Below are 57,671 nucleotides of genomic sequence, written 5' to 3'. Positions count from 1 at the left end.
TTAACTCGAACACATTATCTGTTTGATTGGAGTCTGCAATGAGGATTACTCAGTACGCACAGGGACAGGCCTGTTGGGTTGAATTGGCGAGCCATGACTGGCAGGGTGCAGAGGGTTTTTACCATGCGCTGTTTGGTTGGAATGCGGTGGAAATGGCAATTCCTAATGGTCATTTCTCGCTGTTCAATCTGGAGGGGGACGATTTAGGGGCCATGTATCAAATCCCTGAGTCGGAACCACAGATCCCTAGCCATTGGCGGATCTATTTTGCGGTTAAGGATATCGAAGCGACGGTTGCCGCCATCCTGGCTGCGGGTGGGCAATTGCACATGGGGCCGCATGTGGTGGGGGATGCGGGCGTGATGGCGCAGGTGAGCGATCCCGAAGGCGCGCGCTTTGCCCTGTGGCAAGCGAAAAATCACTCGGGCTCACGTCGCCAAGGTGAAGAAAATACCCTGTGTTGGGTGGAGCTGGCTTGCCGTGAACCTAGCGCCGAAGCCAGTTTTTACACTCAAGTGTTTCCTTGGACCGCGCTCCCCAGTCATGTGCCCGGCATCGATTACACCGAGTGGCAAATTGATGGTCAGTCTATGGGGGGCATGATGAAAATGATGCCGGAATGGGGCGAGATCCCCGCCCATTGGATGCCTTATTTTGTGGTGGCGGATTGTGATGCTTTTGCCGCTAAGGCGCAGGGGCTGGGCGCACAGCTATGCGTGCCGCCAAGCGATATCCCTAATGTGGGACGTTTTGCGGTGATTGCCGACGCCCAAGGTGCTACTTTCGCGGTAATACACCTATCCCAAAATGAAAACCAATAAGTTAACCTGGGCTAGGAATAAGTAGCGCCGCTGAATAGGCATCTTTCGGGCCTCTCTGCGTTGCTCTGTCTAACCATAGCTCGCTATGGCATACGACAGAGCGCCTTGATATGCACAAAAATCTGCGCATTCAGTCAGAAAAATTGTTTTTTAAAAACAATAGCTTATGGCATTGTTTTGGTTTGTTAAATTTAGATTTTTTCGACACTCGTTACCCCAAGTTCAGGTTAAGTTAGTTTGGTTTGTCGATAGAGAGTGGGTCTGGGCAGTTAGTCTTTTTCGCCTTCGGTGCTTTAGCAAGTAGGCTCGGAATTGAGTCTGATAGCTTGATCTCTTGTGGAAGATTAATCCGGATTTCGCTTAAGAGTCCCTTGGCGCAATCAAGCGTGATCTTAGTGTGTGCACCTTTACCGAAGCTAGTATCAAAGCTTTGATTCAACTCTTGTTGTGTGACTTTTTTACCAATTCTTTCATGGATAAATTGTTGTACCCATGTCGAGGCATTGACTTCCTGCGTCAGCTGAGTCGCCAGTAAAAAATAGTCATTGGGGTCTTGATTACGACAGGTACCGTGCTTCCACCATTCATGGCGTTCTAAACAGGTGCCGTAGCGAGCACTTGGCATCACTTCTTCCAGATTCTTTTGCACAGAGGCATTGAGTGGTACTTCAGGATAATCGCAAAAATCACTTGGTTGTTGTTTTACGCTGCTGCAAAAGCCGTAACGAGTGCCACATTGCTGGCGATTAGGCCAGAGGCCATGCAGGCTAAAGTGTTGCCATTGAGGCGCATCACTGGTTTGGCTTAAGGCGCGGCATTCTGCTTTACGACTGCCATAGAGTTCACAAAAGGTGCTTTGCCAACTTAAGGCGAGCACATGGGAGTCATAATTATCTTCGATTTGACACACATGGCCTTGGCGTTTCTCTAGCGTACCTCGTTCTTTTAGGCTTTCACGATTGATGGCTTTGATATCAGAGGCTGTAGTGGTTTGCGCAGGCTCTTTGGTTGAGTTTGGCTGATAAGTCTCTGCCGTCGCTACATTGGTATTGTATTGTCCACAATCACCTTTAATCCAGCGTAACGGTGAACTGATGGCATTGGTGCGGACGCGAATCCAGTCAGGATTGACGCTGTTTCCTAAAATCTCCGTAACGGGATAACGTTCACCGATATTGCTCTGCCAATCATCGGGATTGGTTTGTTTATTTTTAGACTGAAACAACTCACAGCGTTTATTGGCAATAAATTCCCCTGTGGCGGGGACGGCATATGCGGGTGCTGCTGACATGATTAGTGCAGAGCATAAACTGAACGAAGCGAGTAAAACATGTAATCGTTTTTTAAGGAAAAGTCTTTGTGGCCATATTTGGCTGATGATTAAACAAGATGGCTTAGTCATGTGATGGCATCCTTTCTACAGCAGTGAGTCGAGTCAATTCTGTGGTGCGCTGCGTTAATGGTACATATAAGCGTTGTAAACTGAGAGGCTTATTTTATGGATCGCAAACATCAGTGTCATTAGGGTGTCATGCATTCGACTTATATTCGGGTTTTATTGCTAAAACTTTTGAATATAAAGAGGTTATTCATGCATAAGGTCATAAATCTCAATGTTGTTTTATTATCGTCTCTAGTAGTGCTATCTGGTTGTAATTCTGACTCTGATAAGACTGATCCTACACCCATTGAGCCCAGTGGGCGTTGGCTAAAAGGTGACTTACACGTTCACACTGCGGTTTCGCAGGATGCTCGTGAAACCCAGTCTGATATTCTAAAATGGGCCTTTGGTGACTTCGGTTTAGACTATGTTTCATTATCAAATCATATGCGTAACAACAGTCAAGATAATGATGATAACGACGTCGGTGGGTTACTGTTTTACGATGCGTTAACTCAGTATGAAATTCCCGGTTTAAAGAAGAACATGCCTAACTATGAGGGCAAGATTGCTTATTCAAGTTTTGAGTGGGATATGCCAACCCATGAGCACTTTAACATTGGTATTTTAGGTGATGAAGCCAAAGTTCTGTCTGCGGTTAAGACCTTTGAGTACAGATTTAGTAGTAAAAATGATATTACGAACTTTGATCCCAAAGATGTTGCTGCATGGACGGCTGCGGGGGATACCCGTCAAAATAAGACTCACGAGGATGCTATTGCTGCTTTGAAGTGGTTAGAGACTCATTATCCAGACAGCAGCTACGGGATGCTAAATCATCCTCGTCGTTATTTATCCAGTTATACGATTCAAGATGTTAGAGAGCTGAACGATGTTGCTCCGAATGTTTTCTTTATGGTTGAAGGTCTTGTCGGTGGCCAGTTCAGTGGTAACCGTGGTGACTATGGTGAGCGTAGTAGTGGAGTGTACGGCGGCGTCGATCCGGTTGTTGCTGAGGTCGGTGGCTGGTGGGATGCATTATTGGGTGAAGGTCGTCGAATTTGGAACATGGGTAACTCGGATATCCACTTCAAAACACGTACTCCCTACGCTAGTAGTTATTATCCCGGTGAATATGCGAAAAGTTACACTTGGGTCGATGGCAAAGATACTACAGCGCTTTTGAAGGGATTACGCTCGGGCAATAGCTTTTCTGTGTTTGGTGACTTGATCGATGCCTTGGATTTTAAGCTTGAAAATGGCAATAAGAATAGTGTCACCATGGGACAAACTTTAGTGGCTAAACCTGGCGATAAGTTAACACTCACTATTCGCTTTAAAAGTCCGGCGTTGAATAATAAAGAGTCCGATATAGGTAATGAAATTTATGCTGGAATTAACCCTGGTGTAAACCACATAGACTTGATTGCGGGTAACGTGGGTCAGCGTGCTGAGCCTGGGACCGCGGCTTACAGAAAAGAAACAAACGATTCAACCTTAGTCGTTAAAACCTTTACTCGTGCCGACTGGCATAAAGATGCCGATGGCTACTACAGTATGAGTTACAGTTTTATCGCGGATCGGCATCAATATTTCCGTCTGCGTGGGACTAATTTAGATTATAACCAAGCTAATCTGACGGAAAGAGGTAATCCTTTGAAGTCAGCTGTGATTAATCAAGCTGAAGGTGAATCGGTACAGTCTTGGTATAACAAGATTAATGATCGTAACTATAACGACCTGTGGTTCTATTCTAACCCTGTGTTTGTTAACACGGTTCAATAACCCTTTTTAAATGCGGTTGAATAAAAATCCCCCAGACTATTATGGTTTGGGGGATTTTTTATGCCTGTACTATCAGTGAACTGCGTCTTGCTTTAATTTACGCGAGTAAATGAGAAGATACAGTGCCGGCAGTACAAACAACGACAGTATTGGTGCTGTTACCATTCCGCCGACCATTGGGGCGGCGATTTTTTGCATCACATCGTTACCCGAACCTGCGCCCCACATAATGGGGAGTAGGCCGAAGAAGATGGTGGCAACTGTCATCGCTTTAGGACGTATCCGCATGACCGCACCTTCTATCAAGGCTTCTTTTAAGTCTTCAACGCTGTGGTAAAGGTTTTTCTCCTGTCGATGTTTGATGGCGTTATTTAAATAGACCAACATAATCACCCCAAATTCTGCTGCCACCCCAGCAAGGGCAATCATACCAACAGCGACGGCAACAGAGATGTTGTAATCCAGTAGATACAATAGCCAAGTGCTGCCGACTAAGGCAAAGGGTAGACTCAGCATGATCATGCTCGCTTGCATGGTAGAGCCAAAGGTCATCATCAGTAGGATAAAGATGACTCCTAATGCCATTGGGATGACTTGCTTTAGTTTGGCATCGACCCGTTGCATATACTCGTACTGGCCCGCAAAGCTGTAGCTATAACGGGGCGGCATTTTGAGTTCGGCATTTAAAGCTTGCTTCGCGGTGTTAATGTATTCCCCAATAGAAGTGCCCTCAATATCGATAAATACCCAAGAGATTAAGCGCCCGTTTTCGCTGGTGAGCATTGGTGCACCATCGGTGATTTCGATATCGGCTAAATTGCGTAGTGGTAAGTAATTTCCCGATTTAGTGATCACGGGTAATTCACGCAGTTTCTCTATATTGTCACGCAGCTCTCTTGGATAGCGCAGGTTAATAGGGTAACGCTCAGCACCTTGTACGGACTCGCCAATATCCATACCACCGATGGCGTAACGCACTACATCCTGAATATCTTGTAATGACATACCATAACGAGCGGCAACATCCAGTTTTGGCGTGATGTCGATGTAGCGTCCACCACCGCTCCGTTCTGCATAGGCTGATTTAGTGTGTGGGACCTTGCTTAAGATAGCCTCAATTTTGGTGCCTAGGGCTTGCAGCTCATTGACATCTGCACCGGTAATTTTAATGCCTACGGGGGTTTTAATGCCCGTTGATAGCATATCGATACGTGTCTTAATTGGTTGCACCCAAGCATTTGTGAGGCCAGGCACTTTTACCGTCTGCTGTAACTGGTTAATGATGCCATCTAAGGTCATGCCTTCACGCCATTCGTTGTGGGGTTTTAGCATGATTGTGGTTTCGAGCATGGTGAGTGGCGCAGGATCTGTCGCCGTTTCGGCCCGCCCCACTTTACCAAATACGCGAGCGACTTCAGGGACGGTTTTAATCAAACGATCCGTCTGTTGTAGCACTTCGGCGGCTTTGCTGGCGCTAATGCCTGGCAATGCCGTTGGCATATAGAGTAAATCGCCTTCTTCGAGCGCAGGCATAAACTCGCTGCCCATACGAGTCATGGGATACCAAGCACTGGCCAGTGCTATTAAAGCAATTAGTAGGGTTACTTTTGGAAACTTCAGCACCAGTTTCAACGACGGTTGATACAGAGCAATTAGCACTCGGCTGATGGGATTACTGCGCTCGCTAGGAATTTTTCCACGAATAAAGTAACCCATCAGAATTGGCACTAGCGTAATGGATAATAATGCCGCTGCCGCCATGGCAAAGGTTTTAGTGTAAGCCAGTGGCGCAAATAAGCGTCCTTCCTGCGCTTCTAGCGCAAATACGGGTACAAAACTTAAGGTGATAATAATCAGTGAGAAAAACAGTGCAGGGCCCACTTCGATAGAAGCTGCGCTAACAATTTCCCAGTGTTCTTTAACCGACGGTTCGCGTTGATGTTCGGTTTTAAAGTGCTCTAAATGTTTGTGTAGGTTTTCGATCATGACGATCGCACCATCCACTACAGCACCGATGGCAATAGCGATGCCACCAAGACTCATAATATTGGCATTCACCCCCATTTTATTCATTACGATAAAGGCAATAAGAATCGACAGCGGTAAAGTAATCACCGCGACCAATGTTGAGCGTGCATGCAGTAAAAATAATAGGCAAACCAAGCCCACAACCAACATTTCTTCAATGACTTTGCTGAATAGGTTGTCGACAGACTTTTGAATTAATTGAGAGCGGTCATAGGTTGGAATGATTTCCACCCCTTCAGGCAGACCTGTTTTTAGCTCTTCCAGTTTAGCTTTAACCGCATCGATAGTGGAAAGCGCGTTTTCACCGTACCGCATCACCACAATGCCGCCCACGACTTCGCCTTCACCATCAAGCTCGGCAATACCGCGGCGAGCAGCGGGGCCCTTACGCACGGTAGCGACATCTTTGAGTAGTAAAGCTGTTCCGGAAGGGCTAGTAATCCCTAATGGGATTTCACGAAAATCAGCTAATGTTTGACGATAACCCTTGGCGCGCACCATATATTCGGCTTCGGCCATTTCGACCACTGAACCACCAGCTTCGCTATTGGCTCTTTCTATCGCCTCTTTGACGGTGGCGATATCGAGTTTATAGATCGCCATATTGTCTGGCTCGAGCACGATCTGATAGGTCTGCTCCATACCGCCGACGGTTGCGACTTCGGAGACACCGGCAACACTTTGCAACTCAAGTTTGAGATACCAATCCTGTAGGCTTTTCAGTTGCGAGAGATCTAAGTTGCCAGAGCGATCGACCAGCGCGTACTCAAACACCCAGCCCACACCTGAGGCATCAGGGCCGAGTGAGGGTTGTACCCCTTGAGGTAAGCGACTGCTGATCTGGCTTAAATACTCCAACACCCGTGAACGCGCCCAATAGATGTCGGTGCCATCTTCGAAGATCACATACACATAAGAGTCACCAAACATCGAGAAACCCCGCACGGTTTTTGCACCGGGTACGGCTAGCATGGCGGTCGATAATGGGTAGGTCACTTGTTCTTCAACCAGTTTTGGTGCTTGCCCTGGATAAGGGGTCTTAATGATCACCTGCACATCGGACAAATCCGGCAGGGCATCGAGCGGCGTTTTACGCAACTCCTGCACGCCCCAGACAGTAACCATGATGGCGATAATTAACACCATAAGTCTTTGTCTGATCGAGGACTCGATAATATATTTCAACATAATGCGCTCCTAGTGCTGATGACCGCTGCTTAAACGCATCAGGCTGCCCTTGAGGCTGGCCTCGGAGTCGAGCAGGAATTGCCCTGAGGTGACGACACGTTCACCTTCGCTTAGGCCCGAGACTATCTCGGCCTTGCCTTGGCTCATCATGCCTACAGTGACAGCTTTTGCGATAAAGCTGTCATCGGCTTGTTTCACTATTACGCGGTTTTCTTTACCCGTTTGGATGAGCGCTTCCTGTGGGATCACGAGTACATCCTTATTTGGGCCGCCAAAGAGCGAAACCTTAGCGAGTGTCTTGGGTCTTAAAGAGACATCGGTATTATTCAGTACCACGCGCACTCTCAAACTACGGGTAACAGGGTCTAGCTCGGGATAGATATAGTCAACCGTGCCTTCTATACCGTTGATATTCATCGCGGGCACAGAGACTTCGGCTTTTTGCCCAACCCTAATCCAGCTTTGTTCATTTTCAAACACATCGGCGATGACCCATACCTTAGAAAGATCGACCAATGACATGACTTCAGTAGAAGGCTCAATATACATACCGTCACGGATGGAGAGTGTTTCGACAACACCTTCCTGTTGTGCGTAAAACGGTACTCGATATTGGGTTTGGCGTGAGCTGGCTAATTGTTTGATTTGTTGTTCATTAAACCCTAAGAACGACAGCCTTAAGCCTGCCCTGCGAACCAGATCTTGGTATCTTTGGCTACCGGAGGTTTTCGCTGTATCTAAGGCGAGCAGATAATCATCCTGAGCATTGACTAAATCGGGTGAGTAGATCTCATAAAGTAGCTGCCCCTTTTTGACGGTATCCCCCATGGATTTAACCATTAGCTTTTCAACCCAGCCAGTAACGCGGGCATGAATATGGCTGATCTGGCTCTCGTCATAGTCTATTTGACCCACGGTTTCGACAAACTTCCATAGGGTATCGCGCTCAACGTTGGCGACTTTAAGGGCAAGTGCTTGTTGCATACCGCCAGAGACATTAATGTTAATTTCCTGCGTATTACCGCCTGTTTCGACCTTCTCTAAATTCATCCCACAGATAGGGCAAGTGCCTGGAAAATCACTAATAATGTGGGCATGCATTGGGCACACATACTTAATCGTTGCGCCAGAATTTTGATTTTTGACTAAGTTATTGGCTTTAGGTGTTGGAGTATCAAACACTTGAGCCGCGTTGGCATTTTGTGTATGTGCTTGATGTTCGTCATGTTGTGCAGTATTGCTTGTTTCTTCCTTCTCAACGAGGAACATATTGCACTTAGGGCAGCGGCCGGGTTCATGGCTTTCTACTTCAGGGTGCATAGGGCAAGTATATGTTTTGACTTGATTGGCGCTATTGCTGTTATGCTGATGCCCCGCCTCTGATTGAGTCGCAGGATCAACAAGCTGAGCCTGGGTTAACCAAGGAGTGCCCAGCAGAAGGCTACTGAGTATCAACACAGCCTTAGTGCACGGTTTTTGTACTTTGTAAAATTGGTTCATATGCCTCATCTCCAGCCTAGCTTAGTGGTGCGCGTGATCTTTGTGCATTGCACCGTCAGCCATTTTTTCTGTCGTCGCTTTAGGCTCTAAATTCATGCCACATTTAGGGCAAGTATCGCCTTTGTTACCTGTAACTTCGGGATGCATTGGGCAAACATAGGCTACAGCTTGTTCCTGTGGCGCGGCATTGTTGTGGTGATGCTCATGGGGTGTTGCTGTAGCAAACACACTGGTGCTGGTCATTAAAAATGCAACTAAGGCAAGATTAGTTAAGGTTTTCATATTATTCACTCCATCGGGTTTTAGGGCCGAATATGAGTGCAAAAACGTGATTGAGCTTATTTCTTGAGTGCATACTCAAAATTGATGCCATGGGTAGCATCGTGCACAGTCAACGTTTTAGCTTTACTCTGGGTGCTTGAGAAGAGGGCACCACAATAAACGGCAAAATAAATAGTTAGCTTGGTTTGCCCTGAAAAAAGGGCACAATGAGGCTAGGACTAGGCTATCGGTGGCTTGAAGGCCGACGATAAAGAGATAGAGTGGAAATGAGGCATAGGAGTGGCCATAGGGGTATCACTCAGACTCACACTTGGCCAAAGATGTGGGCTGAAAAGCGTACCAGCAACTGAGATCGTCAAGCAATGTCCACAATCGTTAAGACAGGACGTGGTGCCATTACAACAATGCTGTTTTGCGCCGGGAAGCATTTGATCGTTACAGCAATTTGTATTGGCCATTGCACTGGCGTCTGCGTGGTGCTCGGTGTTCATTTGCATCATTGCCGCGTGATCCATTCCTTGGTTGGAAAGGCTATGAACCATAGCGCCCATTTCCATTGAGCGCATCACCATAGCGTGTCCATTAGACACAACACCTTGCCCGACCAATGCGAGTAAAGTGAATATGACTAATAAATAACGACTAAGTGTTTGATGCATAATAATTCCAGATAATGAACGCTTGGATTCTAGCACAGAGGCATTATGCTGCAATGCGTTAACTCACATTTTAGTTAATGCCTCCGCTCATCGCTCCTAAGGTTGGATTATCTAGCGACTTGATTTCGCAAGATCTCTGCCATTAACTGACTGTGATTTTGCAAGACGAGTGGCAGTGATGTGGCACCATCTACACTGAGCTGTATGCGAGGGTTATTGATAAAACGTTTGGCATCAGCCTCGCTAGTTAATGTTGGAGTGCTGATCTGGTAATTCGACTGCGGTGCAACATCCAGGGTAAAGAATAGAGGCTCAGACTTCACCCAAGTGCCACTATCATCGGCGCGATAACTGAATACATCTTGATATTTTACTTCAATTAGCACTTTACCTTCAGGTAGTTGTACTGGTTTAAAGGATTTAGTTGCTTGGCCATTAATGCTGACCACATTGAGTGTATCAGTGCCTTTCAAGGTCGCAGCACTCGCCGTCATGCTGATAGCAATAGTACTGATGACGAATGTAACGCCAACGAAAATTTTACTAAATAAGGTCGTTTTCATAATAAACTCCAAAATTTGCGTGATCGCGTGAGCGCCAAATCGTGGTGGCAGCTTCACGAGCGATTGAATCGATTTAATGATTAAGATCGGTTATAGCAAATCGGAGTTGGGTGGTGGTGTGGTCAACCCAAGGTCGGCGGTTTGAATCGCCCAGCTTTTGTTCGTAATACGATTACTAGCATGACTCATCAACGCGAGTTGTGGTTGTGATGTTGAGAGATAAAGCTGTGCAACGCAATGAGTTTTGCAATGGTTGGTAAGAGAGTCTTGGCAATGCAACATGCATTCGTCTGGGGGACAATCGGGCATAGTGCAATTTATTTTGCCATCAACCATTTGCATGCTGGATATATCGTGAAAGTCATTCATCGCTGAAGTTGGCATAGCATTCACCATCGCCGACTGAGCGATAAGTGAAAATAACAGTGCTATGGTGATCCAAAACTTAGCCATAAAAAAAACCGTTGCCAATGTACCTATCCTTAAAGACCAACAAATTGCATAAAAAGTTTCATTTTGAGTTTAGTTTTAGGCGTCAGGCTTTTATAGCAAAGGTTAAATGTCGTCTTGATCACATTTTTGTATTCTAAAAATGATTTCATTGCCTTAGCTTCTTAAGGTAGTACTTAATCATTTGTCGCTTAGCATAATGATGAATGTATTAGTGAGAGTTGAAGTACCCTAATGCTCTGCTAAGCTGGTTTTAGCGAGTCGTATTATTCAGAGTTAGAGCTAAGTCTCATTTTGCGCTTTTAAGTTTACATTAATCGGCATTTTAGGCTTGAAATCAAATTTCTAATAAATGAAAAAATATAAAATAGTCTTATAAAAACTAATTTTGACCATATTTTCGGAGATAGAGTGATGAACTGGCGTGCACTATTTAAACCCAGCGCGAAATATTCCATCCTAGCGCTACTGGTTGTTGGTATCGTTATTGGTGTTGTGGGCTACTTTGCAACCCAACAAACCTTACATGCGACGAGTGAAGACGCATTCTGTATGAGCTGCCATAGCAACCACTCATTGAAAAATGAAGTGTTAGCTTCTGCCCATGGCGGTGGCCGTGCTGGTGTGACCGTACAATGTCAAGACTGCCACTTACCACATGCTCCAGTGGATTACTTGATCAAGAAAATCATCGTATCTAAGGACTTATACGGTTTCTTAACTATCGATGGCTTTAACACTCAAGCTTGGCTAGACGAAAACCGCAAAGAGCAAGCTGACAAAGCTTTAGCTTACTTCCGTGGTAATGACTCTGCTAACTGTCAACACTGCCATACTCGTATTTATGAAAATCAACCTGAAACAATGAAGCCAATGGCTGTGAGAATGCACACCAACAACTTCAAGAAAGATCCTGAAGCAAGAAAGACCTGCGTGGACTGCCACAAAGGTGTTGCTCACCCCTATCCAAAAGGATAAGGTTTAGCGCTTCAATAGCTTGATATTCAAATAAAAAGCCCTCTTTCGAGGGTTTTTTGCTTTCTCGTCTTATAAGTCTTGGCTATTGATTAATGCCACTCTGCGGGACAAGGCGCTTAGCGAAATTTGATGCACCATTTGCGTGGGAGCTGTGCAGGCATCGACAATCACTTGCACTGAATAGGCTTGTGCCGCGGGTGATAGCGCTGTATGGGTCACGCAGTTTTGAGTCATGATACCGCATAAGAGTAAATGCTTGATTTGCATATCTTGGAGTAAGTTGGCTAGCTCTGTGCCATCGAAACTGTCGGCAAATTGTTTTACCACAATTGGGGCATTGGGTAGCTCAGCTAAAAGCGCTGGATGGATTTCAACTCCTTGAGTGTGTGGGTTAAAAAAGGGGGCGTCATCCTGAGCAGTATCGGCGATATGCTGCACGAGAATAATCGGTATTGCCTGTTGCTGGGCACATTGCACTGAGTGCAAGGTGCGCGCTAATGCCTCATCGACTTGCCATTGTGGGTAAGCCCCATGGGGAAAGTAGTCATTCTGCACATCAATAATCACTAAGGCGCTGTTCTCTGGGATCTGGTTTAAGCTCGACATATTTTTCTCCTGTTCGTTTTCTCTTGCAAAAGATGTCTTCGAAGGAGAGTTTGCGGTAGATTCATTGCCATTAAGAGTGGCAGAAATGACATCTATGGTGCTTAAATTGACAAATTTTGCCGAGCCATCCCCATTAAAAGTGGCGATATTAGCCATACCCGGTTGTTTAACTTCAGCCGTATTTGGCTTAGAAGAGATGTTGCTGGTGGCTAATAAGCTGATGTTAGCTGACGAAAATAAATCCCTAGGCTCAAGTTGCTTTGCTGTGACTCGGTTATCCCTAGAGGAGATGAATCTCGAAGATCGCTATCAGTTAGTGATTATCCCGCCGAGCATCGAGACTGAGCTTTACTTCAATGCAGCGCCTTCATTGCGATTATGGTTACAGCAGCAACATGCCCGAGGAGCTATTCTCTGTTCTGCCTGTGCGGGAGCATTTGTGCTGGCCGCAGCGGGTTTACTCAATGGCCGCAAGGCGACAACCCATTGGGGGCTAGTGGAAACGTTTGAGACCCAATATCCGCAGGTGAAACTCGAGATCGAAAAAATCATGGTTAACGAGGGCGATATCATCACGGCTGCTGGCATGATGTCGTGGCTCGACTTGGGGCTAGAGTTAGTCGCGCAGTTTTGCCATGTGAAAGTCATGCGCCAACTGGGTAAGTACCTTGTTATCGACACTGGTGGGCGTGAACAGCGTTATTACCAACAGTTTTTACCTAAACGAGATCATGGGGATGCTGTGATCTTGAATCTGCAAAATCGCCTACAAACCGACTATGGTGAGCCGATGAGTGTTGCGGTTTTGGCGCAGCAGTGCTGTATGGGCGAGCGAACTTTTTTGCGACGTTTTGTGAAAGCGACAGGGCATAAGCCTAATGAATACCTACAAAAACTCAGGATCCAAAAGGCCTGCGACTTACTCGAAAATAGTCTACTGAGTTTCGAGACCATAGCGCACCAAGTTGGCTATGAGGATGTGAGCGCCTGTCGCAAAGCGTTTACTCGTATTACCGGCCTAACCCCGAGTGCCTTTCGACAAAGGTTTAGTGCGCTTACGCCTGCGCTAACACCTGTCGACGATAGCTCAATAAACTAAATACGCCGAAGATAAACACTTGCAGATAATCTTGTTTGCGCAGCGTCAGCAGATTTTTAAACAGCATATGGAAGATGGCAACCTGGAAGCAATGCATCAAGCAAGTAATGCCGAGCAAGATATTGAGAATAATGCCGATATTGCCAGCAAAAGGCATAACAAGGTTATAAGCCATCATCAGCCACGCGATTAAGGTAATGGCTTTGCCCATATTGATCAGAAACGACATGCTATTCCTCGGTGTCAGCCGGAGTATCTTCGGCTTGGTATTGATATAAGCGATAGCTAACTTGTCCTGCGGTTTTGTCTTTGAGCGGTTGCCAAGTCGCAGGGACTGCCATGTGAGTTAATTCCGACTCAATCTCCACATAAATGAGCGCACCATCATTAAGCCAACCTTTGCTATCCAATAGTTGAATGGTTTTTTCTGCCAAGCCTTTACGGAAAGGTGGATCGATAAACACCACGTCAAACCCTTGCTCGCAGCCATTTTGCAGCACGACTAGAGTATCGGCGTTGAGTACCTCGGCATTGTCGCACTTGAGGGTATTGAGATTCGCTTTAAGTTGCATGGCGGCAGGACGTTGCAACTCGATAATCTTGGCATAACTGGCATAGCGTGAGAGAGACTCAAGCGCCAAGGCGCCGCTGCCACCAAAGCAGTCGAGCACCCTTGCGTGGGCAATATCATTGGCAAGCCAGTTAAACAGGGTTTCGCGGACTCTATCTGTGGTCGGCCGCAGGCCGTCTAAATCATGGATAGGCAGTTTGCGTGAACGCCATTGCCCGGCAATGATCCGCACTTGGCCACTACCGGCTTTCTTGTTGGCCGTTTGACTCTTGGTCACTTGCTTGTTGTTTGCACGATTATTAGCCAAAGTGCCCCCGTGATTTTGCCTGAAGAAAGAAAGTGGTAGACTATGCCACCTTTATAAAGGCCACTATTTTATATCAAACTCCTAGTAAAAGGTGAGAAGGCTGATAGAGCAGAACTAATTGCCGACTTTTTGGGCGTAATTGCCGCGGTAATCTGGTATAACGGCAGGGTCTTATTTTAAATTCAACACTGAAGTAGAGCGCTGGAATTACACATGGCAAAGAAAGGTTTTTTCTCCTGGTTTCGTAAAGATAAATCACAAGATGAGGTTGTCGAGCAAACCCCAGTCGTTACTCCATCGCAGACTAACCAAACAGATGCATTAGCTGAGCAGCAAGCTGAAGCTGCTCGCCTCACGGCTGAACAGGCTCTAGCCGACAAATTAGCAGCCGAAAAAGCAGAAACGGAAAGAGTTGCCGCAGAACAAGCCGCAAAAGCCCAAGCAGAAGCGGAAGCCCTTGCTGAAGAGCAAGCTTCACATTTAGCCGAACAACAGGCGGCTGAAGCCGCGCGCTTAGCAGCGGAGCAAGCGCAGGCAGAGCAGTTAGCCGTTGAAAATGCCCAAGCGGAAAGAGTTGCCGCAGAACAAGCCGCAAAAGCCCAAGCAGAGGCACAGCGTGTTGCCGAAGAACAAGCTTCACATTTAGCCGAACAACAGGCGGCTGAAGCCGCGCGCTTAGCAGCGGAGCAAGCGCAGGCAGAGCAGTTAGCCGCTGAAAATGCCCAAGCGGAAAGAGTCGCCGCAGAACAAGCCGCAAAAGCCCAAGCAGAGGCACAGCGTGTTGCCGAAGAACAGGCCGCTGAAGCCCAAGCAGAAGCAGAGCGACTTGCCGCTGCACAGGTCCAAGCTGAACAACCCCTTGAGCAACAACCCGAACCTCAGGCAAAACCCGCCAAAGAAAGCTTCTTCGCGCGTCTAAAACGCGGCTTAATGCGTACTAGCGAAAATATTGGTAGCGGTTTCATCGGGTTATTCCGTGGTAAAAAAATCGACGATGAACTGTTTGAAGAGTTGGAAGAACAGCTTTTAATCGCCGACGTGGGTGTCGAAACTACTTCACGCCTTATTCAGAGCCTGACCGAACACGCGTCGCGCAAGCAATTAAAGGATGCCGAAGCACTCTACGATCTGCTGCGTGATGAAATGCAAAAGACACTCGATCCTGTGGCAATCCCATTAGTGCCTGAAAATGCTAACGGCCCCTATGTGATTCTTATGGTCGGCGTTAACGGTGTGGGTAAAACCACCACGATTGGCAAACTGGCAAAGCAATACCAGCGCCAAGGTAAGTCTGTGATGTTAGCGGCGGGCGATACCTTCCGCGCAGCAGCGGTGGAGCAATTACAAGTTTGGGGCCAACGCAATAATATCCCTGTGATAGCCCAACATACCGGCGCCGACAGTGCCTCGGTACTTTTTGATGCGCTGCAAGCGGCTAAAGCCCGAAAAATTGATGTATTAATTGCTGATACAGCGGGTCGCTTACAAAACAAGTCGCATCTGATGGAAGAGTTAAAGAAAGTGGTGCGAGTGATGAAGAAACTCGACCCAGAAGCGCCGCACGAAGTGATGCTGACCTTAGATGCGAGCACTGGCCAAAATGCGATTAGCCAGGCGCAGCTATTCCAAGAAGCCGTTGGCGTTACCGGCATGACCATCAGCAAGCTCGACGGTACCGCCAAGGGCGGCGTGGTGTTTGCGATTGCCGATAAGTTTAAAATCCCGCTACGTTATATTGGCGTGGGTGAGCAAATTGATGATTTGCGTACCTTTAATTCTAAAGAATTTATTGATGCCTTGTTCACTCAAGAGAAAGCGGATAGCTAATTTATGATTGATTTTCAGCAGGTCAGTAAGATTTATCCTGGTGGCCAAATGGCGCTGGAGGAAGTGAATTTTCATCTACAAAATGGTGAAATGGCATTCTTAACCGGCCATTCGGGCGCGGGTAAGAGTACCCTGTTGAAATTAATCACAGTGATCGAGCGCGCCACCACTGGCCGTGTGGCGATTAATGGCCACGATATTGCCAAAATTAGCCCCAAACACGTGCCCTATTTGCGCCGCAATATTGGGATGATTTTCCAAAACCATCATCTATTGATGGACAGAAGCGTATTCGACAATGTTGCCTTACCATTAGTGATTGAAGGTTTCTCCCATGGCGAGATCCGCAAACGGGTCGCTGGCGCGCTTGATATGGTGGGTTTATATGGCAAAGAGCGCCATAACCCCATCATGTTATCCGGTGGTGAGCAGCAACGTGTCGGTATCGCCCGCGCGATCGTGAATAAACCGCCACTATTGCTGGCCGACGAACCGACGGGCAACTTGGACCCTAAATTGTCGATGGATATTTTGCGCCTATTCGAAACCTTTAACGATGCAGGCACGAGCGTGCTCATTGCCACCCACGATCTGGGACTGATCGCGCGGATGAAATACCGCACTTTTACCTTGAAGCAAGGGCGTATGCTCGGTGCCCAGGAATTGCATCATGGACACGCGACTGCTCGAGGTAATGCGCTATGAGTGATAACGCCAAATTAACGCGCAGTAAGTTGCCCATTTCAGGGCGCATCGTGATGTTTTTTATTCGTCATGTGCAGCAAGCCATGGCAAGTATGGGCGAGTTATGGCGCAGTCCCGTTTCTTCTTTGATGACGATGGCGGTGCTTGGGGTGAGCTTAAGCTTGCCCGCAGCACTGCAAGTGCTAGTTAAAAATGCCGAGACTATTACCACTTCTTGGAATAGCGCGGCGGAGATTTCACTTTTTATCGATGAAAATCGCAGCGAGCAGACTATTCAAAGTTTGTTAACGCGTATCCGCGCTTATCCCGAAGTGGAAAAGGTACAGTATATCGACCGCAATCAAGCGCTTGAGGAGTTTCAGCGTCTATCTGGATTTGGTGAAGCGTTAGCCTATCTTGATAAAAATCCGCTTCCCGCGGTAATTACCGTGACACCAACCCAGCGTTATTCTACGCCAGTGGGAGCCCGCGAATTATTGACTAAGCTTGAGCGTGAGCCTGAAATCAGTTTTGGTCGCTTAGATATTGAATGGTTAGAGCGGCTACAGGCTGTGGTGCGTTTACTCGAACGCACGGTAATGGCGATTGCGGCGTTACTCGTCTTGGCGGTGGTATTAGTGATAGGTAACACGATTCGCTTAGCCATTATGAATCGCCGTAGTGAAATAGAAGTGATGAAGTTAGTCGGAGCAACCGAGGCATTTATTCAACGTCCCTTCCTTTATACCGGTATTTGGTACGGAGTGATTGGCGGTGTATTAGCTTGGCTTATTATTAACTTGTTGGTTTGGTATCTGGATTCTGCCCTAGCCGAATTGCTTGGTTTGTATGGTAGTCAGCTAGAGATGAAGTCTCTGACCTTTACCGAACTGCTACAATTAGTGGGCTTAGCCTCCTTCTTAGGTTGGCTGGGCTCTTACCTTTCGGTACGACAACATTTAAGAGCGATTGAACCCTCTTAATGATCAATCGCTTATCGTTTAAAAATGCGGCTAGATAAGGCAAGCGATGAACTTTTGTTCACTTGCAATGTCTATTCAACGGGGTTAAAAGTAACATCCCAGACGAGCGAAGGTTGACATACTCTGTCAATTAGCCGATAGTTCGTCAGCTCATCCTTAAGGTGTTTTGAGTTAAGCCACAGGATGAAATCGACTTATATTTGATAAGTAGCAAGAAAGTAGGAGCGCGAATGACCTTTCAAACGCAATCAATGGCACTAACAGTCCCTCAGGGCAGCAGTAGTTTAGAAGCTTATATCCATTCAGTGACTAGCATGACAATGTTAGACGCTGAGACTGAGTATGAGTTAGCCAAGCGTTTGCAGGAAACGGGTGATCTGCAAGCGGCTAAGCAACTGATTATGTCGCACTTACGCTTTGTGGTGCATGTTGCCAAGGGCTATTCAGGTTACGGTCTGCCACAGGCGGATTTGATCCAAGAAGGCAACATCGGTCTGATGAAAGCGGTTAAGCGCTTCGATCCCGATGTGGGCGTCCGTCTAGTGTCTTTTGCTGTGCACTGGATTAAAGCCGAAATTCATGAATATGTGCTAAAAAACTGGCGCATTGTAAAAGTTGCAACCACCAAAGCACAACGTAAGTTGTTCTTTAATATCCGTAAAGCGAAAACTCGCCTCGGTTGGTTTAGCGATGATGAAGTCGCAATGGTGGCAGAAAACTTAGGTGTATCTAAGGCCGATGTGACTGAGATGGAATCACGTATGGCAGCGCAGGATCCTGCGTTTGACCTGAGCAGTGATAACGATGATGAGCAGGATTTTGCCCCTGTGCATTATCTTGAGGACCATTCATCGGATTTAGCCGAAAATATCGAAAACGATAACTGGGAATCCAATGCTCAAGGTCGTTTATTATCGGCCATCAAAACCTTAGACGAGCGTAGTCAGCACATTCTGCGTGCCCGTTGGTTAGATGATGATAAAACCACACTGCAGGAATTAGCAGAAACCTATCAAGTCTCGGCTGAGCGCATTCGCCAGTTAGAGAAAAACGCCATGAACAAGCTTAAGGCTTGTATGGAAGCCTAATTAGGCTACGTTTTCTTTCAAGACAAGATATCAAAAACCTGCTTCGGCAGGTTTTTTGTTGTCTAGATTTCACTAATGATGGTGAAAATTAGTTTGTTTATAGCATATTTAACTCTTTCTAAGGTTTTTCGTCGTTATTAACGGAATTATCCTACAGCATTCTCTAGTGAATCCTTCTTAAAATATGTTTACTTTTGAGCCTCATTCAAAAGTGATTATCGAAGCTTGATATCGATAGTGTTGCTCTCCGCATTATGGGTTTGGCTTTGTCATTTGGTAAGGATGCTTTAGGGAGTTAGATTGAGTCGTTATGGATAAAATCAACAGGGAATTCAAATCTAACATGGCAAAGTTTAATACCCATTTTGCGGTTTTTTCATCAATATGTAGGTCAGATAATTATGGTCACTATGGTTTCCAAATTAGCCCTATCTTCAGAGCCTGGTTGGGGAGTTGCTTTCAGAAATGGGGCCTCGATTGAGGCGTATCAGCAGAGCCTATTTTGGCTATTAAGCAAGGGTATGCCCTGTGATATGAGAGATATTACCCTAAGCGACTTTTTAGGATCGATTGTTGTTGTTTGCCAATTTTCATTGCAAAAGTTGGTTGAATTTCTTGATTTTAATGAAATTCCATACTTCTTAGAGGATGATAGAGTTCGTTGGCTATTGCCGAGTAATATATCAAATATCTATTATATTCAGTGGAAAAAACACACGATAGAATTAAATAATTCAGAGCTTTATGGAGGAAGTATACTAAATTAAAGTTTAAAATTTCATATTTATATTAAATTTTAGTGTGTCATCTCAAAATTTAATCAGTTATTCATAGTAAATAATTTGTTGTTAATTTTGAAAAATTAGCTTCAGACATCTCTATTCTGGCCGATACTTATCATGTGTCCTTAACGCCGGAAGAGGTGCTTTATGAGAAAATTAACATTTTGGGGCAAGCTCTGTAGTGCTGCACTACTCATTGTGGGTTTGAATTCAGTGGTAGCTGCAACAGAGTTTAGTACTCTTACATTTCGAGGTGAGGTGGCAGAACCCTGAAGAATCCCCTGATGATTTACAAATAAATCATCAAATTAGGGTGGAAGCGCATCTTGTTGCATGATCAAATGGTTTCTCCAAAAACTACACTTGGACAACAAGATGCGCGAAGCCAATATCCTACAACATTCTTTACACCAATACTGCCCAGAACTTCACCTAAAACGATTAAACAGCTTGATGCTGGCCTCTAAGGCACTGATTGAATGTAAGACACTGACCTTGACTGAGTTAGGTCGAAATTTACCAACCACGGCCCGAACCAAGCACAACATCAAGCGCATTGATCGTTTGCTCGGCAACACGCATCTGCATCAAGAACGGTTAGCTGTCTACCAATGGCATGCCAGCCTCATCTGTTCTGGTAACCCTATGCCGATTGTGCTCGTCGATTGGTCAGACATCCGAGAGCATAAACGCATCATGGCTCTGCGCGCCTCAATAGCCTTCAATGGCCGCTCTATTACCCTGTATGAGAAGTCCTATCCCCTATCAGAACAATGCTCTAAGGCCTCCCACAACGGTTTTTTAGCGGACTTAGCCAAGATTTTACCTTTGCATGTTACCCCTCTCATCGTGACTGACGCGGGGTTCAAAGTGCCTTGGTACAAAGAGGTTGAGGCGCATGGTTGGTTTTGGCTAAGCCGTATTCGCGGTACAGTTCAATTTGCAGATATTGGCGCTGAAAATTGGCGTGCAGTTCGCAGTACACATGACTTGGCCAACGGTCAAGCGAAGAGCCTGGGTTGTAAGACCTTGACCAAAACTAACCCTATCAATTGCCATCTCACGCTTTATCGTAGCAAACCTAAGGGGCGTACAAATCAGCGTTCAACGAGGACTAATTGCCACCATCCATCGGCAAAAACGTACTCAACATCGGCGAAAGAGCCTTGGGTGTTAGCCAGCAATTTACCACCAGAATCTCGGAGCCCAAAGCAGCTGGTAAACCTGTACGCCAAACGTATGCAAATAGAGGAAACCTTTCGTGACCTCAAAAGCCCGGCATACGGCTTTGGCTTACGCCAAAGTCGTACCAACAGTCCAGAGCGATTCGACATCATCCTACTGATAGCGTTGATGGTTCAATGCCTGTTGTGGCTAGTTGGTTTACACGCACAGCAACAGGGCTGGGATAAGCATTTTCAGGCCAATACCATTGGGCATCGAACGGTACTCTCAACGATTCGCTTGGGATTGGAGGTACTCAGGCGGCCTGATTATCAAATCACGGAGAAAGAATTGCTGGCGGCCTGGGTATTATTCGCCAATCAGTTGCTCAAATATGGCTATGCTATGGCTGATTTATGAGGGGATCCTTCAGGGCAGAACCTAGTTGCTACTCTGATTTATCTTCCATCAGTTGTTATAATCAATCTACACATCAATTCGACACTCAACTAATATCCTTTAATTTTTCCGAAGTATCTTCTCTTGATGGCATTGCCAAAAATATTCCTACTAATTTTAGCCAAATAAACTCACTGGTCTTTAATCAGTTGGATAGAAATGAAGTGATGATTTCATTTAATTATAACTAATAGAAACTTCGTTTAATTATAGGCAGTCATAATATTTAAGGCTGCCTATATAATTGATATTAGTTGATCAGACATTTCCTACAGCAGTGCAAGGTTAGTCCTATGGGGACTGCTGGATATTATTGCTATTGTATACGCAGGTTTAATAAGTAAACCCATTGTATCATTAACAATTTTATGGGATCGAATTTCTGATGAAAAAATTAACTCTTTCTGCACTAGTTTTAACTGCTTTATTTGGCGCTAATGCTCACGCAAATAATACTATTACTTTCTTAGGTGAAGTTTCTGATCAAACTTGTGAAGTTGCTATCAATGGTGCAACCGCTAATCCAACGGTATTATTACCAACAGTTTCAACTGCTGATTTAGCTGTCGCTGGCTCTGTTGCTGGTGAAACTCCATTCACTCTGTCAGTAAGTGGTTGTACTATCAATGCTACTCAAGCTCTTCCAATTAAAACTGTTTTTGTTGGTAACAGCGTAACTGTAGCTGGTAACTTAGGTAACACTGGGACTGCAACAAACGTATCACTACAAATTTTAGATGCTGTTGGTGGTAATGCTGTTGATTTGACTGGTGTTGCAACTGTTGATGGTTTAAACGTAGCCGCTGGTGATAGCACTGCATCACATGACTTTGCTGTCCAATATTATGCTGAAGGTGCGGCAACTGCAGGTACTGTAGTTAGCTCTGTTCAATACGCGATTTCTTACCTGTAATTAAAGCTAAATTCTGATCTTGCTCACTCAGCTCTCTGAGTGAGCACTCCGGCTTTGTGGAAATAATATGTCAATTCTTCCTTTATCTGTGCGCTTATCAGTTCTAATTTCATTACTAATTATCGTTTTCCCATCGAGTGCAAGTGTTGTGATGACCAATACTCGAGTGATTTATCCTAGTGATGCTAAAGAGCGTAGTGCTGAAGAATCCCCTGATGATTTACAAATAAATCATCAAATTAGGGTGGAAGCGCATCTTGTTGCATGATCAAATGGTTTCTCCAAAAACTACACTTGGACAACAAGATGCGCGAAGCCAATATCCTACAACATTCTTTACACCAATACTGCCCAGAACTTCACCTAAAACGATTAAACAGCTTGATGCTGGCCTCTAAGGCACTGATTGAATGTAAGACACTGACCTTGACTGAGTTAGGTCGAAATTTACCAACCACGGCCCGAACCAAGCACAACATCAAGCGCATTGATCGTTTGCTCGGCAACACGCATCTGCATCAAGAACGGTTAGCTGTCTACCAATGGCATGCCAGCCTCATCTGTTCTGGTAACCCTATGCCGATTGTGCTCGTCGATTGGTCAGACATCCGAGAGCATAAACGCATCATGGCTCTGCGCGCCTCAATAGCCTTCAATGGCCGCTCTATTACCCTGTATGAGAAGTCCTATCCCCTATCAGAACAATGCTCTAAGGCCTCCCACAACGGTTTTTTAGCGGACTTAGCCAAGATTTTACCTTTGCATGTTACCCCTCTCATCGTGACTGACGCGGGGTTCAAAGTGCCTTGGTACAAAGAGGTTGAGGCGCATGGTTGGTTTTGGCTAAGCCGTATTCGCGGTACAGTTCAATTTGCAGATATTGGCGCTGAAAATTGGCGTGCAGTTCGCAGTACACATGACTTGGCCAACGGTCAAGCGAAGAGCCTGGGTTGTAAGACCTTGACCAAAACTAACCCTATCAATTGCCATCTCACGCTTTATCGTAGCAAACCTAAGGGGCGTACAAATCAGCGTTCAACGAGGACTAATTGCCACCATCCATCGGCAAAAACGTACTCAACATCGGCGAAAGAGCCTTGGGTGTTAGCCAGCAATTTACCACCAGAATCTCGGAGCCCAAAGCAGCTGGTAAACCTGTACGCCAAACGTATGCAAATAGAGGAAACCTTTCGTGACCTCAAAAGCCCGGCATACGGCTTTGGCTTACGCCAAAGTCGTACCAACAGTCCAGAGCGATTCGACATCATCCTACTGATAGCGTTGATGGTTCAATGCCTGTTGTGGCTAGTTGGTTTACACGCACAGCAACAGGGCTGGGATAAGCATTTTCAGGCCAATACCATTGGGCATCGAACGGTACTCTCAACGATTCGCTTGGGATTGGAGGTACTCAGGCGGCCTGATTATCAAATCACGGAGAAAGAATTGCTGGCGGCCTGGGTATTATTCGCCAATCAGTTGCTCAAATATGGCTATGCTATGGCTGATTTATGAGGGGATCCTTCAGAGCGTAGTGTTCAGTTAAGAAATAATGATAGTTTTCCAAATGTAGTTCAGGTTTGGACAGATATTAATAATTCTGAGTCTACTCCTGAAAATGCAGATGGTCCATTTTTAGCGTTACCAGCGATCTTTAGAATAGAGCCTAATCGAGGACAATTATTCCGCTTAATATACAGTGGTGATAATCTTCCTAAAGATCGGGAAAGCTTATTTTATCTTAACTTTTTGCAAATTCCCCCAATATCTAAAGATAATGCGGGTGAAAACCAGATGTTAGTTATGCTTAAAAATAGAGTCAAGATTTTTTATAGGCCAGTAGAAATTAAATCAAACCCTGAAAGTATTGGAAGAGAAATTAGCTTTAACGTAAAGCAAATCAATGGTGGTGTAGAGGTGGACATTAATAATAAATCGCCTTTTTATGCTTCATTTGTGGACGTGAAACTTATCTCGGGCAATCAAGAGCTTAAAATTCCAGTTGATATGGTTGAGCCAAAATGGAATAAGCTTGTTAAGGTTCATAATCAACAGTTCGTTTCTATTCATCCAATGAAGGTTAAATTCACTATTGTTAATGATTTTGGTGGATTTATAAAGTATGAATATGAAATAAAATAATAAAATTAAGTGAAATGTCTATTATGAGAAAGTGCATTATATTGGCTACAAAATTATCCTTATTAGGCTTGTTTTATTGCAATTTTGGTGTTGCTCCATTATTGATTGCTGACGAGCTTAAAGAGGATGATTTTCAGGAGTTTACTTTCGATGATAGCTTGCTTTTTGGTGGTGGCTACGGAGATAGCTACCTCGCCCGTTTTAATACGGTAGGACAGGCTACACCAGGGAAATATCAGGTTGATATCTATATTAATGGCATACGTATAAGTCGACAAGTTGTTGATTTTATAAGTGAAGATGAAAATGAAATCTATCCATGTCTTGATGCTGATTTTTGGAAAATATCACAAGTCATTTCTACCTATATCAATCAAGAATTATTAGAGCAACAATGTCAAGCACCTGAGCTTACTGTGAATGGTGCAACAGCTAAATTTGATGTTGAAAGATTAAAATTAGACATAACAATTCCCCAAGCTTATATGCAAAAGTCCCCTAGAGGATATGTGCATCCTGAATTATGGGATATGGGAGAGACTGCAGGATATATTAGCTATAATAGCAATCTTTATCAGACAAATGGCTCGGATAATGGCGGCGATATGCGCGCATTTTATACTGGGTTTAATTCTGGGTTAAATATTGGTTTATGGCGCCTTAAAAATCAATCTAGCTATAATTACAATGATTATGATGGCAGTTCTAAAGATAATTTTAATTCCATAAGAACTTATGCTATGCGCGCATTGCCTCATATAGGAAGTGAATTATTACTTGGTGATTCATATACACGAGGCAATATCTTTGGGAGTTTACCTTTTACTGGATTTCAGTTGCAGACGGATAATCGAATGCTACCTGACTCGCGGAGAGGTTATGCACCTGTTGTACGAGGATTAGCTAATTCTACTGCAAAAGTTGTTATTAAACAGAATGACATAGCAATATACCAAACAACTGTTGCAGCGGGGCCATTTTTGATCAATGACTTATATCCAACGAGTTATGAAGGTGATTTGATAGTAGAAGTGACAGAGGCCGATGGCAAAATCTCTGAATTTACTATTCCGTTTAGTGCAGTTCCTGGTTCTATTCGGGAAGGTCATTCACAATATACATTATCTATTGGTGATGTAGATTATTTAGGATCTGGTAATTACTTTATCGAATTGAATTATGAGTACGGCATTAACAATATGCTTACCCTAAATTCGGGTGGACGTGTTGGTGAAGATTATTATGCACTCAGTCTTGGAACGGTTTTGGGGACTGAGTGCTGAAGAATCCCCTGATGATTTACAAATAAATCATCAAATTAGGGTGGAAGCGCATCTTGTTGCATGATCAAATGGTTTCTCCAAAAACTACACTTGGACAACAAGATGCGCGAAGCCAATATTCTACAACATTCTTTACACCAATACTGCCCAGAACTTCACCTAAAACGATTAAACAGCTTGATGCTGGCCTCTAAGGCACTGATTGAATGTAAGACACTGACCTTGACTGAGTTAGGTCGAAATTTACCAACCACGGCCCGAACCAAGCACAACATCAAGCGCATTGATCGTTTGCTCGGCAACACGCATCTGCATCAAGAACGGTTAGCTGTCTACCAATGGCATGCCAGCCTCATCTGTTCTGGTAACCCTATGCCGATTGTGCTCGTCGATTGGTCAGACATCCGAGAGCATAAACGCATCATGGCTCTGCGCGCCTCAATAGCCTTCAATGGCCGCTCTATTACCCTGTATGAGAAGTCCTATCCCCTATCAGAACAATGCTCTAAGGCCTCCCACAACGGTTTTTTAGCGGACTTAGCCAAGATTTTACCTTTGCATGTTACCCCTCTCATCGTGACTGACGCGGGGTTCAAAGTGCCTTGGTACAAAGAGGTTGAGGCGCATGGTTGGTTTTGGCTAAGCCGTATTCGCGGTACAGTTCAATTTGCAGATATTGGCGCTGAAAATTGGCGTGCAGTTCGCAGTACACATGACTTGGCCAACGGTCAAGCGAAGAGCCTGGGTTGTAAGACCTTGACCAAAACTAACCCTATCAATTGCCATCTCACGCTTTATCGTAGCAAACCTAAGGGGCGTACAAATCAGCGTTCAACGAGGACTAATTGCCACCATCCATCGGCAAAAACGTACTCAACATCGGCGAAAGAGCCTTGGGTGTTAGCCAGCAATTTACCACCAGAATCTCGGAGCCCAAAGCAGCTGGTAAACCTGTACGCCAAACGTATGCAAATAGAGGAAACCTTTCGTGACCTCAAAAGCCCGGCATACGGCTTTGGCTTACGCCAAAGTCGTACCAACAGTCCAGAGCGATTCGACATCATCCTACTGATAGCGTTGATGGTTCAATGCCTGTTGTGGCTAGTTGGTTTACACGCACAGCAACAGGGCTGGGATAAGCATTTTCAGGCCAATACCATTGGGCATCGAACGGTACTCTCAACGATTCGCTTGGGATTGGAGGTACTCAGGCGGCCTGATTATCAAATCACGGAGAAAGAATTGCTGGCGGCCTGGGTATTATTCGCCAATCAGTTGCTCAAATATGGCTATGCTATGGCTGATTTATGAGGGGATCCTTCAGGACTGAGTGGGGAGCTGTTGGTATTACAGCTGTTCACTCTTCTTCTCGGCTCTCGAAGGAAGCGGGCCTTGATGATTGGGAGAATGGTTGGCGTTTAGGTGTTAACTATAGTCGTTCTTTTGAGACGGGGACCTCTGTAGCGCTTGCTGGATATCATTATTCAACTGAGTCGTTCCGCGAATTGAATGATGTTTTAGGCGTACGAAAAGCGCTTGAAAGATCAGATATTTTTACATCTGAGACCTATAAGCAACGAAGCGAGATGAGTTTGAGTATTAACCAAAGTCTTGATGAATATGGCTTTCTGTATATCAGCGGCTCTAAACGACAATATAGAGATGGCCGAGATGATGATGACCAGCTGCAACTTGGGTACTCAGTCAATCTTGGTCAATGGAGTTTGGGGCTAACATTCTCTCGTCAATATTCGAGTCAAGTCCCAGTGCAGTATGCTTATAACGATGACTATCTTAACCAGTTAACAGATTTTAACGCTTCACGAACCAAGGAAGATCTGCTGAGTTTGACTCTTTCTATCCCCTTGGGGAGTCGGCAATCAAACATGGTCAATATGGGAGCCAGCCATTCATCGCGCGGAATGAATAGTTACAACATGGGCGTATCTGGAACTGTATTGGAAGACCAATCTTGGACGTATGGTGTAAATGCTTCATTACAGAGTGATGATGGTACAAGTAAGAGCCTTGGAGTGAATACACAGAAGCGATTTAGCCAAGCAACGCTTTCGGGCAGTTACTCAATAGCAGATTCCTATCAACAAATGAGTGCTGGAATAAGTGGCGCTGTTGTTGCTCATGCCGGCGGTCTGACATTAAGCCAAAATTTAAGTGATACCTTCGCTATTGTTGAAGCCAAAGGTGCAAATGGGGCAAAAGTGATTAATAGCTGGGGGACTGAAGTTAATTCCGCCGGTTATGCCGTTATACCAACATTGACCCCCTATAGAATGAACCGCGTGACGTTGGACTCCGGAAACATGCTTGGTACATCCGAATTACTCGAGACCCAGCAGCAGATTGCGCCTTATGCTGGGGCAATTGTGAAGTTGAAGTTTGAGACTCGCGAAGGCTATGCCGTGTTATTTATGACTCAAAAGACCAGTGGTGGTGTTATTCCTATAGGTGCGGAAGTGGTCGATGAAAATGGCCAAATATTAGGTATGGTTGGCCAAGCAGGAATGGCTTATATCCGGACTCCTACTGCTAACGGGCATCTAAAAGTGACCTGGGGTGAGTTGAGTGAACAAACTTGCAGTTTTGATTATGCCTTATCAGAAGTTGAGTTATTGTCCGAACTGGTGCGTATGCCTGTTAATTGTCAGTCAAGCATCTAGGAGTGAATAGGATATGTTTAAGAGTGTAACTAACGAAAATCGTTATAAGTTTGCTGTCACTTTTTTGTTGGCTTCGGGACTATTAATCACAAGTGGTACGCATGCGAACTGTCAACGTATCTCTACCACTACCACGAGTCCAACCAATGGAGCCTATGTAGATCCACTGTACGGTAAAACCGCAATTTGGGATGGTGCACATGACCCTAATCGTGGTGACCTCAATTTACCCATAGTGCATATTTCGGATACCGCATTCCAACCTAATGGAACCATGTTAGCGTCATCAATAGTACCGTTTATTACTTACGGGCAAAGAGGAGGTTATGATCCTGAACAGGTACTGTTTCGTTGCGATGCAGCGGATGAGAATGAAATCTTTGAATACTATTCGGTAAATGCGGACAATGCATATAGTGGTATGTATGAAGATGGTGTTGCTGATGGTGTGGATAAGGGATATTCAACATACATAAAAAATGTTGTTGCGAGGCTTAAAAATAATCAGAGTGGTGAATATTTTTCGCGTATATGGCAAAAGCGCGCAATGACAGGATTAGACCGAGATGCACAAGGGCGTATTTTAGTGAAAGCGAAAAACTTCACTGATATTACGGTAGAGTTATTTAGGATCCGGGATGTTAGAGGTGTTAGTGGCAGCAGCGCTATTAATAGGCCATACGAGAGTGCTTATACCTATAATCAACCTGCGGGTTATATCGCGTTTGGTGGCCCTGGAATAACTCATCCCACGGAGGGAATCGACCATATATCGCATTATCCTGGTTGGTACGCGCAATGGCCAGGCAATATTAGTTTTTATCAACAAATGCTAGTAAGACGTACTCCTGGAACTTGCTCAGTAAGTAGTGTTGCTCCCTATGTCCTTTTTCCAGCAGCAACAATTAATGAACTAGCACAAGGTCACTCTGTAAACGTCAATATGTCATTGAGCTACAGGTGTCAGGGAGATTTTGTTTCGGGCACCCAAGCTGGAAATTTTGCTGTTGGCTTTAAGATTGATGCAAATAGTTTTAATAGGGCTAAAGCTATGGGACTAACGGATCAAGCCGCGGTGAGTCATCTGTTGAGCCAGAATTATGGGAGTCCTGGTTATGCACAAGGGGTTGGGGTGATATTGGAACGTGAAGACGGTCTTACGCAACCATTTGTGATTAAGACCTACCCAGATCTTGGAACGGGAATATATGACTCCAGTAAGGATGGTTGGCGCAAATTTATTGGTACAAATATTGACTATGATCCGGTTAATAAGGTCACTATTTTGCACGAAACCTATACGGCCAAATTAACCAAAATACCAGGTGAGACTGTTACAGCAGGTAAATATTATGCACAGGCTCAAGTACTTATTCGTGTTCAGTAAAATAGCTATTATTGGCTTCATCTTGGTCAGCACAAACTGTATCGCTGGCGTAGTTATCAATAAAACCAGAGTCGTTATGTATGACAATGAGCAGGCACAACAGTTAACATTGGCAAATACGAACGACTTTCCTGTGATCACTCAATTATGGGTTGATGATGGTGATATCAATGCTACGCCAGAAAATACTAGGGCACCGATAATGGCAGTACCAGCGATGTTAAAGTTCTCTCCAGGAGAACATAAGAGCATTCGATTAATCAATTTGAATCATAGTGAAAAGCGTGATCAGGAGGAAATGTATTGGCTCAACATTTATGAAATACCGCCTCAGCCAGGTAACGATGTATCTAGTTCTGATAATCAATTGATGATTTTAACCATAAGAACACAAATAAAAGTATTTTTAAGGCCAATTAAATTAAAAATGCAGCAGGATACAAGATTTGATAAACAATATTTTTCTATTGATAATAATAAATTAACAATAAAAAATGATTCACCATTTTTTATTGTTTATAGTAAGGTTTCGATTTCAGATGGTTTTAATGATGTTGAAATTTATCCAGAAACCTTGTCGCCATTCTCTAGCAAATCCATTAACATAGTTAGTCAAGACAAAGTGTTAAATTCTAAAAATGTTAAAATTAAGTTTGACTACATTGATGATGATGGTTTTATAAACTCGAGACATACTAAGTTAATAAATTAGCCAAAAGGGCTATCAGTGCTCTTTTGGCTTAAATTTTTTAGTAAAATTATTCAATAGAATTGTTTTTCTCTATGTAATCTGAAATTTCATTGTCTAATTTTTCTAGCGTATCAATGAGTAATAAGAAATCATTTTCAAGTGAGTTATGGCTTGATTGCTCAAGGATTTCACAACATGCAACAAGTCTTTTCGCATCAATTATTCTTGCAGCGCCTTTAATTTTATGGGCAATATCTTTAATTCTTTGGTAGTCCATACCTTTTTTAGCTTGGATTAAAGTCTCTTTGTCTGATTTATTACTCTTAGTAAGTTCAGTAAGTAGTTTTATAATCAGCTCTTTATTGTTACCAGTTAGGTTATTAACAACATCAGGTGAAAAACTGATCTCGGAAATATCACTATTATAAACTTGGTTGTGAATTAATAGTGCATCACTTAATTCTTGTAAGCTAATAGGTTTAAATAAACAATTATTCATTCCTGCCTTTAAACATGCTTCCTTAACCTCTTTTTGAGCATTAGCAGTATAGCCAATTATAATAGGAGCAATTTTACTATAGTGTTTTTCAATATTTCTTATATTCTTGCAAAATTCATATCCGTCCATTTCAGGCATATTACAATCAGTAATAATGTACTGAATTTCGTTTTCTTTAAAAAGATCAATAGCAGATTTTCCATTGTCAGATTCAATAACATTATGACCTAAAAATTTTAATTGCTGAGCAAGTAATAACCGATTTGCTGGGTGATCGTCCACAATGAGTATATTATAGGATTGTTCTTCCTTATGATAATCTATTATCTGTGTTTCTACTATTTTTGGTAGTTCTTCGAGTAAATTTAATCTCAGCTCCATTCTAATCTCTGTTCCTGAGTTGAGCTGGCTTTTTAATTCTAATGTTCCACCCATCATTTCACACAATGAACGACAAATCATTAATCCTAATCCGGTTCCACCATATTTATTATGGGATTCATGACCTTGTGAAAATGGCATAAAGAGTTTTAGCTGATCTTCCGGTGAAATTCCTATGCCTGTATCTATAACCGTGAAAATAAAGCAACATTGGCTGTTACTTAGATTCGCACAACTGACAGATATTTGTACGCTGCCAACTGCGGTAAATTTAATTGCATTGCCGATTAAATTCGATAGTATTTGCTTTATCCTCATGGGATCTACTAGCACATCATTTTTAATATGAGTATCAAAGTTAAGCTCTAGTGATAAGCCTTTTTGATGTGCTAGTCCCTCAAACACCCTAACCACGGAAGTAACAATTGATTTTAAATTGGTTCTTACTGGAGATAATGTTAATTGCCCTGCTTCAATGCGTGCTATATCAAGAATGTCGCCAATAAGTTCAAGTAAGCCGTTTGCAGAGTCGTAAGCTACTTTAATCGTGTTTAGTTCCGAAACTGGTAAATTTGGACTCTTAAGCGCTAACTCTAACATGCCAATTATAGCATTCATTGGGGTCCTGATTTCATGGCTCATAGTCGCTAAGAAAGTGCTTTTGGCTTGGCTTGCCGTATCTGCAACTTCTTTTGCATTTTCTAACTCTTTAATTAATTTGACTCGGTCACTAACATCTATCCATCCGCCAATAATACCTTCAATATTTCCAGCATCGTCACCATAGGATTTGAACCAGTGGTAAATATTATATTTTACACCGTCAATATGTAACTCTCTATCTTTAAATATGGGAATGCCGTCCTCTAAAGCTTGTATATATTCCTTATCAACCAGAGGTGCCTCAATAGCACGAATAGTTCCTTCTATAGTTGTTTTGTGCAATAACTCTTCACGTGAAGAATTGAATGTTCTAAGGTAACTTTCGTTACACATAGTAAGTTCACGTCGTTTATTTCTTACATAGATGGGGTGTGGTATAGCATCAACGATCTGTTGCATAAATAACAATTGCCCATCAAGAGCTTTTGTTGCTTTTAGCCGCTGTCTATAGTGTTGTCTAGTGTATAGTGTCCAACCTATCGATACTAAAATTAAAATTAATGATGAAATTAAAATGGTATAAATTGTGTAACGATAATCTTTCCAGGTCTGTTTTGCTGGTAGAGAATTACTTCTCCAGTAATTTTCTAAAGTTTGTAGTTCGTTTGGTGGTATCGCAATTAATGTTTTGTTAATAATGTCAACCAGTATGTGCTCTTCCTTTTTCACGGCAAAGTTAGCCGCGGCAGTCGGAATTTTCTCCACCACCTCTTTAACTTCAAGTATGTCATCAAAATAGCCATGGTTATAATAGTCTGCAATATTTAATGGTATAATGGTGTAATCAGCTTCACTGTTCTTTACTGTATCTAGAGCCTCGATAAAGTTAGATGTTAGCTTTATCTCTTTAAATTTAATATATTGTCTAGTATATTCTTCAATAGCATGATCACGGGGTATTGCTATTATCGGATCATTAATTTCAACGTTGTTTTTCCTTTGGACAATAATGTAAGGTGAGCTGGAAAATTCTGATGAAAAGTCAAAAAAAATTGCTCTGTTTTTATTTGGTGTTAATATGGTGATATATGGTGTTTTGCTTTTTAAAACTAGTTCCTGCTGCTCATTAAAGTCTTTTGAAGATGTATAATCAATATCTAATCCAGAGTATAATCTTAATAACTCCAAGATCTCAATTGCGTATCCTGCAGGACGTCCTGAACTATTAAGATAGGATAGAGGAGCCATATACTCGTTAAAGACAACATTTATTTTTCCATTCCTTTTGATCCAGTTTTTTTCTTCTTCATTAAATATAGGCAATTCGCTTTTTTCTGGAATAATATATCCACCTCCACTCCATCGTTTACGAATTAGTCGGCTTTCATCTTTAGATATTGTTTTTATCGCTTTATTTAAAATTTCTAGAAGCATATCATTGGTATCACTAGCTGCAAATGCAATGCCTTTTGAGTCGATATGTAAGTAATCGTCTAGCTGAAGCCTCTTGTAAAATGTGTTATTTATCATGTAATTTGCTGAAGATAAATCCATGATAACAGCATCAGTTTTCCCAAAAGCCGCAGCAGCAACTGCTGCTTGTTTTGTTGGATAGTTGATGATAGTTTTATTCGGGAAGTATTCTTTAACAACTTTATCTGCTAAGTAATCATATGCCATTGAGATCGTTTTGACCTCAGCATTTAATGACGTATTTTTAAATAATGCTGGACGATCTGAGATATAGGGTATGGATAGCTTTAACCCGTTATATTCTTCGTAACTATTTGCTGTGGTTAGTAAGTCCACATCTCCATTTTTGACTGCATTAATTGCGTCTTCTCTGACTTTAAAACGGATAATTTCAACCTGTGTATGGAGAGAGTCTTTTATTAGCTGTAAGAAATCTGCACTAATCCCTTGATAGTATTGACTTTCATCATCAGCAACATCATAGGGATGGAAATTAGGCTCAGTTATTGCAATTCTTATGATTTTAAATTTTCTCAGGTATTCTTCTTCGGATTTAGTTAATGCTGTACTCTCAGCTTCTAGATTCGGATGTCCCTTCAGTAAAAAAGTATCACTATCGAGTGTGTGCAGTTGGTTTGTGAAAAGATAATATAGTGATGGCTATTATAATAATTGGATTTATTATAGTCGCAATTTTCATGATAAATTATGTCTCTTCGCAATTTCTATTATGTCTACTAGTGTTTTAGCGTTTAGTTTTTCTAAAAGTCTAGTTTTATAAGTGCTGATGGTTTTATTACTAAGCAACATCCTATCAGCAATTTCTTTATTAGATAACCCTGTTGCGAGTTGTTGCAATACAACCATTTCTCTAGTTGAGAGTTTTTTAATTAGTTCGGCTTCATCCTGGCTAGACTTTGATATCACATTGCTATTTGCCAATATTGGAAAGTAGGAGTGCCCTGAAAGAATTGCTTTTAATGCACCTGTTACTTCTGTTAAATCTTTTTGTTTTGAAACAAAACCAGATGCTCCCGCTTGAATACAGCGAGAAACAAAGTGCTCTGATGGTTGTGCGGTTAATACTAATATAGGTGGATTATTATTTAATCTTCGTGATCTATCAATTACTTTCAGTCCATCAAGTTGTGGAATTCCTATATCTAAAATAACAGCATCTGGTGATAGTTCTTTAATTAACCTGAGAGCATCGACGCCATTATTAGTCTCACCAATAATATTAAAGTTATTTTGCTCAAGAATAATTTTCAATGCCAAGATTACAACCGGATGATCATCAACTATTAATATTTTTTTCTTCATCAATAAAACTCCATAACCATTATGTACAGATTTTATCCTTTGTAAGCTCTTGTAGGAAATACTAGATAGCTATTCGGATATTTCCTACGCAGTGTTCGGGCATTTCTTTTTTAAAATTATCGTAGGATAGACGAAATGAGAACTATTTTTTACTACTCATAACATTTAGGTGGCGCCCTTTACGTATGTTGCAACTTGTAGCGACTTGTGGCGCAACCTATCTAAGTATAGCTATTTATCTGCAACTGGAAGCTGTAGTTCATTCTGAAAGGATACTATGAGATTTTAGATGGTTAGATTTGAAGGACATTTGATGAGTAAGATTCGGGTATTAGTCTTAGAAGATCATCCCTTTCAGCGTGCAGTACTTGAATATAACTTAGCTTCGTTTGCTGATGTTGAGGTATTTGCATTTGGCTGCGTTCAGGATGCTTTTACTTGGCTCGATGTTCACAATAGTGCTGATATTGTTATTTGTGATTTGATGATGGCAGGAATAGATGGCTTATCGTTTTTGCGCAAGGCGAAGGCTAAATACAGCATCCACGCAGTAGCTTTGTTTAGCTGTATCGATATGGAATTAAGGCGAGCTGTATCGCAGATGATAAAAATGCTTAATTTTGAGTATCTTGGCGATTTGAGTAAAAGTCCTTCTATTGGAAACTTGCAAAGTATGTTGGATAAGTTTGTCTATTCTCGTACTCAAAAACGTAAAGTGATGTCCTCTTCTCGAATTGAAATTAGACCGAAAGATTTTTCATTAGCTGATTTTCAGTTAGCACTTGAGCAACATCAATTTGTGGGTTTTTATCAGCCTAAATTCGATGTCACAGACTTTAGTCTGGCGGGTGTCGAAGTGTTAGCTAGATGGATTCATCCTGAAGTTGGCACGCTTAGCCCAGCCGTGTTTATTGAGCCACTGATTGGCTATGAGCTACTCGACGAATTGTTTTTACAATTATTTGAGCAAGGCTGTCGGTTACAACAAGAGCTGCATCAAAAAAATCATCATATTTCAATGGCCTATAATCTCGATATCTCCCAGCTCAATTCGACAAAGTTGGTTTATCGTATTGTGGATATCGCCAAGAGATTTAACCTCCATTCAAGGTTCATCACGCTTGAAATTACTGAGACAGGATTGCTTTCTGCTCCAGCGGTGAATATGGAAAACCTGATTAGGTTACGCATGCAGGGCTTCGAGCTAGCAATAGATGATTTTGGCGCGGCTCATTCTTCTCTCGCGAGATTATGTGAATTGCCATTCTCGCAAATTAAGTTAGATAGCTGTTTTGTTAGGGAGTTAGGTGTTGAACCTCGATGTCAGGCTGCGATATCAAGTGTGATTGCGTTATCTCAGGCACTTAATATGGAGTTAGTCATCGAGGGAATCGAAACAAACTCTCAGTTGGCCATATTGCAACAACTGGGTTGTACTGTTGGACAGGGCTTTTGTTTCTCCCGGCCCATTGATGAGCATACGTTTGTTCAGCGATTTTTTCCTATTGATATTGAAAGTGACGATTTTAACAGGTTGTATACTGAGGGCTAATACAAGCAAGATATGCAATGTTAATGAGATGACTTTTGCTCACTTTAATGTTGCGCAGTGCTCCCGACAAAATAGCTGAGTTTAGTTATGCAGTCAGCTTGATGATAAGTTGCCGATTCACTTTTAGGCCTGTTTGCTCGGCATTTTCTGGCCAAGGGTAATAGCGGCGCGGTCGTTTAAAGCGGGCGATTTTGTCGGCGAGAAAGACTTCGAGCTCGGCCTCTATCGCACTCATCTCTTGGCTGGTGTGGCTGCGGCTTGCATCGCTGCTGATAGTCTTAGCGTGGAAAATGTCACCGCGGATGATAGCCGCTGGGAGCTGACCGAAGAGGGGATCGGGCTGAGGGAAGACGATTGCCTCATCTATTAGCGGATGAAGTTTGAGTGCCGCTTCAATCTCTTCTGGTTGAATGTTTTCGCCGCCGCTAATAAACATATTATCGACGCGGCCAAGAATGCGGAGATTGCCGTTTTCGTCCCATTCGCCTCTGTCCTTGGTATAAAACCAACCGTCGGCATCAAGGGGCTTTTCTATTCCTTTATCAGCGAGATAACCCATAAATAAGCAATCTCCCCTTACCCAAATCACCCCATCAACAATCTTAAGCTCGCGTCTTGGCAGTAATTTGCCACTCGTACCATCGCTCAGCGCGGGGCCAGTGGTGATTTGCGAGCCCATTTCCGTCATACCGTAGCTGGTAAAGCTGGCAATATGCCGCTGTTCGAGCTGTTTAAGTAAATCGATAGAAATTGCGCCGCCGCCCAGTAGCAGGGCTTTAATGCTGCTGAGCGAGGCCTGTTTGTCAGTGAGCAAATTGACTAACTGGGTCGGCACGAGGGACATATGGGTTAACGCATCGCGCTCGATTTGCGCCTGTAGCGGGAGAGCGAGATCCGGCAGCACCACAGTCGCTGCGACTAGGGCGCAGCGGTTGAGTATTGCAAGGCCGCCAATATGAAACAGCGGTAATGATAATAACCAAGCATCACCTTTGATGAGTGGGATCAGGCTGCGGGCGCCCTCGGCATTAACAATGTGATTCGCAAGATTGTGTACGGCCGCCTTGGGAAAGCCGCTAGAGCCAGAGGTTAAAATCACATTACTAGGACGATAAATATCAAAAGCTGTCGCGGTTAGGCCAGCGTTTGGAGCCACGCCTAGACTAAAATCTAGCGTGAGTTGATGACAGCCTGATAAAGCCAGCTCATCTTCGCTCCAATAGAAAGGGATTTGGTGGCTATCGATAAGCCCTTGAACTTGCGCCAGCGGAAAGCGCGGTGAGATAGGAAAAAAGATGGCGCCAATATCCACGCAGGCCCAATACAGGCAAATCATCTCTAGATTATTACGGCTGATACACGCCAGTGGTTGCCCTTGACCAACGCCGATGCGCGTGAGCTGCTCACCTAATCCCAGCACCATTTGGCTTAAGCTCGCGTAGCTGATGTCTTGCCCATTGCACTTAACCGCGGTTTGTTCAGGGAGCGTGAGCGCGGCGCTATGTAATGGCGAAATACCTTGCTGTGAAATAGATTGGGATGAGGCCAATGCTTTAGATTCGGACATTGTCGATTAATCCTGCTGCGTACTGGCTACAAGTTTAAGGCATTTAAGCGTAAGAGTTTGGGGCTTGCCGCTTGGTACGATTAAGTCTTGGCTAAAGGCGGCTAACGTATCGAGCCCAGGAATTTCAACGGGCGTCAGTATGGCGGCTAAATGGGCCAAATCATTGATACCTAAGCTGGCCTCAAGGCTGGAACTTAAGATACAGCGCACGCCATGGCTGTTCGCCTCGTCGATAAGGCGCTGAAGTTTTTCAATACTGCCCAGTAGCATGGGTTTGATGACTAATGCCGTTAATCCCTCATGCATCACAAATTGATAATCTGGGTCATTGAGGGATTCATCTAGGGCATAGGGCAGGGGAATGGTGCGATGCAGAGTGCGATTATCCTGCGGCTGTTTGCAAGGTTCTTCAATATATTCAATGCTATCTAGTGGCAAGCAAGCGGCAAAGTCGAGGGCCTGTTCCAAACTAAATCCACGGTTGGCATCTAAGCGCAGCTTGAGTTCCGGTCTTTGGCTTAAGATGCCATAAATCAAACTTAACTCATCTTCCATGGAGGTTTGTGCAACCTTCACTTTAACTGAGCGCACACTGCTATCGAGCTTGGCGATTTTAGCTATCAACTCGGCTTTGGGCGCATCTGTTGGCTGGTAAATCAACGGTACTGTGGTGGTAACTGGGCGCACTGTATCGAGTTTTCCGCTGAGTTTGGCATGTAGCAGGCTTAAGCCAAAGGCAATGGACGGATAGGAACTCGCTTCGGCCTGCTCGAGCAAGCAATCAATTGATTGGTTTTGCAGCTTGGGTAATAGCGCCACTAAGGCCTGTTGAACCTCATCGAGGCTTTCACGGCTAAAGCCTAATAATGGCTGTTGGTCGATATCGAACCCTGAGAGTGGCGCGATTTCAACATACTGCTCACGCACTTCACCTTCGGTTTGCGCTTTTGCCTGTAGTACTAAGCCTGCTCTGTAGTCAATGCGTTGTTTACCCACAGGCAAAAAGCGGTTTAAGGGCAGGCGATATAAATACAAGCTAAGTGAAGTTAAGATCATATTTTCCTTAACGCTTTATCGATTTAAAGGCGGTCTGTTTGCGTGGTTCTTTAAGGCAAGCGCTTGCCGATTAAGCTTTTTATACAGGCGAGTAATCCCGCAGGATTGGCTTGATGTATGTTATGCCCCGCCTGTTCAATCTGATGCAAGATGATGGGCTGTTGTGCTTGCCAGTCCTTTGCGATCGCCGTGAATTTAGCATCCTGGCTGCCGGCAAAAAAATGGCATTCGCAAGCAAGGCTTGCAGGTAGATCCCAAAGTGAAGTTTGGCGGGCAAGTGAGGTAGCCAAAAAGATTTGCTTGAGTATGTGTTTGGGATGTTGGTCGAGCTGCGCCACGCGCTTTGCTATCAAGGCATTGCGCGCCTTGTCGGGCATATTGGCAAACACGGCCTGTTGATACCAAAGCTGTAAAAAATCCACGCTACTCAAGCTTTGCAGCCGTTTGGCCCACAGCTTGTCGCTCTTGCTGCGCGCGGCTTGTTCTTCGGTATTTGTCAGCCCGGGATGACAGGATTCTAGCCACAAACTCAACACTCGCTGCGGATAAGCTTGGGCAAGATGTAAGGCAATCCGCCCACCGAGGGAATACCCATAGAGGTAAAACGCTTCAATGCCGAGGCGATCGAGGCGGCTGATAATGTCTTGGACACAAAAGTCGAAGCCATCAGTGAGCGTCGATGCGATTTCTGGTTGATTGTCGCCGTGGCCGGGTAAATCGAGGCAGATGCAGTGAAAATGTTGGCTGAGTTTAGGGATCAGCGGTAGCCAATCGGCCTTCGATCCTAAAAAACCATGGATCAGGACCAAGTTTGGCTGTGCTGTCTCTCCATAACGGGCCACGGTCGGCATTAGCTTTGTTTCACCCATAAATTCAGCGCGGCGATCTGCTCGCTGGCTTGGTGTTGGCTAACGGTGACTTCGATGACAGAAGCACCCTGATAATCCAGCGCTTCATTATAGCTATTTTGGAAGTCGGCTAAGTTATCCACTTGGTTATAAGGAAGATTAAACATAGCGGCGGCATAACCAAATTCCAGACCATGGCTTAACCGATAGTAATCACTGCGCAGTTCCTCATTGGGGACGGGCAAGAGATTAAAGATATTACCGCCATCGTTGTTGAGGATAATGATCACCAGCGGACTGGTTAAATTGCGGGCGATGGCAAAGGAGTTGAGATCATGCAACTGGGATAAATCCCCAATAATCAAGCTGGTCGGTTTACCTTGGTGCGCTGCAATACCGCAGGCGGTGGCCAGTAAGCCATCGATCCCCGAGGCGCCGCGATTAGTGTAAGTGGTGGCAGTGCAGCAGCTCACTGGCGCGTACATATCGTACAAACGTACCGGCAGGCTATTGCCGATAAACAATTGCTGCTCCAGTGGTCGTGTATTGGCAATCGCGCGGATAACCTGAGCTTCACCAAACTCACCTTGATCAATATTGCGCACGAATAAACTATGCAATTCATCGTTGTAGCTAACTAAGGTATTAGCCCAATTCGCCGATGAAGAGCGATACCAGTTAAGCGATGCAAATTGGGCGGCGTTGGCGTGCCAAATGTGTTTAGCGTTATGGCTTGGGTCGAGCCTATCTTGCTGCGGCAGCACTTGCCAGTAACTGTGCCAGTTTTGTTCGGCAAGGTAAGCAATCAAACGCTTAGACAATAAGCGTCCACCAAACACCAGCACGCGGTCTGCCTCTTGTAACAGATTGCGCGCCTTAGGATGTTGCAGTAGTTGGTCAATATTACCAATCGCCGCCGGATGTTGTCGCAGTTGCGACTGAGCATCGGTCAGTAACGGCCAGCCAATTTTTTGAGATAGCGCAATGAGTTGCTGTGGATCTTGCTCTGGCGTGAGCGTACCCGCGATGATTACGCCCTTACCATGGACGAAACGCATAATGGCATCTTCGCTCGGGCTGCTTAATTGTTCACGCTTACCATAAAGAGTGTAAGGACGTGCTTGTTGCAGCCAGGTTTGCAGCGGCTTGAGGTATGGCGATTCGCTATCGAGAATTGTGGCAGTTAATTCACTCGGATATAGCGGTTCACGGTACATACAGTTGATATGCACAGGGCGTGTTTGATTGGCCACGGCCTCATCAAGCGTGGTGAGCAACATCTGCGGTGCAATGTGTACATCCGGCGTGGGGAGATTCACCTGCTGGGCATAATGGGCAAAAATGGCTGGTTGCACTATGGCTTGGTTGGCGCCACAACCGAGTAATTCTGGCGGTCTGTCACCACTAAGGACAATTAAAGGCACATGGGTGAGCCACGCTTCGACTATTGCAGGATAAAGATTAGCGACGGCCGTGCCAGAGGTGGTAATAATAGCTACGGGCGCAGAGCTGGCTTTGGCTAATCCAAGTGCCATAAACCCTAAGCCGCGCTCATCGAAATGCAAATGACGTTTCAGCTTGGTTTGCTGGGCTGCTGCAAGAGTTAACGGGGTTGAGCGTGAGCCTGGTGCCATGCAGACATGCTGCACACCAAGACGTGCTAATTCTTCCAGAATCAGTGCGCCCCACATGAGATTAAGTGTGGCTGTGTTTTCGGTTCGCATAGCAAGATCGATCAGGATAAAGATGGGCCTAGTGTAACGTGTTTGACGATTAAGATGTATGCCCGTCTTAACAAAACTTGGGACGACACGGAGGAGCGGTGAGGTGGAGCCTAAGCTAAGGCACAATATGCCTATCACCTCGAATAATAAGATGAAAACGTGTTAAGTCTTTATCGCTAAATAATGCTATCAACAATTTTCTTTATTTGTTCACTGAGCCACACCAGCTCTTCGCTAGCGCGATTGGGCTGATTCTTTTGCACCAAGAAGATCGTCGGAGCTTCGGTGTCGGCGTATAAACGTTCTGCCTCAAGTTGTGATAATTGACAGGTATGCAGTTCGGGTATTTCTGCCACCATTTCATAAACCACTCGGTAGGGTAATAAAGAAATAGTTTGGCTCTCTCCTAAATATTCAAACAAACTAGAAATACTGGTAATGGTAATTTCAGTATTGAGTTTTATACCATTTTTTATACAGAATTCTTGATATGGGCTAAGGCGAGTACTGGGATTACCGAGATCAGTATTGACATAGGGATACTCTGCAATCGTCTCTAAGGTAATTTCTCGCTTAAAAATGGGATGATTTCGGCTAGCAATAAGATACACCTTACCCATACGTTGCAGTGTTGTGGTTTGTAACTTGTCTCCATAGGCTGCGACATCTGCGGTACTCTTATTGCAACAAATACCGAGGGTGGTATCACCATTGATGATGTCCTGCGTGGTATGCAGTGACCAAGGGGTAATATTGATATGGATAGATTTTTGCTCTTCTTTGATAGCTTGCATTAAGGCTTTAGGGAAGGCATAGGCAATAAGGCCTGGGGCGGCAATCTCAACATGTGTTTTAACATGATTGACATTGGCTGCTCGTACCTTTTGAAACTTCTCTGTACATTCAATGGTTTGTTTCGCTATCGGGTATAAGTGCGTGACAAATTCATTGGGGAATAAGCCATATTTCTTTCGGATAAAAAGCTCATCACCAAATACTTCTCGCAGGTTTTTAAGGCTACGACTTATTTTGGGGGCTGGGATATCTAATGCCTTTGATACATAGGTTGCAGACTTGTTCTCATATAATGAAACAAGTATTTTTAAACTCAGAATATCGAGGCCATCCATGTTACTAATATGCATTTTTTATATTCCTTAATATTGAGTAAATACTTTAAAGAACACCTAATTATGGTGTTATTAATTTAATTTAATGTGAAATCCATCCCAAGTTTTGCACCTTAAATTTATCTATATGTAACAATAGGTTTAGAATTTGATTTTTTATATTTCAAAAAATATTATTAAACTAATTTGAAATTTTAATTTTTGATATTCAGTTACGCCAATTTCATTTTTTTAATTAACTATTATCAATATGTGCATTTTAGATTTACGCTATACAGTAATGTGTCCTGTATCCTAACTTGTTGTTTATGTTTAATTTTGAATTTAAACATGTGATCAAGATCAAAAAAATAAATCCCGTCTGCAATAATACTGAAGGTGCTTTAAAGGAGAAAACAAAAATATAATTGTGTTATTGGAGGCGTATATGAATACTTCAGTCATTCTCAGCTATGCGTTTATGTACTTCGTACTATTCGTAGCGGTGCCATTTGTGTTTGTAATGTTTGTCATGACTTGCATTAAGTTTTTTAGGGCGGATCCCGAAGAGGCTGCACATCATGAAATGAAACTCAAACCAGTGTTATTTGATGAAGATAGTTTCAACTTTTTTAAATCACTAAAAACTGTCGTTGAAGGCAAATACGATGTCTGCTGCAATGTTCCACTCGACACTGTATTTGACATGGACCAGCACGATGCTGATTTAAACCATGAATGCCGTCTCGACTATGTGTTGATTGACCATGATTCTTCAGAAGTCAAAATGGTGATCAGCGACGCCGGTAAGCAAATCAATTCACCCATGAAAAAGCTATTCAGCAAATTCAATATTGGTTTTATTGAAATGAATCAGCATAAACAGTGGGATGCAACAAGTCTCAAGCAAGCGCTAGCCGTTTGACCACGCTCGTCGGGTTCGGAGTTCTCCGAACCCTGACTTCCTCTTTGTTTCCCAATGAATTGATATGAGGACTCGCTATGTCTACACGACAATGGCTGTGGTCATTACGCTTGGGTGCAATGGCATTGCTGCTCAGTTTTTCCGCAACAAGTGCTGAACCCGCGAAGCAAATTAATAGTGATGCTTGCATGAAGTGTCATAAGCGTAATGGTCAAATGTTAGGGCATCACGGCCAGGATGCCATGAAAATGACCTGTTCAAGCTGTCATGGTGAAAAAGGTGATCATCCCAAAAAACCAAATGATTTAGTGGTTTTTGGATTAAATGAGGCATCCGAAGCTGCTGTGCAATTAAAGGTGTGCCAAAAATGCCATATGCCAGCCAAACTCAGCTCCCAAGAGTGGACGCATAATGTGCATGCCCAAAAAGTGGCCTGTGCCGCTTGCCATAAATTACATAGCCCAACCGATCCTATGGCAGAGATGACGCCTAAGGTTCGCAGTGAGCTGTGCCGTACTTGCCATACAGGCCAGCAGGAGTAAGGTTATGGAAAATTCAAAAAGAAGATTTCTCAAAGGAGCATGCGCCTTATTGGCAGGGGCATCGGGTAGCACATTACTGGCTACTGTGAATGCCTCAAATGAGGCTAAAGCCGAACCTAGTGTGAAATACGCACTGATCCACGATGAAACTAAGTGTATTGGCTGTCGAGCTTGCGAAGTTGCCTGCCGTGAAACCAACCAAGTGCCCGAGGGTGTTGCCCGATTAAAAATAGAGCAAACTGGACCCTATGGGGAATATCCGAACCAGTTTTATCACTTCAGTCGTAAGTCTTGCCAGCATTGTGAAGACGCGCCCTGCGTCAATGTTTGCCCGACGGGTGCCGCCTTTATCGATAAAGAGACTGGCATTGTGGCGGTAGATGCTTGGAAGTGTGTGGGTTGCCAATATTGCATTGCAGCCTGCCCATACAAAATTCGTTTTATTAATCCTGTTACCCACGCTGCGGACAAATGCGATTTTTGCCGTGAGACAAACCTCGCCCAAGGTAAACAACCTGCCTGCGTCGCGGCCTGCCCGACTAAGGCATTGGTCTTTGGCAACTTAAAAGATCCCACTTCTCAGGTGGTACAAGTGCTAAAGGCTAACCCAACCCAAAGGGCTAAGGTCGACCTCGGCACTCGGCCAAAACTGTTCCGCATTGTGGCTAAATCAGGGGAGGTGGCAATATGAGCGCCCTACATTTTGATACGCTAGTGTGGCATTGGCCAATTGCAATTTACCTGTTTTTAGCGGGGGCATCTGCTGGCGCCATGTTCTTTGCGGTGTTACTCAAGCATTTTGTGTTGAAACATAATGCCTACCAGTCTGGCTTTGTGCAGGCGGCCTGTATTGTGGCGCCCGTGGCGGTGATGGCGGGTTTGGGCATCTTGGTATTGGACTTAACTAAGCCCTTCGATTTTTGGAAGATATTAGTCTTCTACAATCCTAAGTCTGTGATGTCGATGGGTGTGTTGATCCTGCTCATCTACCAAGTCTTTATGTTTATGTGGATTGGTTTGTTATTCCGTAAACCTATTGATGCATGGTGTGAGAGTCGCTTTCCCATAGTGCTGAAGTTGACAGCTTGGCTTAGCCGCTTCGAGGCCACGATTACCGGTTTATTGGTGATCTTTTCCCTCGCGCTGGGGGCTTATACTGGCTTTTTACTCTCGGCTTTACCCGGCTATCCGATGTTGAAAAACCCCGTATTGCCACTGCTGTTTTTGGCTTCGGGACTCTCATCCGGTGCGGCATTTTCTCTGCTGGGTGGGGTGTTGCTTAATGCTAATCCTAACGCCAAGGAAGTTCACTTTATCCATAAGGTTGAAATCCCATTGATTTTGGTGGAGATAGTGCTGATTTTTACCTTCTTTATGGGCTTAGTGTTGTCAGGCGGTCAAAGCAAATTTGCGGCTTTCAATGCGATAGGTTATGGCTTCTGGGGATGGGTTTTCTGGATTGGCATTGTTGGGATCGGATTATCGGGCCCCTTGGCAATGAACCTGTTTATGACGGCCACGTCAAAGCGTAAGTGGGCCTATGTAGCAGGCACCGCATGCTTAAGTCTGATTGGTGTGCTACTGCTGCGTAACTTTATTCTCTACACGGGGCAAATGACGGTCGTTTGATTGAGCATGGTTGGCTCAATGTTATAGATAAGAAGGAATTACGGTGAATGGCGAAGCGGTGTCTAAGGAAGCACCGTGAGCTAACTCCCTTTAATAACGCTGGCTGAAGTGATTAAAGGTGCGTTGTCTTGTCGCGATTTGCTGTCACAGGGAGGTTATTGGGAAGGGAAGCCATATTTGATATTTAGGTATTGTTTGCCCTGCCTCCACAAGGGCCTCGCCACCTTTATTCCTTAGGGGTGGCGTTTCTTGTTTGGGGCACGCAAGATTACTCGCCAGTATTATTAATCCACTCGCTCATCACCACATGGGTTTTAATCTTGATGATATCTGTGTGAGTATCGATATATTCGCGGATTTCATGAAGACGGCGCATTGATGGGGCATGGACATACACCAGTAAATCCATATCACCGGAAATACCACGGCAGGTAATTACTTCGGGGATTGCATGGAACACGTGTACCACATCGGCGCAGCGGGGACATTTATGTTGGATTTCGAAGTAGGCCGACACTCCCTCTTTTTGCGATTCGCTCAGCAATACCTGATAGCCACGGATCACGCCAGTTAGCTCTAGTTTTTTTATCCGCTCGGCAACCGCGCTACGGGAAAGATTGACCTGCTCTGCAATACTGGAAACACTTTGGCGAGCATCTTGGCGCAAACAATCGATGATGGCGGTATCAAACTTATCCAACGTGGACTCCGATAAAAATGGGTATAACAAGTGAGGCGGCCTAAAAGTACAACTCAGTATAAGGCCTTGAGTTACACCGTCATTTTGCCTGAAATAGTGCTTTTTACCGTCATTGTGCTGGCGTTTACCACTAAGAACACCGAAATTGACGGCAGATTGCGGCGTAAAATCTCACTATACTGACGGCTTCAAAACCATTGAATGTTAACAGATGAACTCACATAGCGGAACTATAGGACGTTGGCAAGGTGCAGGCTTGATGGCCACCACTTTGCTGGGCACTGGGGTGTTTATTCTCCCGCAAATGACAATCGACAAGGCCCATGCTGGTGCGCTTATCGCTTGGTCACTCCTCACCTTAGCCATTATTCCAGTGGCGCTGATTTTTGGGCGGCTGGCGAGTGTCTTTCCCCATGCTGCGGGTCCCGCTTATTTTGTGGAAAAGGCTTTTGGGCGTACCGCAGGCCGTACTATCGGACTCATTTTTTTGTTGGTCGTGCCGATGGGCGCGCCTGCTGCGATTTTGATGACTTTCCAGTTTGTTAATGCACTCATTCCCCTCGATGGCTGGCCCAAGGTGGGCGCTGAGGTGTTCGTTATTTTTGGCTTGTTCCTGCTCAATCTTCGTGGCATTCAAGTGTCGGCCAAATTGCAATTCGGCTTAACCCTTTGTATTGTCGCCATTGTGGTGGTGCTCTTTGGCGCAAGCAGTCTTCAGCCTGGGCATTTAACCTCACTTGCCAGCTATGGCTCACCAGAAATCTCTACCATGATGATTGCCGCAGGTATCGCTTTTTGGAGCTTTTTAGGGATAGAAGCCATGACTCATCTTGCCGATGATTTTCGTCGCCCACAGCAGGATATGATCCCTGCAATGATGATGGGCACTGTGCTGGTAGGCATTATTTATGTGGCCTGCACACTGATTTTACTGTTAGTGCCAACTGACAAAAGCGTGGCGATGATTGGTGTATTCGATGCGCTTTTAGGGGGATACGGTGCGCAAGTAATTGGTGTGTTGGGAATTGCCAGTGGCCTTGCCACAGTAAACGTCTATGCCGCCAGCGCCGCGCGTCTTGTATGGAGTTTTAGTTGCGAAGGTATTTTACCGCGCTGCTTTGCGGTTAAGAATCGTCATGGTGTGCCGATCCGTGCCTTGGCGGCCTTACTCGGCGTGATGGCGAGTGTGATAGTGTTGACTCACATCACGGGTCAGGAACTCGAACATCTTATTGCCTGGAGTAACGGGGTGTTCGTCGTGATCTACTTAATGGCGATGTTAGCTGCGGCTAAATTATTGCCCCGTAGCAACTTACCTTTAGTGGTATTAGGTTGTGGCTTCTGCTTAGCGTTAGGTATCGCGCTTGGGGCTAGCATGGCCTATGTATTTGCGTTAATCCTATTTGTCGCCCCATTCTTGTGGTGGCAAAAGAGCCATATTAGTCGTAAGCGGGCCTTGGCGGTTAACAAGGTTGCTTAATCCCGATGTCATTCAAATAATTACAGATCAGCACGCAAGGTTTTAAGCGTGCTGATCTGCGAGTCTTAAATCTGTTGATCCAGTTTAAAATCGAGTTGTACTTGTTGATTTAATTGGGGTACGGCTTTGCCCGCATCAAACTTAGGTTTGTATTTCCAGTTTTGCACTGCTGAAAGCGCCGCCTTATCAAACACTCGCTTCGGGTTAGCATCGAGCACGCGCACATTGCTGACGGTACCATCCGCAGTAATATCAAAGCCTACGACCACATAACCTTCCTTGCCATTTTGTGCAGCTTCAATCGGATAGCGAGGAGACACTTGCACCACGGGTAAGGCCTCAGCGGTGATAGTCGATTGGTTAAAGAATGTCGTTTGGGTTGGCATTTCTGGGGTAAAAATCTGGGGGCTAAATTCGACCACTTCAGCACTTTCGCCCGGCGTTGTGACCCGCTCCCTTGTTGGGATGGGTTTTGGCGGTTCGGGTTGGCGACTTTCCTTCGGAGGAATGGGTGTTCGCTCGCTCATCAAAATATTGATTTGCGGCGCATCTGACGTTTGTCCGCTCAATGGCTGTGGATTATGGATAAGTTGCGCCATAAACACGAACAAACCTAAGGTGATCAGTGCGCTAACGATAATAATCCCGGTGCGATTAACAAGTGCATTTTGGCCCATAGTGCTTCCTTACAATTGATGAACAATATTTAATCTATAACATCCATTGCTTATTATTTGAAATATTTATTTACAAATAAGGTTAAGTATTGAGCAAGTCTAATCTCTTTACCTATAACGCAAAGCGTGAATTGCTGTGATTTTTGCTGTGTTGCAGAGGCATTCTTATGATTGGCGGGCTGAATTTTCACTAAGATTGCGATTGCTGAATACTGACTGAAAAGCTGCACATTCAACTCATAAGTGTTCATAAGCTTAAGAGCGAGGCGAGATTTTGTGTTCTATATTTTGATCATTCATCTAGAAGGAGAATAAATATGGATTCTGCTGCGCTACTGAGTCGAGTTGATGAGTTGCCCCGTTTACCTAAAGCAATCAGTGAACTGCTTGATGTCGTTAACGACGACAACGCTACAGTAAAAAATATTGCGACTAAGGTGTCCCATGATCCCCTGATCAGTGCCAAGGTACTCAGATTAGCTAACTGCGCCTATTACGGCCACAGTCGCGAGGTGGGCAGTATTGATGAAGCCGTAGTACGCCTTGGAATGCAAACCTTGCGTACCTTAGTATTAGCATCTGCCGTGATGGGGGCGGTGCCTAAATGCAATGGTGTTGATTTAGCGCAGTTTTGGGGACAAACCTTCGAAATTGCACTCTACAATCAAGAGATGGCCAAACGGTGCGGCGTTCAGCCCGACGAGGCTTTTACCTGCGGCATCCTTCACCGTATTGGTGATTTATTGATTGCGGCAATTTCCCCTGAAGATGCTGAAAAAATTAACGAAGCTGTCGCACAGGGTAAAGATAAGCATGCTTTTGAGCGAGAACTCCTCGGTTATGATTCCCCCGATATTGGTGCTTTGTTGGCTCAAAATTGGAAATTTACCCCTGCATTGGTGCAAGGCATTCTCTACCAAGATCATCCTAAGGATTCGAATCCATTTTCTAAATTGGCAGCTTTGTTGTGTTTATCCCACAAAGTATTAGCGGACTGGGACACTATTGAGGATGACGATAAAACCAGTTGGCTATCGCAGCTTGCGACTAAAAAAGGCTTAAAAATGGAAATGGGTGGGCTTCGGTCTAAGTTAACGGAGCTAAGAGGCGTCGGTTTTGAAATTGGTAAGGCGCTTGCCTAAGCCAGCTGGAACAGGAAACGGCAATCTACAACCTTGATTCAAAAGCATGAATGGCAGTACTGCGATTCATGCTTTTTTATGGCTTGCTTTTAGCGTGCCACTTGGGCTTCGATGGCCTGATTACGCATCTGAATAAGCTCGCTGTGTTTGAGATACAGCAAATCAGCAGTACGGCGAATGATTTGATCTTCGTACTGGGAGAGTTGTCCATCGGCATAGGCTAACTGCCACATGGCTAGTAATAATTGCTGTTTTTGCTCCAAGCTAAATTCGGCATTAATGGTATTGGTAAACTCAAATAATGAGGTGGCATTACCTTGGGCTTTTTTGGCTTCTTCAATTAAATCATTAGCATCCTGCGCCGACATCGATAGGGTTTCTGTCAGAAGCTTAGGTAATAGTGCTCTTTCTTCTGCGGCGAGGGTTTCATCGGCATATACCACTTCGAGCAACATGCTCGCCGCCGCTAATTTTAGCTGGTGGGCTTTCTCCTCTGGGGAGATGGCGTGGGGGTGGGATTGAAGGAATCGTTTCAGCTTCGCAATCATAAAGTGGCACTGCTCTGGCAAGAAGGAATAACTAGATAGAGTGATTTTTTGCGTTAAAGTTCACCCTAAGCATAGGCTTAGGGTGGGGCGACATTTACAGCAGAGTATTTAAACCCTTCATCAGCAGATCTGAGCTGCCTTCGGCGCCATTTGTCTCAAGATAAGACTTGGCAATATTGATCATTGGCATGGCTAATTCTTTAGAAATACCCAGTTTTTCAAAGGCATCTAATACCATTGCACTACCTTGCAGAGAAGATCCAATATTGCCAGCCTTAGACAACAGGCCAGAAACGCCTGAGTTCGCATCAAGTTTAGGTGCTGCGGCTAATAGGCTGTCGGCATTAGGGATACTGGCAGCTAGTTTGGTGTAATCATTCGAACCTAGACTCGATTGTGCTAGGCCTAACAGACTTCCTAAACCGCCTTCGGCTTGGGTTTGGTTCAGTCCGAGTTGCGACATCACGCTGCCAACTAATGCGTTGGATTGGGTGACGCTACCTGTGGTCACTTTCTCTGTTTTTGCTGGTGTTCCTGCAAGGTTATCTAACCAGCTTGCACTGGTGGGAGTGGCTAAAAGTGTGGCGCTAATCAGAATAGAGAGTGTGAAAGTGTGTTTCATAGAGTGGCATCCTTTGACGGTTTGCGCGCAATAAAGTGGACAGTGTAACGGCTTTGAGACTTTTGTTGCAGCCCTTTTCTGTGATTTACGGTTCACTCAGGTGATTTGTGTTGTGCATTGGGGCGGGATTTTGGGTATCCTTAGCGACAATTCACGGTGTTAATTTACTTCAATTATTTTGGAAAGGCGCATGTCACTATCCGCAATTTTGACCGAAGCTTATAACTTTTTCCGTAATCATCTCACTCAGCTTGCCATGCTGACGGTGCCACTGTTATTAGTGCAGGTTGGTATTCAGCTATGGCTTGGCACAGAGATGAGCAAAGTTGATCTGGAAAACCCGCAGTTTGGCGCATCACACATGATCGCTATGATGCTCCTTCTGCTGCTCTTCTCGGTATTGATTGCGGCGTTAACGCTGTTTTTAGAACTGAGATCCCAAGGGCATAACCCATCAGCAGGTATGGTACTGAAGGCCAGTTTACCCTTTGTGCCACCTTTACTCTTAGCTGGCGTATTCTCTGGACTGGCCATTTTAGCGCCAGTGATGCTATTTGCAGCGTTTGGCCCTATGTGGTTAGTGGGACTCGTTATTAGCTTTTATCTGTTTGCTCGCCTAGCCTATGTGAACTTTATGGTGGTAGTTGAGCGTTTAACACCGCTGGAAGCGATTAAAGCAAGCTTTAGCTTTAGTGGCCCGATTGTGTTAAAAACCATTGCGTTATTGATGCTTTACTTACCGCTTTCTGTGGTTGGTAGCCAGCTTTCAGCAGCGGCATCTTTTGGTGGCTTGCCTGTGCAATTGCTCGCGGATACCTTTATGGCGTTTATTGGGTTATTCGTAAACTTGGCATTGTTCCGTTTGTATATGGTGTCTAAAAAGCCAACTGCGGAATAATATCAACTGAGCAAATTCAATTTGAGGTAAGGATTTATGGGGACTGAGGCTGAGTTACTGGATAGTGAATTTATCCAAGGGTTTTCGGCCTCGCTTCTTGATGATTACCTCAATGCTAAAAACTATGTGCAGGATGTGCCTACTCAGTCATTACTGCATATTCGCAGTTTTACCCATAGGCTGACTGACTTGCTAGGGCAGAGTAAAGTGGTGTCCTTTGCTAGCCCCAATCTCTATGATCGTATTGAGCTGTTAAATCAAAAACGGCTGATCGATGTGAAGACCACCAGAGCGTTGCATCGCCTGCGCGCTGATGGTAACCGTGGCGCTCACCCTGAAAAATATCATCTTACCCAAGAGCAGTTACTCGCCTTAGCCCAAAAAGCCATTAAAGATGTACTCGCTTTAGTCGAGCATCTGTATCCGAAGGTGGTTGGCTGCGAGGCGCCTGCATACCGCTTTCAAGCCAGCGATGCGATAACAGTTAAAGATCTCTGTTACCGCGCGGTAATGGAGGATGATTCCAATGCGCAGTATCTTGTGGGGATCTCTTTTAAAACCAAAGCATTAATGCTTAAGGAGCAGGAGCTTGCCCTCGTCGATCAGTACTATGGCACTGAAGACGATAGCCCAGTAGTAAAAGCTGTCGCACAAAAAGCCAGTGATACTTTTGCTAAGGCCGCCTACTGGTTTGCCCTTGCAGCCCCAACCCATATGCAAGCCCTCTATGAGCATGGAGTGAGTTTAATCCATGGCTATCAGGGAGAGGCCGATGCCATTAAAGGCGAGGCTGCGATAGCTATTGCGGCTGAGGCGGGCGTGGTCAATGCGATGGCGCTGCTTGGCTATTTCTACCTAGTGGGCAGTGAGTCATTTAAGCCGGATTTAGCCCAAGCGAAACACTTTTTACAGCTGGCGGCCGAAGGTGAGCAAACCGAAGCCATGGCGAATTTAGGTGTGCTTTACTATCAAACCAAGGATTTACCGCAAGCCTATCATTTTATAAGTAAAGCGGCGCAGGCGGGTTATCCCCATGCCCAATATCATTTGGCCTTAATGCTCGCCAATGGTGATGGTTGTCAGCGAGATCCTATCGCGAGTGAGTATTGGATGGCCGAAGCGGCAGAGCAAGGTCAGCTCGATGCCATGCTTACCCGTGCGCAACATATGCTAAATGATGAAAGTGGCTTGGGTGGCGATGTGAGTCAGGCTGAGCGCTATCTGCGTGAGGTCATTAAATATGGTCACAGTGTGCCTGCCATGATTGAGCTGAGTATGGCATTGGCCGACGGCATTTTGGGGCGCATTGATGTGGTGGGTTCTGCGGCGCTGCTAAATCTAGCGCGCCGTCATGCTAATAGCAAAGAGGCTGAGATCATCGAGCCTCTTTGGCAATCGCTTGTTTTACAAATCGATACTGTAATGAAGATCACTCAAGATCCCGGTGAAATTCATACCCTTAATCGTGCAAAAGACCTACTAAGCGCTGAGGGCTACTCTTCCTCTTTTTGATGTTCAAAGATACGACCTCGGTACTCAGTTGCATGGGGTTCACGCACAACATTCGCGGTTTGATTAAACGCTGACGTTTGGCTAGTCGCCTCGCTCGCTTGTGCCTGCGCTCGGCGCGCTTGCTCACGATTAAACTTACTCAATTGGCGCGCTACATAAATACGACTAAATAGCACTAAGCAGCCTAGAGCAATTGCGCCAAATAAAAGCACAAAAGGTAATAAAAACAGAGATAAACAGATTAGACTGACACTGATTGCCATCGCTAACCAAGCCCGTGCTCCTGAAATGCGTGGCTGAAATGGGCTCTGTTGAAATTGTTGATAAATCATAAGAACTCCTAATCAAAATGGGTGAGGCTTAAGGTGAGTCGCCCAGTATTTGATAACGGGCTTGGTCAAATTGCTATGTTATAGAAGCCTCTTTCCCCAATGTTATGGACGTTCAGTGTGCAATAAATAAACGGATTGGGTCACGTTAATTTGGGTTAATTTACGTTCTTTTACGTCCATGACTTTAGTTTGTTGGTGGCTTGTGGTTGATGTGAACTTTGGGTTGTTATTTGGTATTGCTCAGGTTTTAATTGGTTATCTTTATGTTTTTGCTTAATTATTTATTAATTTGGTGACGAGTGATTCTTTGTTTGCGCTGTAACATGTGCGAAAATTTAGCCGAATTTTTGATTGGTTTTTGCTAACACTGTAAATTTATTACAGTAAGTGCCAGCCAGTCTTACCACTTCTTCCTTCAAAGCTGTAAAACCGTAGATACCAACATGAACTCATACTCGCTTAAACAAAAGATCCTGATTTCGGTCGTGATTGCGCTTTCCCTCGTGATTGGCTTGCTGTCGTGGCAAAGTTATTCCAGTCAAAAGTCATTGTTGTTGCAAAATAGTTTGGAGCAGGTGCAGCGACTGGGTGATCAACAGGCTGAGCGCATTCAAGAGTGGTTAGCTGGGCGTCAGGATATCGTAGGGGCGTTAGCCGTTAAAGTTGAAGGTGACAGTTTAAATGCATTACAGCAGGCGCAAGCTTCGGGGCGATTCCAACTCACTTACTACGGTACACAAGCGGGGCAGATGCTGGACTCCGATCCAAGCATAGACCGTACGGGTTACGATCCGAGAGCGCGCCCTTGGTATAAACAAGCGATAAATGAGCGCGGTCTTATTCTCACCAAACCTTATGTTGACGTAGCTTACAATGTGTTAGTGGTCACTATGGCGCAGGCGGTTTCACAAGGTGTGGTTGGGGGCGACCTGTCGATTGCGAGTTTGGTTGAAAGTGTCAATCGCATGACCTTACCAGCCAATGGTCATGCAATCATGCTGCACAAAGATGGCACTGTCATCGCTTACAAAGATGCCTCTAAGGCGATGAAACCCGTTAGCGATATTGACAACGACCTTAATCATAATTTACCCCAGCAGAGCCGTCAGTCCAGCACATGGCTGCCAATGTATTTCGAAAACGAAGGCCGCGATAAGTTAGTTTGGGGTGTCGATATTCCCAATACCGATTGGGAATTAGTGATAGTACTGGACAAAGAGACGCTTGAGGCGCCATTAACCAATTTACTGCTGACCCAATTGGGGCTGTCGGCCGTAATGCTATTACTGAGCGTATTGGCAATTTCTTGGTTAGTGAATCTATTGCTAGGTCCGCTTGGACGTGTATCGCAGGCGCTAGCGCGTATTGCCGATGGTAATGGCGATTTAACCCAACGTATTGAGGTTGATACGCAAGATGAAGTGGGCGTACTGGCCGACAGCTTTAATCGATTTGTCGGCAGTCAGCATCAGCTCATCAGCCATATTCGTCAGTTGGCAAGTGAACTGGATGCGGACGCAGAGCGTAGCCTCAAAACTAACCATATTGCCGTGGCCGAATTACAGCGCCAGCAACAAGAAGTTGCCATGGTCGCGACCGCAGTAACCGAAATGGCAAGTGCTACTAATGAAATTGCCGCGAATGCGGAAAATACCGCTACAGCTGCGCAGCAATCAGCAGCGAGCAGCTTCCAAGGGAAAGAGTTAGTTAATAAGACCCGTAGTTCGATTAATTCTTTAGCGGATGAAGTCACTCAAGCAACTGAGGTCATTGAAGATTTAAGTCGTCACGCTCAGTCGATTTCTAGCATTTTAGCGACAATTCAAGGGATTGCTGAGCAGACTAACCTGTTAGCCCTCAATGCGGCGATTGAGGCTGCCCGTGCGGGTGAGCAGGGCCGTGGCTTTGCGGTGGTGGCCGATGAAGTGCGGGTGTTATCGCGCCGAACACAAGATTCGACCCAAGAAGTACATGCGACCATTGAAACTCTGCAACGTACAACGGCGAAGGCGGTGAGTTTGATGGAAAGCAGTCAAGTGTTAGCGGGTCATAGTGTTGAAGATGCTAATGCCGCAGCGAAGGCACTGGAGGAGATTACTCAAGCCGTACATGTGATTTCGGATATGGCAGGCCAAATTGCGACCGCAGCTGAAGAGCAAACCCAAGTAACGGGTGAAATCACTCAAAATACGGTGGCCATTAAGGATGTGACCGACGAAATTACCGAAGCAGCGAAGTCGGATCTGACCCAAGCTCAGGCATTAAAGGCGCGTGCTAATGATCTTAATGCGCAGGTCGCGACGTTTATTCTGTAAGTTTGCTTGAATAAAACAGCCCAGAATACGTCAGTGTTCTGGGCTGTTTATTGGTCACTCAATTAACCCTTCGGCAGCATCAGCTTTTCGACACTTTGGCAGATAGTGTCGCGCATCCATTTATGGCCTTGATCTTCATCATTACGTTGATGCCACAGTAACACATAGGCCATTGGCATAAACTCAAAGGGTAAAGGCAACAGCTTTAATGGATAGAGTTTACAGGCATGTAGGGCAAAGCTAGAAGGTAAGGTAAAAATCAAATCACTGTGGGCGCAAACACTCGCCGCGCCATAAAAATCTGGTACTGTGGTGCTAATTTTGCGCCTGTGCCCTAGGTCTGCCAGAAAATAATCCAGCGCCCACCAATCACTCCCTTCACAGCGCACTTGCACATGCGCCATCTCTAAGTACAAGGATAAATCCCATTGGGGCGAGGTGAGAGCGGCCATCAAGGGATGAGCTTGGCGCACCAAACATACCTGTCTATCGGTAAACAGGGTTTGGCAGGCAATGCCTTCTGGCAGTCGGTCAGTGTGTGAATCTGAGAGTGGGTGTAGATCCCGTCCTGAAATCCCAAAGTCAATTTGCCCTTGCTGCAAGTCATGCATAGATTTTTCGGTCCAGACATAGGAATCGAGCTTGATATTGGGCGCACTATTTAATAGTGGACCTATAAAATAGGGGATCAAGGTTTCGTAGGCACTTTCGACCATGGCAAAGGAAAACTGCCGATTACTGCTGGCTGGAGTAAACGTCGGTGGCTGAGTCAGTTGATATAAGTCCTGCAGAATATTCGGCAGCTTTTGTCCAATATTGAGCGCATGTGCTGTGGGTTTTAGGCCATGGGCAGTACGTTGGAATAGGGGATCATCTAACGTTTCTCGCAGGCGATTCAAGCTCTTGCTCAATGCCGACTGGCTAATGTGTAATCGGCTCGCTGCGCGGGTGACACTTTGCTCTTCGAGCAAAACCTTCAATATCACCAGTAGGTTGAGGTCGATTCTGGCTAAGTTGTCGAGATTCATAGATATTCCTCAAAGGAAATTCACTTTGGAAATTATACCATTTCTGTTCATACCTTGAGTTATTTAAACTACCGCCCACTGAAATACCTTTTACTGTTAAACCGAGATACATGTTATGCGGCGCAATCTGTTACCTATTTTGATGTCTTTGGTGCTACTCAGCCCATTGGCAATTGATATTTACTTACCTTCTATGCCCACCATGGCGGCAGAGTTCGCCGTATCTGCCAGCGAAGTGCAGTCGACACTGGTATTATTTTTATTTGCTATGGGCGTTGGGCAGATATTGATTGGCCCATTAGCAGACCGTTATGGTCGTCGCCCTGTGGCACTCTTTGGCGTGTTGTTATATGGCGCCAGCAGTTTGCTTGCGGCCGCCGCGATTGAATTCCATTGGTTACAAATTGCCCGGGTATTACAAGGTTTGGCTGCCTGTTCGACCTCCATTGTGGTCTTTAGTGCAGTGCGCGATTGTTACTCACCAAAAGAAGGCGCCAAGATTTACAGTTACTTAAATGGGGCTATTTGCGTGATCCCTGCTCTGGCGCCAACCTTAGGGGGTCTATTGGCCATGCAGTTTGGCTGGCGATCAACCTTTGTATTTATGACCTTGTACGCGATTTTGATGATGCTATTGGTGGGCTACCGTTTACCGGAAACTCGCCCAGCCAATACCGTGAGTACTGGACCTTTGTACCGTTGGAGCCGTTATAAACCCGTACTGAGCAATACCCATTTCCTGTTCTATGCCTTTGCTTGTATGTCAGCTATGGCGGCGATTTTAAGTTATGTGTCCTACTCACCCGTGTGGCTTATTGGCCATTTAGGGGTATCCGAGCTGGCCTTTAGTGGGTTATTTGGATTGAATGCATTGGTCAATATTGCCG

53 protein-coding genes and 1 pseudogene (1 of these 54 cut by a window edge) are annotated in these 57,671 nt (G+C 44.7%); 31 read left to right on the top strand and 23 right to left on the bottom strand.

Features of this window, described 5'->3' with window-relative positions; translation table 11 throughout:
- Window positions 1-38 precede the first annotated feature (38 nt).
- Window positions 39-821 (top strand): VOC family protein, encoded by a 783-nt coding sequence (locus FJD32_RS21655; RefSeq protein WP_140906956.1) that lies wholly within the window; start codon window positions 39-41, stop codon window positions 819-821.
- A gap of 232 nt (window positions 822-1,053) precedes the next feature.
- Here the strand turns inward: FJD32_RS21655 and FJD32_RS21650 are convergent, their stop codons facing one another.
- A complete protein-coding gene (locus FJD32_RS21650; protein WP_140906955.1) occupies window positions 1,054-2,223 on the bottom strand; it encodes a ribonuclease T2 in 1,170 nt (389 codons plus the stop codon).
- 189 nt (window positions 2,224-2,412) lie between these two features.
- On the opposite strand from FJD32_RS21650, the gene FJD32_RS21645 reads away from it, so the two are divergent.
- Window positions 2,413-3,987 (top strand): hypothetical protein, encoded by a 1,575-nt coding sequence (locus tag FJD32_RS21645; RefSeq protein WP_055647314.1) that lies wholly within the window; start codon window positions 2,413-2,415, stop codon window positions 3,985-3,987.
- Window positions 3,988-4,059: 72 nt separating this feature from the next.
- Here the strand turns inward: FJD32_RS21645 and FJD32_RS21640 are convergent, their stop codons facing one another.
- The 6 genes from FJD32_RS21640 to FJD32_RS21615 form a co-directional block, all read right to left on the bottom strand.
- The gene (locus FJD32_RS21640; RefSeq protein WP_140906954.1) at window positions 4,060-7,203 is read right to left on the bottom strand and encodes a CusA/CzcA family heavy metal efflux RND transporter; all 3,144 of its coding nucleotides are present in this window, start codon (window positions 7,201-7,203) and stop codon (window positions 4,060-4,062) included.
- A 9-nt stretch (window positions 7,204-7,212) separates the two neighbouring features.
- Complete coding sequence (locus tag FJD32_RS21635; protein ID WP_140906953.1) at window positions 7,213-8,703, bottom strand: efflux RND transporter periplasmic adaptor subunit; 1,491 nt, start codon at window positions 8,701-8,703, stop codon at window positions 7,213-7,215.
- A gap of 21 nt (window positions 8,704-8,724) precedes the next feature.
- Window positions 8,725-8,985, bottom strand: a complete 261-nt coding sequence (locus FJD32_RS21630; RefSeq protein ID WP_047537912.1) for a heavy metal-binding domain-containing protein — start codon at window positions 8,983-8,985, stop codon at window positions 8,725-8,727.
- Window positions 8,986-9,203: 218 nt separating this feature from the next.
- Window positions 9,204-9,644 (bottom strand): hypothetical protein, encoded by a 441-nt coding sequence (locus tag FJD32_RS21625; protein WP_047537915.1) that lies wholly within the window; start codon window positions 9,642-9,644, stop codon window positions 9,204-9,206.
- 107 nt (window positions 9,645-9,751) lie between these two features.
- Window positions 9,752-10,207, bottom strand: coding sequence for a DUF2057 family protein (locus FJD32_RS21620; RefSeq protein WP_140906952.1), 456 nt, complete (start codon window positions 10,205-10,207; stop codon window positions 9,752-9,754).
- A gap of 90 nt (window positions 10,208-10,297) precedes the next feature.
- Window positions 10,298-10,660 carry a hypothetical protein gene (locus tag FJD32_RS21615; RefSeq protein ID WP_047537921.1) on the bottom strand — a complete coding sequence of 121 codons (363 nt, stop codon included), beginning with the start codon at window positions 10,658-10,660 and terminating at the stop codon, window positions 10,298-10,300.
- Window positions 10,661-11,071: 411 nt separating this feature from the next.
- Here FJD32_RS21615 and cymA point away from each other — a divergent pair, with 411 nt between their 5' ends.
- Entirely contained in the window at window positions 11,072-11,635 is a 564-nt protein-coding gene (gene cymA / locus FJD32_RS21610) for a NapC/NirT family cytochrome c CymA (protein ID WP_037423641.1), read from the top strand.
- A gap of 69 nt (window positions 11,636-11,704) precedes the next feature.
- Here the strand turns inward: cymA and FJD32_RS21605 are convergent, their stop codons facing one another.
- Entirely contained in the window at window positions 11,705-12,241 is a 537-nt protein-coding gene (locus FJD32_RS21605) for a cysteine hydrolase family protein (RefSeq protein ID WP_140906951.1), read from the bottom strand.
- Window positions 12,242-12,338: 97 nt separating this feature from the next.
- Here FJD32_RS21605 and FJD32_RS21600 point away from each other — a divergent pair, with 97 nt between their 5' ends.
- Window positions 12,339-13,340, top strand: coding sequence for a helix-turn-helix domain-containing protein (locus FJD32_RS21600; protein ID WP_226770117.1), 1,002 nt, complete (start codon window positions 12,339-12,341; stop codon window positions 13,338-13,340).
- Here the strand turns inward: FJD32_RS21600 and FJD32_RS21595 are convergent.
- Entirely contained in the window at window positions 13,297-13,569 is a 273-nt protein-coding gene (locus tag FJD32_RS21595) for a DUF1145 domain-containing protein (RefSeq protein ID WP_011718692.1), read from the bottom strand. The genes FJD32_RS21600 and FJD32_RS21595 overlap by 44 nt on opposite strands.
- Window position 13,570: 1 nt before the next feature.
- On the bottom strand, window positions 13,571-14,218 hold the full coding sequence (gene rsmD, locus FJD32_RS21590; protein WP_099457243.1) for a 16S rRNA (guanine(966)-N(2))-methyltransferase RsmD: 648 nt from the start codon (window positions 14,216-14,218) through the stop codon (window positions 13,571-13,573).
- Window positions 14,219-14,431: 213 nt separating this feature from the next.
- Between rsmD and ftsY the strand changes: the two genes are divergently transcribed.
- The 16 genes and pseudogenes from ftsY to FJD32_RS21515 all read left to right on the top strand — a co-directional run bounded on the left by ftsY (window position 14,432) and on the right by FJD32_RS21515 (window position 30,320).
- Window positions 14,432-16,045 carry a signal recognition particle-docking protein FtsY gene (gene ftsY / locus FJD32_RS21585; protein ID WP_205403017.1) on the top strand — a complete coding sequence of 538 codons (1,614 nt, stop codon included), beginning with the start codon at window positions 14,432-14,434 and terminating at the stop codon, window positions 16,043-16,045.
- Window positions 16,046-16,048: 3 nt separating this feature from the next.
- Window positions 16,049-16,750, top strand: a complete 702-nt coding sequence (ftsE, locus tag FJD32_RS21580; protein WP_099457245.1) for a cell division ATP-binding protein FtsE — start codon at window positions 16,049-16,051, stop codon at window positions 16,748-16,750.
- Window positions 16,747-17,712 (top strand): permease-like cell division protein FtsX, encoded by a 966-nt coding sequence (ftsX, locus tag FJD32_RS21575; RefSeq protein ID WP_099457246.1) that lies wholly within the window; start codon window positions 16,747-16,749, stop codon window positions 17,710-17,712. The genes ftsE and ftsX overlap by 4 nt, the downstream gene beginning before the upstream one ends.
- Window positions 17,713-17,942: 230 nt before the next feature.
- Complete coding sequence (gene rpoH, locus FJD32_RS21570) at window positions 17,943-18,800, top strand: RNA polymerase sigma factor RpoH (RefSeq protein ID WP_011624492.1); 858 nt, start codon at window positions 17,943-17,945, stop codon at window positions 18,798-18,800.
- A gap of 401 nt (window positions 18,801-19,201) precedes the next feature.
- Window positions 19,202-19,567 carry a hypothetical protein gene (locus tag FJD32_RS21565; RefSeq protein WP_023266424.1) on the top strand — a complete coding sequence of 122 codons (366 nt, stop codon included), beginning with the start codon at window positions 19,202-19,204 and terminating at the stop codon, window positions 19,565-19,567.
- 390 nt (window positions 19,568-19,957) lie between these two features.
- Window positions 19,958-21,166: an IS4-like element IS10A family transposase gene (locus FJD32_RS21560; RefSeq protein ID WP_001206290.1), complete on the top strand. Its 1,209-nt coding sequence runs from the start codon at window positions 19,958-19,960 to the stop codon at window positions 21,164-21,166.
- 424 nt (window positions 21,167-21,590) lie between these two features.
- Window positions 21,591-22,118, top strand: coding sequence for a fimbrial protein (locus FJD32_RS21555; protein ID WP_037426646.1), 528 nt, complete (start codon window positions 21,591-21,593; stop codon window positions 22,116-22,118).
- A 67-nt stretch (window positions 22,119-22,185) separates the two neighbouring features.
- Window positions 22,186-22,386, top strand: a complete 201-nt coding sequence (locus FJD32_RS21550) for a hypothetical protein (protein WP_140906997.1) — start codon at window positions 22,186-22,188, stop codon at window positions 22,384-22,386.
- Window positions 22,387-22,424: 38 nt separating this feature from the next.
- On the top strand, window positions 22,425-23,633 hold the full coding sequence (locus FJD32_RS21545) for an IS4-like element IS10A family transposase (RefSeq protein ID WP_001206290.1): 1,209 nt from the start codon (window positions 22,425-22,427) through the stop codon (window positions 23,631-23,633).
- Window positions 23,634-23,654: 21 nt separating this feature from the next.
- A pseudogene (locus FJD32_RS25180) lies at window positions 23,655-23,954 on the top strand (fimbria/pilus periplasmic chaperone); the annotation flags it as partial.
- A gap of 81 nt (window positions 23,955-24,035) precedes the next feature.
- Window positions 24,036-24,260 (top strand): hypothetical protein, encoded by a 225-nt coding sequence (locus FJD32_RS25295; protein WP_258195980.1) that lies wholly within the window; start codon window positions 24,036-24,038, stop codon window positions 24,258-24,260.
- Window positions 24,261-24,301: 41 nt separating this feature from the next.
- Window positions 24,302-25,543, top strand: coding sequence for a fimbria/pilus outer membrane usher protein (locus FJD32_RS21535; protein ID WP_226770053.1), 1,242 nt, complete (start codon window positions 24,302-24,304; stop codon window positions 25,541-25,543).
- Between the two features lie 102 nt (window positions 25,544-25,645).
- On the top strand, window positions 25,646-26,854 hold the full coding sequence (locus tag FJD32_RS21530) for an IS4-like element IS10A family transposase (RefSeq protein ID WP_001206290.1): 1,209 nt from the start codon (window positions 25,646-25,648) through the stop codon (window positions 26,852-26,854).
- On the top strand, window positions 26,851-28,221 hold the full coding sequence (locus FJD32_RS21525; RefSeq protein ID WP_140906568.1) for a fimbria/pilus outer membrane usher protein: 1,371 nt from the start codon (window positions 26,851-26,853) through the stop codon (window positions 28,219-28,221). The genes FJD32_RS21530 and FJD32_RS21525 overlap by 4 nt, the downstream gene beginning before the upstream one ends.
- A gap of 13 nt (window positions 28,222-28,234) precedes the next feature.
- Window positions 28,235-29,608 carry a fimbrial protein gene (locus tag FJD32_RS21520; RefSeq protein WP_140906567.1) on the top strand — a complete coding sequence of 458 codons (1,374 nt, stop codon included), beginning with the start codon at window positions 28,235-28,237 and terminating at the stop codon, window positions 29,606-29,608.
- Window positions 29,598-30,320, top strand: coding sequence for a molecular chaperone (locus FJD32_RS21515; RefSeq protein WP_181160267.1), 723 nt, complete (start codon window positions 29,598-29,600; stop codon window positions 30,318-30,320). The genes FJD32_RS21520 and FJD32_RS21515 overlap by 11 nt, the downstream gene beginning before the upstream one ends.
- 46 nt (window positions 30,321-30,366) lie before the next feature.
- Here FJD32_RS21515 and FJD32_RS21510 read toward each other — a convergent pair whose 3' ends face one another.
- Together FJD32_RS21510 and FJD32_RS21505 are read right to left on the bottom strand one after the other, a co-directional pair.
- Window positions 30,367-33,762: a transporter substrate-binding domain-containing protein gene (locus FJD32_RS21510; protein ID WP_342190883.1), complete on the bottom strand. Its 3,396-nt coding sequence runs from the start codon at window positions 33,760-33,762 to the stop codon at window positions 30,367-30,369.
- A 189-nt stretch (window positions 33,763-33,951) separates the two neighbouring features.
- Entirely contained in the window at window positions 33,952-34,578 is a 627-nt protein-coding gene (locus FJD32_RS21505; protein ID WP_099457250.1) for a response regulator transcription factor, read from the bottom strand.
- A gap of 313 nt (window positions 34,579-34,891) precedes the next feature.
- Here FJD32_RS21505 and FJD32_RS21500 point away from each other — a divergent pair, with 313 nt between their 5' ends.
- Window positions 34,892-36,130: an EAL domain-containing response regulator gene (locus FJD32_RS21500; RefSeq protein ID WP_037426652.1), complete on the top strand. Its 1,239-nt coding sequence runs from the start codon at window positions 34,892-34,894 to the stop codon at window positions 36,128-36,130.
- Between the two features lie 85 nt (window positions 36,131-36,215).
- On the opposite strand, the gene menE is transcribed toward FJD32_RS21500, so the two are convergent.
- The 5 genes from menE to FJD32_RS21475 all read right to left on the bottom strand — a co-directional run bounded on the left by menE (window position 36,216) and on the right by FJD32_RS21475 (window position 42,470).
- Entirely contained in the window at window positions 36,216-37,697 is a 1,482-nt protein-coding gene (menE, locus tag FJD32_RS21495) for an o-succinylbenzoate--CoA ligase (RefSeq protein ID WP_099457251.1), read from the bottom strand.
- A gap of 6 nt (window positions 37,698-37,703) precedes the next feature.
- The gene (gene menC / locus FJD32_RS21490; RefSeq protein ID WP_088586324.1) at window positions 37,704-38,753 is read right to left on the bottom strand and encodes an o-succinylbenzoate synthase; all 1,050 of its coding nucleotides are present in this window, start codon (window positions 38,751-38,753) and stop codon (window positions 37,704-37,706) included.
- A gap of 50 nt (window positions 38,754-38,803) precedes the next feature.
- Window positions 38,804-39,604, bottom strand: coding sequence for a 2-succinyl-6-hydroxy-2,4-cyclohexadiene-1-carboxylate synthase (gene menH, locus FJD32_RS21485; RefSeq protein WP_099457252.1), 801 nt, complete (start codon window positions 39,602-39,604; stop codon window positions 38,804-38,806).
- Window positions 39,604-41,325 carry a 2-succinyl-5-enolpyruvyl-6-hydroxy-3-cyclohexene-1-carboxylic-acid synthase gene (gene menD, locus FJD32_RS21480; protein ID WP_037423610.1) on the bottom strand — a complete coding sequence of 574 codons (1,722 nt, stop codon included), beginning with the start codon at window positions 41,323-41,325 and terminating at the stop codon, window positions 39,604-39,606. The genes menH and menD overlap by 1 nt, the downstream gene beginning before the upstream one ends.
- A gap of 176 nt (window positions 41,326-41,501) precedes the next feature.
- A complete protein-coding gene (locus tag FJD32_RS21475; protein WP_088586322.1) occupies window positions 41,502-42,470 on the bottom strand; it encodes a LysR family transcriptional regulator in 969 nt (322 codons plus the stop codon).
- A gap of 412 nt (window positions 42,471-42,882) precedes the next feature.
- Here FJD32_RS21475 and FJD32_RS21470 point away from each other — a divergent pair, with 412 nt between their 5' ends.
- The 4 genes from FJD32_RS21470 (at window position 42,883) to nrfD (ending at window position 45,530) form a co-directional block, all read left to right on the top strand.
- A complete protein-coding gene (locus FJD32_RS21470; RefSeq protein ID WP_037423607.1) occupies window positions 42,883-43,359 on the top strand; it encodes a DUF2726 domain-containing protein in 477 nt (158 codons plus the stop codon).
- Between the two features lie 77 nt (window positions 43,360-43,436).
- Window positions 43,437-43,901, top strand: a complete 465-nt coding sequence (locus FJD32_RS21465) for a nitrite reductase (RefSeq protein ID WP_037423605.1) — start codon at window positions 43,437-43,439, stop codon at window positions 43,899-43,901.
- Between the two features lie 4 nt (window positions 43,902-43,905).
- Window positions 43,906-44,592, top strand: coding sequence for a 4Fe-4S dicluster domain-containing protein (locus tag FJD32_RS21460; protein ID WP_047537960.1), 687 nt, complete (start codon window positions 43,906-43,908; stop codon window positions 44,590-44,592).
- Window positions 44,589-45,530 (top strand): cytochrome c nitrite reductase subunit NrfD, encoded by a 942-nt coding sequence (gene nrfD, locus FJD32_RS21455; protein WP_047537963.1) that lies wholly within the window; start codon window positions 44,589-44,591, stop codon window positions 45,528-45,530. The genes FJD32_RS21460 and nrfD overlap by 4 nt, the downstream gene beginning before the upstream one ends.
- A gap of 268 nt (window positions 45,531-45,798) precedes the next feature.
- Here nrfD and FJD32_RS21450 read toward each other — a convergent pair whose 3' ends face one another.
- Window positions 45,799-46,230 carry an Lrp/AsnC family transcriptional regulator gene (locus FJD32_RS21450; RefSeq protein WP_088586321.1) on the bottom strand — a complete coding sequence of 144 codons (432 nt, stop codon included), beginning with the start codon at window positions 46,228-46,230 and terminating at the stop codon, window positions 45,799-45,801.
- 211 nt (window positions 46,231-46,441) lie between these two features.
- Here FJD32_RS21450 and yjeH point away from each other — a divergent pair, with 211 nt between their 5' ends.
- On the top strand, window positions 46,442-47,710 hold the full coding sequence (yjeH, locus tag FJD32_RS21445) for an L-methionine/branched-chain amino acid transporter (protein ID WP_099457253.1): 1,269 nt from the start codon (window positions 46,442-46,444) through the stop codon (window positions 47,708-47,710).
- 65 nt (window positions 47,711-47,775) lie between these two features.
- On the opposite strand, the gene FJD32_RS21440 is transcribed toward yjeH, so the two are convergent.
- Window positions 47,776-48,387 carry an energy transducer TonB gene (locus tag FJD32_RS21440; protein ID WP_099457254.1) on the bottom strand — a complete coding sequence of 204 codons (612 nt, stop codon included), beginning with the start codon at window positions 48,385-48,387 and terminating at the stop codon, window positions 47,776-47,778.
- 317 nt (window positions 48,388-48,704) lie between these two features.
- Between FJD32_RS21440 and FJD32_RS21435 the strand changes: the two genes are divergently transcribed.
- Window positions 48,705-49,529, top strand: coding sequence for an HDOD domain-containing protein (locus tag FJD32_RS21435; RefSeq protein WP_037423586.1), 825 nt, complete (start codon window positions 48,705-48,707; stop codon window positions 49,527-49,529).
- Window positions 49,530-49,618: 89 nt separating this feature from the next.
- Here the strand turns inward: FJD32_RS21435 and FJD32_RS21430 are convergent, their stop codons facing one another.
- Window positions 49,619-50,077 (bottom strand): TerB family tellurite resistance protein, encoded by a 459-nt coding sequence (locus FJD32_RS21430; RefSeq protein WP_140907493.1) that lies wholly within the window; start codon window positions 50,075-50,077, stop codon window positions 49,619-49,621.
- Between the two features lie 94 nt (window positions 50,078-50,171).
- The gene (locus tag FJD32_RS21425) at window positions 50,172-50,699 is read right to left on the bottom strand and encodes a DUF2780 domain-containing protein (RefSeq protein WP_140907492.1); all 528 of its coding nucleotides are present in this window, start codon (window positions 50,697-50,699) and stop codon (window positions 50,172-50,174) included.
- 190 nt (window positions 50,700-50,889) lie between these two features.
- Between FJD32_RS21425 and FJD32_RS21420 the strand changes: the two genes are divergently transcribed.
- Together FJD32_RS21420 and FJD32_RS21415 are read left to right on the top strand one after the other, a co-directional pair.
- Window positions 50,890-51,597, top strand: a complete 708-nt coding sequence (locus FJD32_RS21420; RefSeq protein ID WP_037423577.1) for a hypothetical protein — start codon at window positions 50,890-50,892, stop codon at window positions 51,595-51,597.
- Between the two features lie 36 nt (window positions 51,598-51,633).
- Window positions 51,634-53,109 carry a DUF4145 domain-containing protein gene (locus tag FJD32_RS21415; RefSeq protein WP_140907491.1) on the top strand — a complete coding sequence of 492 codons (1,476 nt, stop codon included), beginning with the start codon at window positions 51,634-51,636 and terminating at the stop codon, window positions 53,107-53,109.
- Here the strand turns inward: FJD32_RS21415 and FJD32_RS21410 are convergent.
- The gene (locus tag FJD32_RS21410; protein ID WP_055647303.1) at window positions 53,091-53,441 is read right to left on the bottom strand and encodes a hypothetical protein; all 351 of its coding nucleotides are present in this window, start codon (window positions 53,439-53,441) and stop codon (window positions 53,091-53,093) included. The two genes, FJD32_RS21415 and FJD32_RS21410, sit on opposite strands and share 19 nt — an antisense overlap.
- Window positions 53,442-53,884: 443 nt before the next feature.
- On the opposite strand from FJD32_RS21410, the gene FJD32_RS21405 reads away from it, so the two are divergent.
- On the top strand, window positions 53,885-55,756 hold the full coding sequence (locus tag FJD32_RS21405; RefSeq protein ID WP_055647304.1) for a methyl-accepting chemotaxis protein: 1,872 nt from the start codon (window positions 53,885-53,887) through the stop codon (window positions 55,754-55,756).
- Window positions 55,757-55,818: 62 nt separating this feature from the next.
- On the opposite strand, the gene FJD32_RS21400 is transcribed toward FJD32_RS21405, so the two are convergent.
- The gene (locus FJD32_RS21400) at window positions 55,819-56,784 is read right to left on the bottom strand and encodes a LysR family transcriptional regulator (RefSeq protein WP_140907490.1); all 966 of its coding nucleotides are present in this window, start codon (window positions 56,782-56,784) and stop codon (window positions 55,819-55,821) included.
- Window positions 56,785-56,899: 115 nt separating this feature from the next.
- Between FJD32_RS21400 and FJD32_RS21395 the strand changes: the two genes are divergently transcribed.
- Window positions 56,900-57,671, top strand: partial view of a multidrug effflux MFS transporter gene (locus FJD32_RS21395; RefSeq protein ID WP_037423563.1) — the 5' portion only. 437 nt of this gene lie beyond the right edge of the window; the window shows 772 of its 1,209 coding nt (coding positions 1-772); its start codon is at window positions 56,900-56,902; the stop codon falls past the right edge of the window.

This window comes from Shewanella sp. LC6 (assembly GCF_006385735.2).
GTDB classification, from domain to species: Bacteria; Pseudomonadota; Gammaproteobacteria; order Enterobacterales; family Shewanellaceae; genus Shewanella; species Shewanella xiamenensis.
The sequence above is the reverse complement of the archived record's forward strand: the minus strand, read 5'-3'. Positions and strand labels throughout refer to the sequence as shown.

Bases quoted from the DNA above. Each gene is read 5' to 3' on its own strand.
- ftsE (WP_099457245.1), top strand. From the start codon at position 16,049: ATGATTGATTTTCAGCAGGTCAGTAAGATTTATCCTGGTGGCCAAATG.
- FJD32_RS21520 (WP_140906567.1), top strand. From the start codon at position 28,235: ATGTTTAAGAGTGTAACTAACGAAAATCGTTATAAGTTTGCTGTCACT.
- FJD32_RS21625 (WP_047537915.1), bottom strand. From the start codon at position 9,644: ATGCATCAAACACTTAGTCGTTATTTATTAGTCATATTCACTTTACTC.
- FJD32_RS21545 (WP_001206290.1), top strand. From the start codon at position 22,425: ATGCGCGAAGCCAATATCCTACAACATTCTTTACACCAATACTGCCCA.
- FJD32_RS21400 (WP_140907490.1), bottom strand. From the start codon at position 56,784: ATGAATCTCGACAACTTAGCCAGAATCGACCTCAACCTACTGGTGATA.
- FJD32_RS21475 (WP_088586322.1), bottom strand. From the start codon at position 42,470: ATGCATATTAGTAACATGGATGGCCTCGATATTCTGAGTTTAAAAATA.
- FJD32_RS21420 (WP_037423577.1), top strand. From the start codon at position 50,890: ATGTCACTATCCGCAATTTTGACCGAAGCTTATAACTTTTTCCGTAAT.
- rpoH (WP_011624492.1), top strand. From the start codon at position 17,943: ATGACCTTTCAAACGCAATCAATGGCACTAACAGTCCCTCAGGGCAGC.
- nrfD (WP_047537963.1), top strand. From the start codon at position 44,589: ATGAGCGCCCTACATTTTGATACGCTAGTGTGGCATTGGCCAATTGCA.
- FJD32_RS21605 (WP_140906951.1), bottom strand. From the start codon at position 12,241: ATGTCGAGCTTAAACCAGATCCCAGAGAACAGCGCCTTAGTGATTATT.
- FJD32_RS21645 (WP_055647314.1), top strand. From the start codon at position 2,413: ATGCATAAGGTCATAAATCTCAATGTTGTTTTATTATCGTCTCTAGTA.
- menC (WP_088586324.1), bottom strand. From the start codon at position 38,753: ATGATCTTAACTTCACTTAGCTTGTATTTATATCGCCTGCCCTTAAAC.
- FJD32_RS21595 (WP_011718692.1), bottom strand. From the start codon at position 13,569: ATGTCGTTTCTGATCAATATGGGCAAAGCCATTACCTTAATCGCGTGG.
- FJD32_RS21630 (WP_047537912.1), bottom strand. From the start codon at position 8,985: ATGAAAACCTTAACTAATCTTGCCTTAGTTGCATTTTTAATGACCAGC.
- FJD32_RS21470 (WP_037423607.1), top strand. From the start codon at position 42,883: ATGAATACTTCAGTCATTCTCAGCTATGCGTTTATGTACTTCGTACTA.
- FJD32_RS21430 (WP_140907493.1), bottom strand. From the start codon at position 50,077: ATGATTGCGAAGCTGAAACGATTCCTTCAATCCCACCCCCACGCCATC.
- FJD32_RS21460 (WP_047537960.1), top strand. From the start codon at position 43,906: ATGGAAAATTCAAAAAGAAGATTTCTCAAAGGAGCATGCGCCTTATTG.
- FJD32_RS21655 (WP_140906956.1), top strand. From the start codon at position 39: ATGAGGATTACTCAGTACGCACAGGGACAGGCCTGTTGGGTTGAATTG.
- ftsX (WP_099457246.1), top strand. From the start codon at position 16,747: ATGAGTGATAACGCCAAATTAACGCGCAGTAAGTTGCCCATTTCAGGG.
- menD (WP_037423610.1), bottom strand. From the start codon at position 41,325: ATGCGAACCGAAAACACAGCCACACTTAATCTCATGTGGGGCGCACTG.
- FJD32_RS21440 (WP_099457254.1), bottom strand. From the start codon at position 48,387: ATGGGCCAAAATGCACTTGTTAATCGCACCGGGATTATTATCGTTAGC.
- menH (WP_099457252.1), bottom strand. From the start codon at position 39,604: ATGCCGACCGTGGCCCGTTATGGAGAGACAGCACAGCCAAACTTGGTC.
- FJD32_RS21635 (WP_140906953.1), bottom strand. From the start codon at position 8,703: ATGAACCAATTTTACAAAGTACAAAAACCGTGCACTAAGGCTGTGTTG.
- FJD32_RS21560 (WP_001206290.1), top strand. From the start codon at position 19,958: ATGCGCGAAGCCAATATCCTACAACATTCTTTACACCAATACTGCCCA.
- FJD32_RS21410 (WP_055647303.1), bottom strand. From the start codon at position 53,441: ATGATTTATCAACAATTTCAACAGAGCCCATTTCAGCCACGCATTTCA.
- FJD32_RS21525 (WP_140906568.1), top strand. From the start codon at position 26,851: ATGAGGGGATCCTTCAGGACTGAGTGGGGAGCTGTTGGTATTACAGCT.
- FJD32_RS21405 (WP_055647304.1), top strand. From the start codon at position 53,885: ATGAACTCATACTCGCTTAAACAAAAGATCCTGATTTCGGTCGTGATT.
- FJD32_RS21500 (WP_037426652.1), top strand. From the start codon at position 34,892: ATGAGTAAGATTCGGGTATTAGTCTTAGAAGATCATCCCTTTCAGCGT.
- ftsY (WP_205403017.1), top strand. From the start codon at position 14,432: ATGGCAAAGAAAGGTTTTTTCTCCTGGTTTCGTAAAGATAAATCACAA.
- FJD32_RS21640 (WP_140906954.1), bottom strand. From the start codon at position 7,203: ATGTTGAAATATATTATCGAGTCCTCGATCAGACAAAGACTTATGGTG.
- yjeH (WP_099457253.1), top strand. From the start codon at position 46,442: ATGAACTCACATAGCGGAACTATAGGACGTTGGCAAGGTGCAGGCTTG.
- FJD32_RS21565 (WP_023266424.1), top strand. From the start codon at position 19,202: ATGGTCACTATGGTTTCCAAATTAGCCCTATCTTCAGAGCCTGGTTGG.
- FJD32_RS21555 (WP_037426646.1), top strand. From the start codon at position 21,591: ATGAAAAAATTAACTCTTTCTGCACTAGTTTTAACTGCTTTATTTGGC.
- FJD32_RS21550 (WP_140906997.1), top strand. From the start codon at position 22,186: ATGTCAATTCTTCCTTTATCTGTGCGCTTATCAGTTCTAATTTCATTA.
- FJD32_RS21425 (WP_140907492.1), bottom strand. From the start codon at position 50,699: ATGAAACACACTTTCACACTCTCTATTCTGATTAGCGCCACACTTTTA.
- FJD32_RS21620 (WP_140906952.1), bottom strand. From the start codon at position 10,207: ATGAAAACGACCTTATTTAGTAAAATTTTCGTTGGCGTTACATTCGTC.
- cymA (WP_037423641.1), top strand. From the start codon at position 11,072: ATGAACTGGCGTGCACTATTTAAACCCAGCGCGAAATATTCCATCCTA.
- FJD32_RS21530 (WP_001206290.1), top strand. From the start codon at position 25,646: ATGCGCGAAGCCAATATTCTACAACATTCTTTACACCAATACTGCCCA.
- FJD32_RS21650 (WP_140906955.1), bottom strand. From the start codon at position 2,223: ATGACTAAGCCATCTTGTTTAATCATCAGCCAAATATGGCCACAAAGA.
- FJD32_RS21465 (WP_037423605.1), top strand. From the start codon at position 43,437: ATGTCTACACGACAATGGCTGTGGTCATTACGCTTGGGTGCAATGGCA.
- FJD32_RS21435 (WP_037423586.1), top strand. From the start codon at position 48,705: ATGGATTCTGCTGCGCTACTGAGTCGAGTTGATGAGTTGCCCCGTTTA.
- FJD32_RS21615 (WP_047537921.1), bottom strand. From the start codon at position 10,660: ATGGCTAAGTTTTGGATCACCATAGCACTGTTATTTTCACTTATCGCT.
- menE (WP_099457251.1), bottom strand. From the start codon at position 37,697: ATGTCCGAATCTAAAGCATTGGCCTCATCCCAATCTATTTCACAGCAA.
- FJD32_RS21505 (WP_099457250.1), bottom strand. From the start codon at position 34,578: ATGAAGAAAAAAATATTAATAGTTGATGATCATCCGGTTGTAATCTTG.
- FJD32_RS21415 (WP_140907491.1), top strand. From the start codon at position 51,634: ATGGGGACTGAGGCTGAGTTACTGGATAGTGAATTTATCCAAGGGTTT.